The 56,851-nt window shown below is 70.5% G+C and carries 52 protein-coding genes and 1 pseudogene (1 of these 53 cut by a window edge); 17 read left to right on the plus strand and 36 right to left on the minus strand.

Going from position 1 to position 56,851, the window contains the following annotated elements; all coding sequences use genetic code 11:
• Positions 1–196: 196 nt before the first annotated feature.
• Together ABT130_RS07805 and ABT130_RS07810 are read right to left on the minus strand one after the other, a co-directional pair.
• Positions 197–1,759 (minus strand): DUF885 family protein, encoded by a 1,563-nt coding sequence (locus ABT130_RS07805; protein WP_350953767.1) that lies wholly within the window; start codon positions 1,757–1,759, stop codon positions 197–199.
• Positions 1,760–1,904: 145 nt separating this feature from the next.
• A complete protein-coding gene (locus ABT130_RS07810; protein WP_350953769.1) occupies positions 1,905–2,738 on the minus strand; it encodes an NAD(P)H-binding protein in 834 nt (277 codons plus the stop codon).
• Positions 2,739–2,820: 82 nt separating this feature from the next.
• On the opposite strand from ABT130_RS07810, the gene ABT130_RS07815 reads away from it, so the two are divergent.
• Complete coding sequence (locus ABT130_RS07815; protein WP_350953771.1) at positions 2,821–3,228, plus strand: winged helix-turn-helix transcriptional regulator; 408 nt, start codon at positions 2,821–2,823, stop codon at positions 3,226–3,228.
• Positions 3,229–3,256: 28 nt separating this feature from the next.
• On the opposite strand, the gene ABT130_RS07820 is transcribed toward ABT130_RS07815, so the two are convergent.
• The 3 genes from ABT130_RS07820 to ABT130_RS07830 form a co-directional block, all read right to left on the minus strand.
• On the minus strand, positions 3,257–4,648 hold the full coding sequence (locus ABT130_RS07820) for a pyridoxal phosphate-dependent decarboxylase family protein (RefSeq protein WP_350953773.1): 1,392 nt from the start codon (positions 4,646–4,648) through the stop codon (positions 3,257–3,259).
• A gap of 70 nt (positions 4,649–4,718) precedes the next feature.
• Complete coding sequence (locus ABT130_RS07825) at positions 4,719–6,410, minus strand: GMC oxidoreductase (protein WP_350953775.1); 1,692 nt, start codon at positions 6,408–6,410, stop codon at positions 4,719–4,721.
• 66 nt (positions 6,411–6,476) lie between these two features.
• Complete coding sequence (locus tag ABT130_RS07830) at positions 6,477–8,042, minus strand: succinic semialdehyde dehydrogenase (protein ID WP_350953778.1); 1,566 nt, start codon at positions 8,040–8,042, stop codon at positions 6,477–6,479.
• Positions 8,043–8,131: 89 nt separating this feature from the next.
• Here ABT130_RS07830 and ABT130_RS07835 point away from each other — a divergent pair, with 89 nt between their 5' ends.
• The gene (locus ABT130_RS07835; RefSeq protein ID WP_350953780.1) at positions 8,132–10,204 is read left to right on the plus strand and encodes a beta-propeller domain-containing protein; all 2,073 of its coding nucleotides are present in this window, start codon (positions 8,132–8,134) and stop codon (positions 10,202–10,204) included.
• Between the two features lie 187 nt (positions 10,205–10,391).
• Positions 10,392–13,298, plus strand: a complete 2,907-nt coding sequence (locus ABT130_RS07840) for a M36 family metallopeptidase (RefSeq protein WP_350953782.1) — start codon at positions 10,392–10,394, stop codon at positions 13,296–13,298.
• Between the two features lie 130 nt (positions 13,299–13,428).
• Here ABT130_RS07840 and ABT130_RS47745 read toward each other — a convergent pair.
• The 3 genes and pseudogenes from ABT130_RS47745 to ABT130_RS07850 form a co-directional block, all read right to left on the minus strand.
• Positions 13,429–13,577: pseudogene (locus ABT130_RS47745) on the minus strand (IS982 family transposase); the annotation flags it as partial.
• A gap of 104 nt (positions 13,578–13,681) precedes the next feature.
• Positions 13,682–14,161 (minus strand): hypothetical protein, encoded by a 480-nt coding sequence (locus ABT130_RS07845; RefSeq protein ID WP_350953784.1) that lies wholly within the window; start codon positions 14,159–14,161, stop codon positions 13,682–13,684.
• Positions 14,162–14,483: 322 nt separating this feature from the next.
• Positions 14,484–16,235 carry a glycerol-3-phosphate dehydrogenase/oxidase gene (locus ABT130_RS07850; RefSeq protein WP_350953786.1) on the minus strand — a complete coding sequence of 584 codons (1,752 nt, stop codon included), beginning with the start codon at positions 16,233–16,235 and terminating at the stop codon, positions 14,484–14,486.
• Positions 16,236–16,417: 182 nt separating this feature from the next.
• Between ABT130_RS07850 and ABT130_RS07855 the strand changes: the two genes are divergently transcribed.
• The 5 genes from ABT130_RS07855 to ABT130_RS07875 are packed head-to-tail and all read left to right on the plus strand — an operon-like array spanning position 16,418 to position 20,323.
• On the plus strand, positions 16,418–17,008 hold the full coding sequence (locus ABT130_RS07855) for an RNA polymerase sigma factor (protein ID WP_350953788.1): 591 nt from the start codon (positions 16,418–16,420) through the stop codon (positions 17,006–17,008).
• A complete protein-coding gene (locus tag ABT130_RS07860; protein WP_350953790.1) occupies positions 16,992–17,933 on the plus strand; it encodes a hypothetical protein in 942 nt (313 codons plus the stop codon). The genes ABT130_RS07855 and ABT130_RS07860 overlap by 17 nt, the downstream gene beginning before the upstream one ends.
• The gene (locus ABT130_RS07865) at positions 17,930–18,631 is read left to right on the plus strand and encodes a hypothetical protein (protein WP_350953792.1); all 702 of its coding nucleotides are present in this window, start codon (positions 17,930–17,932) and stop codon (positions 18,629–18,631) included. The genes ABT130_RS07860 and ABT130_RS07865 overlap by 4 nt, the downstream gene beginning before the upstream one ends.
• Positions 18,628–19,455, plus strand: coding sequence for an ABC transporter permease (locus ABT130_RS07870; protein ID WP_350953794.1), 828 nt, complete (start codon positions 18,628–18,630; stop codon positions 19,453–19,455). Before ABT130_RS07865 ends, ABT130_RS07870 begins: the two co-directional genes overlap by 4 nt.
• A gap of 1 nt (position 19,456) precedes the next feature.
• Positions 19,457–20,323: an ABC transporter ATP-binding protein gene (locus ABT130_RS07875; RefSeq protein WP_350953796.1), complete on the plus strand. Its 867-nt coding sequence runs from the start codon at positions 19,457–19,459 to the stop codon at positions 20,321–20,323.
• A 143-nt stretch (positions 20,324–20,466) separates the two neighbouring features.
• Here the strand turns inward: ABT130_RS07875 and ABT130_RS07880 are convergent, their stop codons facing one another.
• From ABT130_RS07880 to ABT130_RS07890, 3 genes are all read right to left on the minus strand, one after another.
• Positions 20,467–21,804 carry an SWIM zinc finger family protein gene (locus ABT130_RS07880; RefSeq protein ID WP_350953798.1) on the minus strand — a complete coding sequence of 446 codons (1,338 nt, stop codon included), beginning with the start codon at positions 21,802–21,804 and terminating at the stop codon, positions 20,467–20,469.
• A 154-nt stretch (positions 21,805–21,958) separates the two neighbouring features.
• Positions 21,959–22,222 carry a hypothetical protein gene (locus ABT130_RS07885; protein WP_350953800.1) on the minus strand — a complete coding sequence of 88 codons (264 nt, stop codon included), beginning with the start codon at positions 22,220–22,222 and terminating at the stop codon, positions 21,959–21,961.
• A 745-nt stretch (positions 22,223–22,967) separates the two neighbouring features.
• Positions 22,968–23,465 carry an ATP-binding protein gene (locus ABT130_RS07890; RefSeq protein WP_350953802.1) on the minus strand — a complete coding sequence of 166 codons (498 nt, stop codon included), beginning with the start codon at positions 23,463–23,465 and terminating at the stop codon, positions 22,968–22,970.
• Positions 23,466–23,671: 206 nt separating this feature from the next.
• On the opposite strand from ABT130_RS07890, the gene ABT130_RS07895 reads away from it, so the two are divergent.
• The 4 genes from ABT130_RS07895 to ABT130_RS07910 all read left to right on the plus strand — a co-directional run bounded on the left by ABT130_RS07895 (position 23,672) and on the right by ABT130_RS07910 (position 25,626).
• The gene (locus ABT130_RS07895) at positions 23,672–24,505 is read left to right on the plus strand and encodes a helix-turn-helix domain-containing protein (protein ID WP_350953804.1); all 834 of its coding nucleotides are present in this window, start codon (positions 23,672–23,674) and stop codon (positions 24,503–24,505) included.
• Positions 24,493–24,705: a DUF397 domain-containing protein gene (locus ABT130_RS07900; protein WP_350953805.1), complete on the plus strand. Its 213-nt coding sequence runs from the start codon at positions 24,493–24,495 to the stop codon at positions 24,703–24,705. The genes ABT130_RS07895 and ABT130_RS07900 overlap by 13 nt, the downstream gene beginning before the upstream one ends.
• A gap of 257 nt (positions 24,706–24,962) precedes the next feature.
• Positions 24,963–25,259 (plus strand): nucleotidyltransferase family protein, encoded by a 297-nt coding sequence (locus tag ABT130_RS07905; RefSeq protein WP_350953807.1) that lies wholly within the window; start codon positions 24,963–24,965, stop codon positions 25,257–25,259.
• Positions 25,249–25,626 carry a HepT-like ribonuclease domain-containing protein gene (locus ABT130_RS07910; protein WP_350953809.1) on the plus strand — a complete coding sequence of 126 codons (378 nt, stop codon included), beginning with the start codon at positions 25,249–25,251 and terminating at the stop codon, positions 25,624–25,626. The genes ABT130_RS07905 and ABT130_RS07910 overlap by 11 nt, the downstream gene beginning before the upstream one ends.
• Before the next feature lie 98 nt (positions 25,627–25,724).
• Here the strand turns inward: ABT130_RS07910 and ABT130_RS07915 are convergent, their stop codons facing one another.
• The 6 genes from ABT130_RS07915 to abc-f all read right to left on the minus strand — a co-directional run bounded on the left by ABT130_RS07915 (position 25,725) and on the right by abc-f (position 33,059).
• Positions 25,725–26,810 carry a DMT family transporter gene (locus ABT130_RS07915; protein ID WP_451935668.1) on the minus strand — a complete coding sequence of 362 codons (1,086 nt, stop codon included), beginning with the start codon at positions 26,808–26,810 and terminating at the stop codon, positions 25,725–25,727.
• Positions 26,811–26,879: 69 nt separating this feature from the next.
• On the minus strand, positions 26,880–28,397 hold the full coding sequence (locus ABT130_RS07920) for a DUF2079 domain-containing protein (RefSeq protein WP_350953813.1): 1,518 nt from the start codon (positions 28,395–28,397) through the stop codon (positions 26,880–26,882).
• A gap of 222 nt (positions 28,398–28,619) precedes the next feature.
• Positions 28,620–29,264 carry a response regulator gene (locus ABT130_RS07925; RefSeq protein ID WP_350953816.1) on the minus strand — a complete coding sequence of 215 codons (645 nt, stop codon included), beginning with the start codon at positions 29,262–29,264 and terminating at the stop codon, positions 28,620–28,622.
• Positions 29,261–30,418: a sensor histidine kinase gene (locus ABT130_RS07930; RefSeq protein ID WP_350953887.1), complete on the minus strand. Its 1,158-nt coding sequence runs from the start codon at positions 30,416–30,418 to the stop codon at positions 29,261–29,263. The genes ABT130_RS07925 and ABT130_RS07930 overlap by 4 nt, the downstream gene beginning before the upstream one ends.
• Positions 30,418–31,209, minus strand: coding sequence for a hypothetical protein (locus ABT130_RS07935; RefSeq protein WP_350953818.1), 792 nt, complete (start codon positions 31,207–31,209; stop codon positions 30,418–30,420). The genes ABT130_RS07930 and ABT130_RS07935 overlap by 1 nt, the downstream gene beginning before the upstream one ends.
• A gap of 215 nt (positions 31,210–31,424) precedes the next feature.
• Positions 31,425–33,059, minus strand: coding sequence for a ribosomal protection-like ABC-F family protein (gene abc-f / locus ABT130_RS07940; RefSeq protein WP_350953820.1), 1,635 nt, complete (start codon positions 33,057–33,059; stop codon positions 31,425–31,427).
• A 302-nt stretch (positions 33,060–33,361) separates the two neighbouring features.
• Between abc-f and nagA the strand changes: the two genes are divergently transcribed.
• On the plus strand, positions 33,362–34,498 hold the full coding sequence (gene nagA, locus ABT130_RS07945; protein ID WP_350911453.1) for an N-acetylglucosamine-6-phosphate deacetylase: 1,137 nt from the start codon (positions 33,362–33,364) through the stop codon (positions 34,496–34,498).
• Positions 34,499–34,661: 163 nt separating this feature from the next.
• Here nagA and ABT130_RS07950 read toward each other — a convergent pair whose 3' ends face one another.
• Together ABT130_RS07950 and guaB are read right to left on the minus strand one after the other, a co-directional pair.
• Positions 34,662–35,780, minus strand: a complete 1,119-nt coding sequence (locus tag ABT130_RS07950; protein ID WP_350911451.1) for a GuaB3 family IMP dehydrogenase-related protein — start codon at positions 35,778–35,780, stop codon at positions 34,662–34,664.
• A 72-nt stretch (positions 35,781–35,852) separates the two neighbouring features.
• Positions 35,853–37,334: an IMP dehydrogenase gene (gene guaB / locus ABT130_RS07955; protein WP_350911449.1), complete on the minus strand. Its 1,482-nt coding sequence runs from the start codon at positions 37,332–37,334 to the stop codon at positions 35,853–35,855.
• Positions 37,335–37,628: 294 nt separating this feature from the next.
• On the opposite strand from guaB, the gene ABT130_RS07960 reads away from it, so the two are divergent.
• Positions 37,629–38,006, plus strand: a complete 378-nt coding sequence (locus ABT130_RS07960; RefSeq protein ID WP_030912798.1) for a DUF5319 family protein — start codon at positions 37,629–37,631, stop codon at positions 38,004–38,006.
• A 55-nt stretch (positions 38,007–38,061) separates the two neighbouring features.
• Here ABT130_RS07960 and ABT130_RS07965 read toward each other — a convergent pair whose 3' ends face one another.
• From ABT130_RS07965 to groES, 4 genes are all read right to left on the minus strand, one after another.
• Complete coding sequence (locus tag ABT130_RS07965) at positions 38,062–38,205, minus strand: hypothetical protein (RefSeq protein ID WP_350953821.1); 144 nt, start codon at positions 38,203–38,205, stop codon at positions 38,062–38,064.
• A gap of 142 nt (positions 38,206–38,347) precedes the next feature.
• Positions 38,348–39,016 carry a sigma-70 family RNA polymerase sigma factor gene (locus tag ABT130_RS07970; protein ID WP_350953823.1) on the minus strand — a complete coding sequence of 223 codons (669 nt, stop codon included), beginning with the start codon at positions 39,014–39,016 and terminating at the stop codon, positions 38,348–38,350.
• A gap of 243 nt (positions 39,017–39,259) precedes the next feature.
• Entirely contained in the window at positions 39,260–40,882 is a 1,623-nt protein-coding gene (groL, locus tag ABT130_RS07975) for a chaperonin GroEL (RefSeq protein WP_350911445.1), read from the minus strand.
• Positions 40,883–40,972: 90 nt separating this feature from the next.
• Positions 40,973–41,284, minus strand: coding sequence for a co-chaperone GroES (gene groES / locus ABT130_RS07980; RefSeq protein WP_030912806.1), 312 nt, complete (start codon positions 41,282–41,284; stop codon positions 40,973–40,975).
• Between the two features lie 242 nt (positions 41,285–41,526).
• Between groES and ABT130_RS07985 the strand changes: the two genes are divergently transcribed.
• Positions 41,527–42,693 (plus strand): class I SAM-dependent methyltransferase, encoded by a 1,167-nt coding sequence (locus tag ABT130_RS07985; protein WP_350953826.1) that lies wholly within the window; start codon positions 41,527–41,529, stop codon positions 42,691–42,693.
• 192 nt (positions 42,694–42,885) lie between these two features.
• Positions 42,886–44,145, plus strand: a complete 1,260-nt coding sequence (locus tag ABT130_RS07990; RefSeq protein ID WP_350911441.1) for a hypothetical protein — start codon at positions 42,886–42,888, stop codon at positions 44,143–44,145.
• Between the two features lie 78 nt (positions 44,146–44,223).
• On the opposite strand, the gene ABT130_RS07995 is transcribed toward ABT130_RS07990, so the two are convergent.
• Entirely contained in the window at positions 44,224–44,751 is a 528-nt protein-coding gene (locus ABT130_RS07995) for a MarR family winged helix-turn-helix transcriptional regulator (protein ID WP_350953828.1), read from the minus strand.
• A 107-nt stretch (positions 44,752–44,858) separates the two neighbouring features.
• Here ABT130_RS07995 and ABT130_RS08000 point away from each other — a divergent pair, with 107 nt between their 5' ends.
• A complete protein-coding gene (locus tag ABT130_RS08000; RefSeq protein ID WP_350953830.1) occupies positions 44,859–45,917 on the plus strand; it encodes an alkene reductase in 1,059 nt (352 codons plus the stop codon).
• 93 nt (positions 45,918–46,010) lie between these two features.
• Here the strand turns inward: ABT130_RS08000 and tsaD are convergent, their stop codons facing one another.
• From tsaD to glmS, 12 genes are all read right to left on the minus strand, one after another.
• Positions 46,011–47,042 (minus strand): tRNA (adenosine(37)-N6)-threonylcarbamoyltransferase complex transferase subunit TsaD, encoded by a 1,032-nt coding sequence (tsaD, locus tag ABT130_RS08005; RefSeq protein WP_350953832.1) that lies wholly within the window; start codon positions 47,040–47,042, stop codon positions 46,011–46,013.
• The gene (gene rimI, locus ABT130_RS08010) at positions 47,035–47,487 is read right to left on the minus strand and encodes a ribosomal protein S18-alanine N-acetyltransferase (protein WP_350911433.1); all 453 of its coding nucleotides are present in this window, start codon (positions 47,485–47,487) and stop codon (positions 47,035–47,037) included. The genes tsaD and rimI overlap by 8 nt, the downstream gene beginning before the upstream one ends.
• Positions 47,484–48,167, minus strand: a complete 684-nt coding sequence (gene tsaB / locus ABT130_RS08015; protein WP_350911431.1) for a tRNA (adenosine(37)-N6)-threonylcarbamoyltransferase complex dimerization subunit type 1 TsaB — start codon at positions 48,165–48,167, stop codon at positions 47,484–47,486. The genes rimI and tsaB overlap by 4 nt, the downstream gene beginning before the upstream one ends.
• Positions 48,168–48,274: 107 nt before the next feature.
• The gene (locus ABT130_RS08020; protein ID WP_350911429.1) at positions 48,275–48,829 is read right to left on the minus strand and encodes a class F sortase; all 555 of its coding nucleotides are present in this window, start codon (positions 48,827–48,829) and stop codon (positions 48,275–48,277) included.
• Between the two features lie 6 nt (positions 48,830–48,835).
• Positions 48,836–49,513 carry a hypothetical protein gene (locus tag ABT130_RS08025; protein WP_350953834.1) on the minus strand — a complete coding sequence of 226 codons (678 nt, stop codon included), beginning with the start codon at positions 49,511–49,513 and terminating at the stop codon, positions 48,836–48,838.
• A 169-nt stretch (positions 49,514–49,682) separates the two neighbouring features.
• On the minus strand, positions 49,683–50,180 hold the full coding sequence (gene tsaE / locus ABT130_RS08030; protein WP_451934970.1) for a tRNA (adenosine(37)-N6)-threonylcarbamoyltransferase complex ATPase subunit type 1 TsaE: 498 nt from the start codon (positions 50,178–50,180) through the stop codon (positions 49,683–49,685).
• Positions 50,177–51,253 carry an alpha/beta fold hydrolase gene (locus ABT130_RS08035; protein ID WP_350953836.1) on the minus strand — a complete coding sequence of 359 codons (1,077 nt, stop codon included), beginning with the start codon at positions 51,251–51,253 and terminating at the stop codon, positions 50,177–50,179. The genes tsaE and ABT130_RS08035 overlap by 4 nt, the downstream gene beginning before the upstream one ends.
• A gap of 20 nt (positions 51,254–51,273) precedes the next feature.
• Positions 51,274–52,401, minus strand: coding sequence for an alanine racemase (gene alr, locus ABT130_RS08040; RefSeq protein WP_350953838.1), 1,128 nt, complete (start codon positions 52,399–52,401; stop codon positions 51,274–51,276).
• Complete coding sequence (locus ABT130_RS08045) at positions 52,398–54,011, minus strand: NAD(P)H-hydrate dehydratase (protein ID WP_350953840.1); 1,614 nt, start codon at positions 54,009–54,011, stop codon at positions 52,398–52,400. Before ABT130_RS08045 ends, alr begins: the two co-directional genes overlap by 4 nt.
• Positions 54,012–54,021: 10 nt before the next feature.
• Positions 54,022–54,372, minus strand: coding sequence for a holo-ACP synthase (locus ABT130_RS08050; protein WP_030912838.1), 351 nt, complete (start codon positions 54,370–54,372; stop codon positions 54,022–54,024).
• Positions 54,373–54,469: 97 nt separating this feature from the next.
• Entirely contained in the window at positions 54,470–55,885 is a 1,416-nt protein-coding gene (locus ABT130_RS08055; protein ID WP_350911419.1) for a PhoX family protein, read from the minus strand.
• A 178-nt stretch (positions 55,886–56,063) separates the two neighbouring features.
• On the minus strand, positions 56,064–56,851 hold the 3' portion of the coding sequence (glmS, locus tag ABT130_RS08060; RefSeq protein ID WP_350953842.1) for a glutamine--fructose-6-phosphate transaminase (isomerizing). It continues 1,054 nt past the right edge of the window; the window shows 788 of its 1,842 coding nt (coding positions 1,055–1,842); the start codon falls outside the window, past its right edge — the gene reads right to left on this strand; it ends in the stop codon at positions 56,064–56,066.

A 56,851-nucleotide genomic window follows, 5' to 3' on the forward strand; every position in this document is an offset into this window, starting at 1 on the left:
CGTGAGCCGTTTCGTGCCCACCCTCGGGCGTGTCTGCTCCCACGGATTCCAGAGCGGCAGGCTGAGGAAGCACCTGCCGGTGGGTCTGCTCACTTGCATGAAACGTAGCCATCTGGATCACACCTCCAGTTCGTGATGGCTAGGGCTGGTCAACGCGGGGCTTCGAAGCGCATCGCTGCGCCTCAAGCCCCCTCCTTCAGGAGGGGGTCGTTGACGGCTTCGAGTGACGATCGCCGGGGCGAGAGTGAAGGGCGTGGTCGAGGAGGCCCAGGGGTGGGGAGCCGAGGTCGAACATCGCGGTGTGGAAGCGTTTAAGGCCGAAGTCGGGGCCCCAGGCGCTTCTGGCGCGGTCGCGGAGGTCGAGGATCTCCAGCTTGCCCCAGGTGTAGCGGCCGTAGGTGGGGTCGAAGGTGGCCCGCGCCGCCTCGGAGCCGGCCGCCGAGCCGACGATGTGGGTGTCGGCGGCGAAACGGCGGGCGGCCTCCTCGACGGTCATCGCACAGGAGTGCACGCCGATCGCGCAGGCCAGCCGGGTCACCCTGATCAGCGCCTCCAGCCAGACGCCGATCTCGAAGCGCGGGTCCTCCGGCGCGAAGCCCTCCTCGACGCAGAGCTCCTCGGCGTAGTGCGCCCAGCCCTCGACGAAGGCCAGCGACATCAGCGTCCGCCGCACGTCGGAGCGGGCGCGGCGGAGCGCGCGGCCGTGCGAGAAGTGCCCGGGGGCGACCTCGTGCACGTTGATCGCGGGGAGCGTGGTCTCACTGAAGACCTCCAGCCACTCCTCGATGTCGCCCTGCGGCCACGAGGGGGCGGGCGGGGTGATGTGGTACCACGAGGGGCCGTCGGGCTCGCCGGGCGCCGACCAGCTGATCATGGCCATGGCCCACCGGCGCGACTCGGGCGCGATGCCGACCAGGCACTCCCCGTCGTGGTAGGGCACCAGGTCCTTCTCCCTGGTGAAGGCGATGGCGCTCTCGGTGCCGATCCTGGCCGCCTCGATCACGCCCTCCGGGCCGGGGTGCTGCTTGACGAGCTCGCGCGCCACGTCCAGCGGCGGCCGATCCCCGAATCCCAGCGCCGCGCAGGACTCCGCCAGCCTGGCCATCAGCCGGTCGCGCTCGGCGTCGGCGCGCTCGGCCAGCCGTCCCAGGTCGACCGGGAGACCGTCGCCCGCGCCCATCAGCCGGGCGAGACCTTCGGCGCCGAGCGAGGCGTCCGGGTCGCCGGAGTGCGCGGCCTTCTCGACGTGCTCCACCAGCCGGGCGTGCGCCCTGAACGCCGCCTCGCGCACGCTCTCCTTCGCGTCGCGGGGCACCCCGGCGGCCAGGCCGCGTACCGCCCCGAGCAACGCGGTCGCGACGGGGGCGCTGAGCAGGTCGAGCGAGGCGATCGCGTTGTCCACCGCCTCCGGCCAGCGGGCGAGGTGGGCCTGCTTGGCGGCGTTCCGCTCGGCCTCGGGGGCGTACTCGCGGTCGTAGGTGGCCAGGTCCAGGTTGCCCACGTGCTCCATGGGGCTGCGCCGGTGCAGCTCCAGCTCGGCGAACTGCACCCGCGCGGCCTCCTCGAAGATCTGCAGGTGCGCCGCGTCATAGGGATCCTCGGGCAGCGGCCCCTGACCGAGCGCGGCCAGCCCGGCGCGCACCCCCGCCGGTGACAGGTCCTGGATCAGGCCGTCGTACTCGTGCCGCCCGGCCATTTCCCGGACACCGGAGACATTGAGGTCGCACACCGCCCGGAGGCGGCCGTCGAGTTCGGTCATGGTCGCGACGCTATATCAGGGCGGGTTCCACGAGACAGGGGCGGCGTTGACGACCCGGCCCCCGTCTCCCCGCGGCCTGGCCGGGTCCCTTGGGCGGCGCGCCCACTCTCCCGGCTTGCCCCGGCCCCACCGCGCGGAAGCACCCCTATCCGAGCAGCCCGGTAGTGGCGATCTCCAGCGCGGACCGGGGAGCCCTGCCGAGAAGGCTCCGCAGGTCGCCGCCCGTCCGGTCCATGAACCCGTTGGCGATGCTGGAGTAGGTGCTCACCAGCATCGGGACCTGGAAGGGTGCCAGGCCCACGGCGGTGAAGCCCTCGCGGGCCCCGGCGAGAGTGCCGGGCTCGTACGAGACGGCGCTCCCGGCTGCCTCGGTGAGGGCGGCGGCCAGCTCCGCACCGCCGATCGCCTCCTCACCGACCAGCTCGTAGGTCCGGCCCGCGTGCGCGGAGGCGTCGGCCGTGACCAGGGCGGCCGCGTCGGCCAGGTCCTCGCGAGCCACCGCGGCCAGACGTCCGGAACCCAGCGGCGCGGTGATCCTGCCGTCCACGACGGGGGTGAGCGTCGCCAGCAGCTCGGCGTAGAGGCCGTTGCGCAGGATCGTCCAGCTCGCAACGCCCTCGCGGAGCCTGCGTTCGGTCCAGCGGTGGGCGAGCGCGTAAGCCAGATGGTCACCGGCGGCGCTGAGGCTGGTGTAGACGATGTGCGAGATCCCGGCCTTCTCCGCCGCCTCGATCGCCGCGCCGTGCCGGGCGATCACCACGTCGTCGTCGCCGTAGCCCGCCGAGATCAGCAGCAGCGTGTCCACCCCGGTGAAACCCCGCTCCAGCGAGGCGGGATCCGCAAAGTCGATCATTCGGACCAAAGGTCCGGCCGGGATCGTCTCCGGAGCGCGGCTGCCGATCACGACGTCGTCCCGTACGGCCAGCCGCGCGGCGACGAGCCGCCCCAGTGCGCCCGTCGCCCCCGTCATCAGAATCATGAAATCCTCCGCAAAGGTGGTTCTCTTCGGTAACTGGGACCATCATCGATAACCGGGAAGCGTGGCGTAAGGAGGCACTTTGATGTCGGTGAGGCACACGGCGGTAACCACGGAGCCGGTCGTCTCGTGCGGTGGTGAGGACTGCGGCATCCGCGAGGTTCTGGACCGGATCGGCGACAAGTGGTCGGTGCTGGTGGTCGTGGAGCTGGCCCAGGGGGTGCGCCGGTTCCGCGAGCTCCAGCGGGCCGTCCCCGGCATCTCGCAGCGGATGCTCACCCTGACCGTACGCCGCCTGGAGCGTGACGGCCTGATCTCCAGGACCGTCCACGCCGTCGTCCCGCCGCAGGTCGACTACGAGCTGACCCCCACCGGGCACAGCCTCACCCACCTGGTGAAAGCCCTGGCCGACTGGTCGGCCGAGCACCGCGACGGCATCGCCGCGTCGCGTCGCCGCTGGGACGCCGCCAACCCCGGCTCCGGGATCCGCTGAGAACCGGCCGGGCCGTACGCTCCCGGACTCACCGGGAACCGGCGGAACCCCCCAGTTCGGCGATCCGGTCGAGCAGTGCCTCCAGCGTCTTGTCGTCCGTGGCCGGGGCCATGACGGTCACCCGCAGGTGGCGGACCCCGCCGATCTCCGCCGAGGTCAGCTGGAAGGCGCCGTCCGCCATCAGGCGCTCGCGGACGTCCGCCGGGTCGGCGGTGCCGTACCTGAAGCAGACGATGTTGCTCTCCGGCTCGTACGGGCACTCGAAGCCCGGCCGCTCGCGGGCCAGCTCCCAGAAGCGGTGCGCGGTGGCGTACTGCCGCGCGACGTGCTCGCCCAGGCCGCGCTCGCCCCGCCAGGCCAGGTTGAGGAAGATCTTCAGGCCCAGCTCGGCCTTGCTGCACTCCACGGTCCTGCCGATGAGGTCGAAGCCCTGCTCCCCGTAGAACAGGTAGCTGGCCCGCTGCTGGAAGGCCGCGTCCAGGTCGCCCTCACGCCGGGTCAGCACCGCGGCGGCCAGGCTGGAGGTACGCAGCATCTTGTGCGCGTCCCAGATCAGCGAGTCGGCGAGTTCGATCCCGTCGAGCAGGTGGCGGTGCTCGGCGGCCAGCAGCGCCGAGGCGCCGTGGGCGCCGTCCACGTGGAACCAGACACCGCTCTCCGCGCAGAACTCGCCGATCCCGCGCAGGTCGTCGTAGAGCCCGGTCCCGGTCGCGCAGGCGTTCGCCACCAGGGCCATCGGCCGCCGCCCGGCCTCGCGTACCCGTTCCAGGGCATCCGGCAGGCGGGCGACGTCGACCCTGCCGAGCCCGTCCACGTCCAGCGGCATGACCGCGCGCTCCCCCAGCCCGAGGATCGCGGCCGCGCGGCTGAGCGAGTAGTGCGCCGCGGCGGGGGCGAGCAGGGCGAGGTCACCGGGGACGCCGTCGGTCCACGCGTCGGGGGCGACCGCCGCCCGCGCGGCCAGCAGCGCGGTGAGGTTGGCCAGCGAGCCACCGTGGGTGAGGACCCCGCCGCCCGCCTCGCCGAACCCGACCTTGCCCAGCATCCAGCGCAGCACCTCGAACTCGACGGTCGCCGCCGAGGCGCCCATCTCGTAGACCGCCATCGGGTTGTTGGTCGCGCCGTGCACGAAGTCGGCGAGCGCGGCGGGGAAGTCGGGCGCGGCGATCTGATGTCCCAGGTAGGCCGGGTGATGCATCCGGGTGCCCTCGGCGAGGTAGCCGCGCAGGAACTCCCCGTGGCTCTCCGCCGTCATCCCGCCCTCGCGGATCCACCGGGCGAGCCCGAGCCGCTCGGCCAGCTCGCCCGGGGGCCTGCGCCGGATGACCGGCACCGCCCCCGCCTGGCTCTCCGCCACGTAGGCGGCCAGCTCATCGACGGTCACCCCGGCCGCGCGCGCGAACTCCTCGACATTCCACATCACATCGGGATACTGCTCGAATTCACCACCCCCCGCCAACCGAGCCGAACGCGCACCTCACCAAGTGCCCTCAGGTGATGTCCACGATGGGGAGGCGGAGGGCGCCGGGGGCGGTGGTGGGGACGGTGGGGTGGGCGGGGGCGACAGGGGTCAGGCGGGCGTACGGGGAGCCCTGGGCGGGGCGGGGGTCGGCCTCTCCCCGGTTGGGCCAGAAGGCCATCGCGCGCTCGGCCTGGGCGGTGATGGTGAGGGAGGGATTGACGCCGGGGTTGGCGGAGACCGCGGAGCCGTCGACGACGTGCAGGCCCGGATGGCCGTGGACGCGGTGGTAGGGGTCGATCACCCCGGTCTCCGGCCCGGCGCCGATGGCGCAGCCGCCCAGGAAGTGGGCGGTGGCCGGGATGTCGAACAGGTCGAGCCAGGTGCCGCCCGGCATGCCGCCGATCTCCTCGGCCGCGTGCCGGACGAACTCGTGCCCGGCGGGCAGCCAGGTGGGGTTGGGCTCGCCGTGGCCCCGCCCTGAGCGGAGCCTGCGGCCGAAGAGCCCCCTGCGCATGGACAGGGTGATCGAGTTGTCCTTGGCCTGCATGACCAGCGCGATGATCGTGCGCTCGGACCAGCGGCGGTGGTCGAACAGCCTCGGCACCAGGTGGGGCCTGCGCAGGGCCTCGCCGAGGAACTTGAGCCAGCGCGGCGCTCCGCCGCCGTCGATGAGCAGGGTGCGGAGCAGGCCCATCGCGTTGGAACCGTCACCGTAGCGGACCGGCTCGATGTGCGTGTGGGCGTCGGGATGGATGGAGGAGGTGATCGCCACCCCGTGGTTGAGCTTCTCCCCCTTGACCGACGGGCGCTCGAAGCCGAGCAGGGCCTCGGAGTTGGTCCTGGTGAGGGTGCCCAGCCGGTCGGAGAGCCGGGGCAGGGTCCCGGTGGCCTTGAGCCGGTGCAGCAGGCGCTGGGTGCCGTACGTCCCCGCCGCGAAGATCACATGCTCGGCGGTGAACGCGCGGCGGCGCCAGGGCGCGCCCGTCCGGTGCGTCTCGACCCGGTAGCCGCCGCCGGCCGGGACGACCGAGGTGACCGTGGTCTCGGGCAGGACCGTGGCCCCGGCCCCCTCCGCCAGGTAGAGGTAGTTCTTGACCAGCATGTTCTTGGCCCCGTGGCGGCAGCCCGTCATGCACTCGCCGCACTCGGTGCAGCCCCTGCGGCGCGGCCCCGCGCCCCCGAAGTAGGGGTCGTCCACCTCGACGCCCGGAGGGCCGAAGAAGACGCCGACCGGGGCCAGGTGGAAGGTGTCGCCCACGCCCATCCGCTCGGCGACGGTGCGCATCACCTCGTCGGCCCTGGTGACCGTCGGGTTGAGCACCACGCCCAGCATCCGCCTGGCCTGGTCGTAGTAGGGGGCGAGTTCGGCCTTCCAGTCGGTGATGCCCGACCACTGGGCATCCTGGAAGAACATCTCCGGCGGCTCGTAGAGGGTGTTGGCGTAGACCAGGGAGCCCCCGCCGACCCCGGCACCCGCCAGGACCATGACGCCGGTGCCCTTCTGGCCGCGGAGCAGGTGGATGCGCTGGATGCCCTTCATGCCCAGCCCCGGCGCCCACAGGAAGTCGCGGGCCCGCCAGGAGGTCTTGGGGAACGTGCCCTCGTCGAAGCGGCGCCCCGCCTCCAGCACCGCGACCCGGTAGCCCTTCTCGGTCAGCCGCAGCGCGGAGACACTCCCGCCGAAGCCGGAGCCGATCACCAGCACGTCATGGTCGAACACGGCGACTCCCTCTCAGACGACGGCCTTCGATGACGACCTCCGGGGACGCCTCGCGTGATCCATGCCTCACTTCAGGTGGAGCGCCTTCATGACCCTGAGCGCGCCCGCGAGGGTGTCGGCGTACTTCTCGTACGCCATGCCGAGGATCGGCTCGAAGCCCAGCCAGGACGCCTGGCTGGAGACGGTCTGCGCCTCGGTGTACCTCAGCAGCCCCTCGGCGCCGTGCCGGCGGCCGAGCCCCGAGGCCTTCATCCCGCCCATGGGCGCGTCGTAGGAGGCGTAGGCCGAGGCGTACCCCTCGTTGATGTTGACGGTGCCCGCCTTGATCCGGGAGGCCAGCGCGCGCCCGCGTGCCAGGTCGCGGGTCCAGATGGAGGCGTTGAGTCCGTAGGAGGTGTCGTTCGCCTTCTCGACCGCCTCGTCGTCGTCGCCGAAGCGGTAGATCGCGACCACGGGGCCGAAGGTCTCGGCGCGGCAGAGCTCCATGCTCTCGTCGACGCCGGTCAGGACGGTGGGCTCGTAGAACAGCGGGCCGAGGTCGGGGCGGGCCTTCCCACCGGCCAGCACCCTGGCGCCCTTCGCGACGGCGTCGTCCACCTGGGCGCCGACCGCCTCCAGCTGCCGCAGCGAGGAGAGCGAGCCCATCTGCACGCTCCAGTCGAGTCCCGCGCCGAGCCGCATGTTCCTGACCTGCCGGACGAACTTCTCCACGAAGGCGTCGTGCACCGAGTCGTGGACGTAGAGCCGCTCGATGGACAGGCAGAGCTGCCCCGCGTTGGTGAAGCAGGCGCGCAGCGCGCCCTGGGTCGCGGTGTCGAGGTCGGCGTCGTCGAGTACCAGCATCGGGTTCTTGCCGCCGAGCTCCAGCGAGCAGCCGATCAGTCGCCTGGCGGCCTCCTCGGCGATCTTCCGGCCGGCCCGGGTGGAGCCGGTGAACGCCAGGTAGTCGGCGCCGTCGATCAGCGGGTCGCTCACCTCGGCGGGTTCGCCGAGGACGACCTGCCAGATCTCGCGGGGCATGCCGAGGGAGACCAGCAGGTCGATGGTCCACAGCGTGGACAGCGCGGTCTGGGTGTCGGGCTTGTGGACCACCGCGTTCCCCGCGAGCAGCGCGGGGACGGCGTCGGTGACACCGAGCGAGAGCGGGTAGTTCCACGGCGAGATCAGGGCCACCGTTCCCCGGGGCCGGCGCGCCTCGACGGTCCTGGTGGCCACGGGCAGTATCCCGGCCCGCGATCTGGTCTCCAGCAGGCCGGGGGTCCGCCGCGCGTAGTAGAGGGAGCAGCCCGCGACGTCGAGCACCTCCTCGAAGGCGTGCCTGCGCGCCTTGCCGGTCTCCCACTGGACCACGTCGAGGATCTCCTCGCGCCGGTCGAGGATGGCGTTGTGCAGGCGGAGGAAGGGCTCGGCCCGCTCCCTCACGGGCAGCGCCGCCCACGCCCGCTGCGCCTCCCGCGCCGCGGCGTGCGCGGCGCGGACGTCGTCGGCTGTGGAAATGGGCAACTCGGCGAGCACCTCGCCGGTGAACGGCGCCGTGATCTCCTGCGTCTTGCCGGTGGAGGTCACGTGCGGTACGACACGTTCGATCATGCGGGGGTCGAGGGCCCGTGTCATTTCAGGGGGAACGGCCATGTTCGCAGGGTAATCGCGGGAGGCGGGCCGTGGCTACTCACGGGTAGCGAAGCGTTGAACCACCCCCCCTTCCGATCCGTCGTAGTGGCATGAGGACATCGATTCGTACAGCCGGCGCGGTCACCCTCGCCGCGGCCCTGCTCGCCACGGCGTGCAGTTCTACGGAGACGAAGAGCGGTGCCGGACCCGCGGCACCGGTCACGTTGGGGAACATCAGGCTGGTCTCCTACAGCGGCTGCGACGACATGCTGGCCGGGCTGCGCGCGGCGACGGCGAAGAACGTCGGCCCGTGGGGCCTCGGCGGCCCCCCGATCCTGTACGCGGAGGCGGAGGCGCGGTCGGACGCCGCCGCCGCCAAGGTCGGCGGCGCGGCGCCGCCCGAGCACTCCACCACGAACACGCACGAGGCCGGGGTCGACGAGCCCGACCTGGTGAAGACCGACGGCGACCGGGTGATCACCGTGAACCGCGGCGTGCTCAGGGTGGTGGACACCGCGACCAGGAAGGTCACCGGCACGCTCAAGCTGGTGGACGCCGAGCAGGCGTGGGCCCCGGCCGACCTGCTGGTCAGCGGGGACAGGGCGCTGGTGCTCTTCTCCGGCGGCGGGATCATCCCGTACGGCGCGGTGGCCAAGCGCGCGCCGAGCCCGGGGCCGCGCTACGTCCTCGTCGACCTGTCCGGGGAGCCGAAGGTGATCGGCTCGCTCACCCCGGACGGCTCCCACGTGGATGCCAGGATGGTCGGCTCGACGGTGCGGATCGTGGTCCGCAGCCAGCCGCGGATCGACTTCCCCGACCCCGGGTCCGACATCGTGGACAACGAGCGCACCCGGCGGAACATGGAGGTCGTCGCCAGGGCACCGATCGAGGCGTGGCTGCCGAAGTACGAACTGACGTCGGCGACCGGCGTCACCTCGGACCACACCGTCGACTGCGAGCGGGTCAGCCACCCCGCGGAGTACACCGGGACGTCGATGCTGACGGTGCACACCCTCGACCTGTCGCAGGCGCTCGCCGAGACGGCCCCGATCAGCGTGGCCGCCGACGGCGACACCGTCTACGGGACGGGCTCCAGCCTGTACGTGACCAGCAACCCGCACTGGTGGTGGCCCAGGCCGATCGAACCGGCGACCATCGAGGAGGCCCCGGCCGCCACTCCCACGGTCGCCGCGACCCCGGCCGCCGCCTCGGGCCTGGACCCCGCTCCGACCCTGCTCCCGGAACCGGCCCCGACCCCCACGCCGAGTGACACCCCGCCGCCGAGTGACACCGTCTCGCCGACGCCGACGGCGACACCGGAGGAGCCTCCGGAGGAGACCGAGGTCCACCGGTTCGACATCACCGTGGCCGGAGCCCCCCGCTACGTCGCCTCGGGCAAGGTGCCGGGCAGGCTGCTCAACCAGTACTCCCTGTCCGAGCACGAGGGGCACCTGCGGGTCGCCACCACCTCGACCGTCGGGCAGGACAGCTCCAGCGCCGTCTACGTGCTCAACGCCGGCACCCTGGCCGAGACCGGCAGGGTCGGCGATCTGGGGCTGGGCGAGCGGATCTACTCGGTCCGCTTCATCGGCCCGGTCGGCTACGTGGTGACGTTCAAGCAGGTGGACCCGCTCTACACGCTCGACCTGCGCGACCCGGCGGCGCCGAGGAAGACCGGCGAGCTGAAGATCACCGGCTACTCGGCCTACCTGCACCCGGCGGGTGACGGGCGGCTGATCGGCGTGGGCCAGGAGGCCAGCGAGAAGGGCCGCACGCTCGGCACCCAGGTCTCCCTGTTCGACGTCAGCGATCCGGCCGACCCGCGCCGCCTGTCGCAGATGTTCCAGAAGGACTCGGGTTCCGAGGCCGAGTGGGACCCGCACGCCTTCCTGTACTGGGCCAAGACCGGGACGGCGGTCCTCCCGCTGAACTCCTGGACGGGCACCGAGCAGACCAACGGGGTCGCCCTGGTCCTCAACATCGGTGATTCCGCGATCACCAGGACCGGCACGATCGTCCACCCCAAGCCCAAGCCGGTCAACGACACCCGCTTCGCCCCCTACGACCCGGGCATCCGCCGCTCGGTCGTGATCGGCGACAGCCTGTGGACGGTCTCCGACCTCGGCCTCAAGGTCAGCGACCTGAAGGAGCTGGCCGACCAGGCCTGGATTCCCTTCTCCTGACCTTTCGAAAGCACTCGCCCCGCGCCCCCGCCCCACCGGCGGGGGCGCGCTGAACGTCCCTATTACACCGACATGTCAGCCTTTACAAGATCTTGTCATGACACTTGAATAAGTGTTACCTCTTGCGCAACACACGTGATCCGCGTGTGGCATGGCCAACGACGGCCATCTCTCCGCAGGAGGATCGGTGTCGACCAGACCCTGGTTACGCATCACCGTCATCGCCGCCGCGACCGCGGCGCTCGCCCTTCCGCTGCCGGGAATCGCCCAGGGCGAACCCGGCGCCCAGCCCCCCAAGGCCCACGACTTCCAGGCCGAACAGGGCGCCAAGCCCGACCTGGACAACCGGCGCGGCAGCGTCGCGCCCCCGGCCTCGCTCTCCAGGTCGGCGGCGAGCGCCGCGACGATCCGGTGGAACGCCCTCGGCACCCCCGCCGTCGTCACCGGCTCCGCTCCCCTCGCCGAGGGCCTCGGCACCGACCCCGAACAGGCCGCGCGGGCCTATCTCAAAGCGAACGAGAACCTCTTCGGCCTCTCCGGCGAGGCGGTGGACGCGCTGGAGAAGATCGCCGTCAACCCGATAGGGGACGGGTACGCCGTACTGCTCAGGCAGAGGTTCGGCGACCTGCCCGCGGGCGTGGACGGGCAGGTCGCGGTCGGCGTGAAGGACGGCAAGGTCCTGCACGTCACCTCGACGCTCTCCCGCTCCTCCGAGGCCCCTCCCGCCGCCAGGCTCACCGAGCAGCAGGCGCTGGAGATCGCGGCCAGGGACGGCGGGATCGACCTGGCCACGGCCACCGTCAAGAAGGCCACCGCCACGGCGGTGCCCGCCCCCGACGGGACGCACAACGCGTTCCAGGTCGTCCTGATCGGCGGCGGCGAGGGTGAACCGGCCGCGTACACCACACACGTCGACGCGGTCAGCGGCGAGATCCTGACCCGCGAGAACCTGGTGGACCACCACAGCGCGCCCGACGACCCCACCTGGAAGGCGTTCCCCGCCAACCCGCCGGGCGACTACTCCTCCACCGACACCCGCAAGACCTGGTGCCCCGCCGCGGGCCCCGGCTGCGACCTGGTCGGGGCCGACCCGGCCACCGGCAAGGCCTGGGACCTGACCCACGCCACGGACACCTCGACGAGCACCAGCGTCGGCAACGCCGCCAAGACCGTGGAGAACCGCGCCAGCGGCGACGCGTTCTCGGTGGGCACCCGGAGCAACGTGGCCACGCCGAACCGCCAGTACGCCTATCCGTGGACCAACAGGTGGTACACCGCCAAGTGTGACCCGGCGGCGCTGGACGAGCCCGGCGAGGCCGACCTCGAAGCCGCCATGACCAACCTGCACGTCATGCACAACCGCATGCACGACTGGTCCTACCGGCTCGGGTTCACCGAGACCGCCTGGAACATGCAGAACGACAACGGCGGACGCGGCGGTCTCGGCGGCGACCCCGAGCAGGGCAACGCGCAGGCGGGCGCCCGGGTGCTCAGCGTGCGCGACAACGCCAACCAGATCACTGGTCCCGACGGGATCGCCCCCATCACCAACATGTACCTGTGGCAGCCGATCGCGGGCTCGTTCTACTCCCCCTGCGTGGACGGCGACTACGACATGTCGGTGATCGGGCACGAGTACACCCACGCGATCTCCGGCCGCATGATCGCCGGCCCGAACGCCGGGTGGAGCGGCGCCCAGGCCGGGGCCATGAACGAGAGCACCTCCGACCTGTTCGCGATGGAGTATCTCGCCGAGTACGGCTTCCGCCCCGCGGGCGACACCCCTTCCGTCACCGGCGGCTACGTCACCGGCGACAAGAAGGCGGGCATCCGCAACTACGACATGGCCACCTCACCGCTGAACTACAGCGACATCGCCTACGACCTCGTCGGCCAGCAGGTGCACGCCGACGGCGAGATCTGGTCGGCGACCCAGTACGACGTGCGCAAGGCGTTCCTGAAGAAGTACGGCGAGGGCACCCCGGCCAGGCAGAAGGCGTGTGCCGACGGCCAGACCCCGCTCGACCAGTGCCCGGGCAACCGCCGCTGGGCGCAGGTCTCCTTCGACGCGCTGCTGCTGATGGCCTCCGGCGCGGTCAGCTACGTCGACCACCGCGACGCGCTGCTCGCGGCCGACGCCATCCGGTTCGGCGGCGCCAACCAGGCGATCATGTGGCGGGCGTTCGCCGAGCACGGCCTCGGCCAGGGTGCGGCGAGCACCGGGCCGAACGACCCCGATCCGACGCCGAGCTTCGTCGACCCGACAGGGAAGAACGGGAAGCTCCAGCTCAAGCCGTTGGCTGAGGCCAAGGACGCGGCGCTTCGGCTGTACGTCGGCGACTACGAGGGCCGCGTCGTGCCGGTGGCCGACACCGACCCGGCGACCGAGCTCGGCGACACCGTCGAGATGACCCCGGGAGTCTACGACTTCGTGGTCGCGGGCAACGGGTTCGGGCACACCCGGGTGAAGTACGCGGTGCTGCCCGGCGTGAAGCTGCCGCTGCCGCTGACGGTGCCGAAGAACGTCGCCTCGGCGGCGCTTGGCGCCACGGCGACGGGTGACGGCGTCAACCACGGCAGGCTGATCGACGAGACCGAGGCGACGAACTGGGCCTCGCTCACCGGACCGGTCAACGGCAAGGCCGTCACCGTGGACCTGGCCGGGACCACCCCGGTGAAGGTCCGCCGGGTGCAGGTCAGCGCCATGCTCCGGCCCAACGTCAACGACCCGGCCGACCCCGGTGGCCAGAACCGCTTCAGCGCCCTGCGCGCCTTCGAGGTCCTGGCCTGCAACGCCACCAAGAAGGACTGTTCCTCGCCCGCGTCCTTCTCGGTCGTCTACACCAGCCCCGCCGACGCCTTCCAGACCCGCCTGCCGCGCCCCCGGGGCGCCGACCTGCTCATCAAGTCCTTCAAGATCCCGACGACCACCGCGACCCACCTGACCCTGCGGGCCGTCTCCACCCAGTGCACCGGCAACCCGCTCTACGCCGGTGAGCAGGACGCCGACCCCAACTCCGCCACCGACTGCGGCACCGCCAGCCCCGCCAGGGACCAGCTACGCGCCGCCGAGTTCCAGGCCTTCACCCGCTAGGCCCGTTTTCCGCACGTGCCGCGTCGCCGCAGGTCAGCAGCTACATCTGAGCCAGTGTCGCGGGTAATCACCCCAGGTCGACCGGGGTCACGTGCGGAATGCGGGGTTAGGTGGTCGAGTCCAACCGGGGGATGTGAACGATCATTCCCTCAGGAGTACGACCACCGTGGCGTTCCAGATCGAGTCGGCCCTTCAAGGTCTGATTGACCGACTCGATCTGACGCGGTGGTGTGAACGACTGCGGCCCGCTCGCGAAGGTTCGTCCTCACGGGCGGGCCGCGACGGATCACCCCTCGAAGAAGCCGGAGCGCCGACGGACAGGCCCGGGTCCTTGGGCTACATAGGTCGCAACGAGCCCAACGAACTCATGGTCTGTCCCCTGCTCACGAACCCGTGCGGGAAACCTGGGTGAGCAGGAGGGTCACGCCGGCCTCGTGGCCGCCCTTGCCGCCGCACTCGACGAAGACGGGACCGACGCCGTTGCCGATCTCAGTGGTGAGGGTCGCCTTCGCCGTGAATCCCTTCGGGTTGTCGTCGATGATGCGGATGTTCTTCAGGAGCGGCTTGATCTCCTTCTTCAGGATCGGCTTGGCCTCGCCCAGCTTGGAGGTGTCGAAGACCTCCTTAAGCTTCTCGCCTCCGCCGCAGTGACCGGTGATCGTCAGCTCCTCGCCTGGCTTGGCGGGGTTGGGGCTGATCTGGACGACCGCCCTGACACCCTTCGGCGGCTGCGGCGCCGCCTCGGCTACGACCTTGCCGGTCGCGCCGACCTTGTCGCTGGCGAACGCGCCGCCGGCGCCCAGTCCGAAAACCCCGACCGTCAGGCTCGCCCCGACGATCACGGCGATCATTTTCTTGTTCACGGTGGCTCCTTCGCCAAGTCTTCCCGGCCCGTATGGCCCTGGTGATCCCTTGTCGTTTCGGGATCTACTCGGTGAGTAGCCGACGGGGCCGCCGCGGGTTCTCATCCGGTTGGACTGTGACGCGGATCACGTTAGGAGGTCGTCCGGCGGTGACCGCAACGGCCGCGCCGTGCGGCCGACCGCGCCCCGTACGCCCCCGTACGGCTCGTACGACCGCATGGTTCATGGAGCCGTGGCACGGGTTTGGGGCGCGCTCCGGACGGTCACACCGGCTTAGATCGGCTGGACCGGCTGGACGTCCGGTCCGGACGGTCACACCGGCTTAGATCGGCTGGACCGGCTGGACGTCCGGTCCGGCCACCGGGACGATCTCCGGAGCGCCGAGGCGGATGGCGTCGGCCTCCTGGTCGGTGTCCTGCTCCTGGGAGAGGCGCTCCGACTCGACGCGCTTGGTGTAGTAGCCCACCTCGCGCTTGATCTGCTCGTCGTCCCAGCCCAGCGGCCCGGCGAGCAGCTGGGCGGCCTCCTCGACCACGGCCACGCCACGGTGGAAGGTCTCGATCGAGATGTGCGTGCGCCGGGTCAGCACGTCGTTCACATGCCTGGCCCCCTCGTGGGTGGCCGCATAGACCACCTCCGCCCGGAGGTAGTCGTCCGCTCCGGTCAGCGGTTTGGCCAGCGACGGGTCCCGCTCGATCAACTCCAGCACCTCGTCGATCATCGAGCCGTACCGCTGGAGCAGGTGCTCGATCCTGGCCACGTGCAGCCCGGAGGAGTGGGCCAGCCGCTGCCTGGAGTTCCACAGCGCCTGGTAGCCCTCGGCCCCGGCCAGCGGGACGCGGTCGGTGCAGGAGGGCGGGACCCGCTGGTCCAGACCGTGCGCCACCGCGTCCACCGCATCCTTCGCCATAACGCGATATGTCGTGTATTTCCCTCCGGCCACCATGACCAGCCCCGGGACCGGGTGCGCCACCACGTGCTCGCGGGAGAGCTTGGAGGTCTCCTCGGACTCCCCCGACAGCAGCGGGCGCAGCCCCGCGTAGACGCCCTCGACGTCCTCGTGGGTGAGCGGGACCGAGAGCACCTCGTTCACATGGTCGAGGATGTAGTCGATGTCCGACCGCGACGCCGCCGGGTGTGCCCGGTCCAGCTCCCACGCGGTGTCGGTGGTGCCGATGATCCAGTGACGACCCCAGGGGATGACGAACAGCACCGACTTCTCGGTGCGCAGGATGATCCCGGTGAGCGAGTGGATCCGGTCGCGCGGTACCACCAGGTGGATGCCCTTGGAGGCGCGCACGTGGATCTGCCCGCGCCCGCCGACCAACTCCTGGATGTCGTCGGTCCACACGCCGGTGGCGTTGACCACCTGGCGGGCCCGCACGTCCAGCTCACGGCCGCTCTCCAGATCACGCACCCGGACGCCGGTGACCCGCTCCCCCTCGCGGAGAAAGCCCACCACCTGCGCCCGCGAGGCGACGTTGGCCCCGTACGTGGACGCGGTCCGCAGCATGGTCATGACGTAGCGGGCGTCGTCGACCTGGGCGTCCCAGTACTGCACCGCGCCGGAGAACACCGACTTCCGCAGCGCGGGCGCGAGCCGCAACGCCCTGGTACGCGACAGGTGCCGATGGCCGGGCACGCCCCGGGTGAGGCCGGCGGAGAAGCCCATCGTGTCGTACAGCACCAGGCCCGCGCCGACATAGGGCCGCTCCCAGCCGGTGTGCTTGAGCGGGAACAGGAAGGGCACCGGCCGCACCAGGTGCGGGGCGATCCGTTGCAGCAGCAGGGCCCGCTCCTGGAGCGCCTCCCTGACCAGCTCGAAGTTGAGCTGTTCCAGGTAGCGCAACCCCCCGTGGATGAGCTTGGAGGATCTGGACGAGGTGCCCGAGGCGAAGTCGCGCGCCTCCAGCAGCCCGACCGACAACCCCCGGGTCGCCGCGTCCAGCGCGACCCCCGCTCCGACGACTCCGCCTCCGATCACCACCACGTCGAGTTCCTCGGCGCTCAGCTGCGCCAGTGCGGCGGACCGCTCGGCAGGACCGAGCCGTGCGGTGCCCATTCGCGCCGTCATTTGCAACCCCCTGGGGTGCGACTTGTCGCCTTACGCGGTATATCTACCCATCTACCCTAGGCACCATTACTGACCAGTAGGAAGCGGCGGACGAGATTCACGCTATATCCCCATTTACATTGGGAAAACGATCCTCAAAGATCGATTGAACCCCGAGGCGAGGCCGACGCTACCCACCTGGCGTGGACGGGGGAACCGAGAGGATGGCACCGCGCTGGTTCGGCGCCGCGCGCCGACGTGCCGACACCCGGGAGGACGACACCCGCGTGCTGGCCAGGGTGGCCGACGGCGACGCGGGCGCGCTGACCGAGCTGTACGAGCGGTACGCCAGGCCGCTGTTCGCCTTCATCTACCGGCTCGCCGGGGATCGGGGCACGGCCGAGGAGATCCTCCAGGACACGCTGCTGGCCGTGTGGCGCTCGGCGGGCACCTACCAGAGCCGCTCCAGCGTCAGCACCTGGCTGTTCGGGGTGGCGCGCAGGCAGGCACACAACCGGCTCCGCGGCGTCCCGCCTCCCCTGGCGGCCGAACCGTCCGACGGGGCCGATCCGCTGCCGGGCCCCGAGGAGCTGGCCGTGGGCGACGACCGGGTGCGGGCGGCGCTGGCCCGGCTGCCACTGGCCCAACGCGAGGTGGTAGTGCTCGCCTTCCTCGACGACCTGAGCCACCGGGAGATCGCCGAAGTGCTGGAAATCCCGGTCGGCACGGTGAAAAGCCGCCTGCACCACGCCCGAGCGACCCTGAGGGGGTGCCTCGATGAACAACCGTCCTGAGCCGGCAGAACCCCACAAGCGGCCCGAACCGCCAAAGATCCACGACCAACCCGAGACTCCGGGAGTCCATGGCCGACCCGAGTTCGCGGAAATCCACGACTGGCCCGAACTGCGGGAGATCCGCGACGGTATCCCGCCTCCGCCCGGCCCCGAGATCGTGCGCGCCGCCCTGATGAGGGCCGCCCTCGACGGCCTGGAGACTCCGGCCGCGCCGGAGCCCTCACGGCGGCCACCGCCATCGCGGAGGACCTCGTCACCACACGTGGCAGCGGCCGTACGGGGGCTGCACAGGGCGTGGGCCCTGCTGGCGATGGAGGCCCGGCTGCTGAATCCGGCGATCTGGCTGGCCTCCGCACTGATCATGGTGGTCAGCGTGATCTTCATCCTGGCCGAGAGCACTGGAACTGGAAATCGCGCGGAGTTCATGCTCGCCCTCGCCGCCCCGCTGATCGCCATGGCCGGTGTCGCCGGATCGTGCGGCCCCGAGCATGACGACGCCTTCGAACTGGTCGCCGTCACACCGACGTCATCGCGCGTCCTCATACTGGCCCGGATGACGCTGGTATTCGGCTACGACCTGCTCCTGGCGCTGCTCGCCTCGGCGGTGCTGGCACCGCTGAACGCCGCCCCCGTCGGGCTGGCGTCACTGATCATGGCGTGGCTGGGGCCCATGGCGGCGCTCGCGGGGCTCAGCCTGCTGTTGTCGGTGTGCTGGAACCCCGGCGGCGCGATGGGGAGCGGGCTGGCGGTGTGGGCCCTCTACGCGCTGACCGCCACCGACGTGCCCGTACCGGACGGCTTCCGGAACTTCTGGACGACCAGCCCTGCCACGGTCGGCCTGGCCCTGGCCCTGATGCTCGCCGCCGTGATCGCCGCGGGCATGGGTGAACCGATCCGGCGCGCCCGCGCAACTCACCGGTCATGAGATCACTCGACCTCTGGTCGCACGAGATAAAAAGGGCCGGTCCCGCGGCCCTGCTGGCCCCACCGGTCCTCGTCCTGCTCATCGTGCTTCTCGTCGCCTTCGGCACGCGGCTCGGGTCCCGGGAGGGGAACACCGTGCTGTTCCTGATGACAATCCTGGAAACGGGGGTCCCGCTCCTGGCCGGCATCGCCGCCGCCTCGCTGATCGGCCGGGACCGCGCGGTGGAGCTGCAGCTCACCCTGCCCAGGGGATACCGCTCGACCCTGCTGCGCCGCCTGGCCGTGATGGTCGGGTGGACGGCCCTCTGCGCCCTGATCGCCTCGGCGCTGCTGATCGTCACCGGCTGGTGGGACCTGCTGCCCGCCGCGTCCCACGGCCTGGCCGGGCAGCTCGCCTGGCTGTCCCCCATGCTCTGGCTGACGGCCCTGGGCCTGCTCGCCTCGGCCACGCTCCGCAGCGCCTCCGCCGCCACCGCGATCATCTCGTTCGTCTGGTTGTTCGAACACATGCTCGCATATCTCTTCCAGGAGAACCTGATGCTCCGGCTGCTCCACATGTTCGCCACCACGTACGGGACAGTGCCCGGCGACTGGCTGCTCAACCGGCTGACTCTGCTGGCGACCGCTTCGCTGCTCGCCGCCGCGGCCTGGCCGCTGCTCGGCGACGCCGAACGGATCCTCGGAGGTGAGGCCGCATGATCGCGACCTTCCGCTACGAGTTCCGCATGCAGATCCGCCGCCGCGTCCTGTGGATCGTCTACGGGCTGACCTACGCGGTGATCGTCATCACCCTCAACCCGGCGTATGTGGATCTGCAGCGGGGCGCCGACAGGGACGACCCGACGACGGCCATGATCGTGTCGGCCGACCTGCTCATGACCCTGCTGCCCATCGTCTACGGATGCCTGCTCGCCGATCGGCTCGTCCGTGACCGGCGGCTCGGCGTCGTCGGGGTCCTGGACGCGACCCCGACCGGTCACACCACCCGGTTGATCGGCAAGTATCTCGGCACATGCGCGGCCACCGCCGTACCGTTCGCGCTCGCCTATTTCGGCCGGGCCGTGGTCTACGCGATCGTCAAGGGCGAGCCCTCCGCATTGGGCTGGGCGGTGGTGGTCTTCGTGACGACCATCGTCCCCGCGCTGCTCTTCGTGGGGGCGCTCGGCCTGGCCGGTCCGCTACTGATGCCGCCGATGCTGTTCCAGGTGCTGTTCGTCGTCTACTGGTACTGGGGGAACCTCATCCCCCCCAGTATGATGCCCACCCTGGCCGACACCCTCCTCTCGCCCAACAGCCAGTACGTGGCCTACGGTCTCCTCGGCTACCGGCCGGCACCGCTACCACCGGGCGACCTCGCGGCCCCCGACTACTACACCTACGGCCCCGCTTTCGAAGCCTCGCTGAACTTCCTGCGGCCCGAGGCCGGCGCGGCCGTCGCCCTCCTGTGGATCAGCGTGATGCTCGTGCTCGCGGTCTTCGTCCTCTCCCTCGCCCGTCTCCACGCCACCCGGACGGAGTCCTGACATGCGCATCGAGATCTCCCGCCTGACCAAGACCTACCGAGGCGGCGTGCACGCCCTCGACGGGCTCGACCTCGACGTGCCGACCGGTATGTACGGTCTGCTCGGCTCCAACGGGGCGGGCAAGACCACGCTCATGCGCATCCTGGCCGGGCTGCTCAAGCCCACCTCGGGGACGGTCCGCATCGGCGGCCACGACATCGCCACCCCCGACGGACGCCTCGCCGTCCAGCGGACGCTCGGCTATCTCCCCCAGGACCTGGGCGTCTACCCCGACCTGACCGCGCGGCAGTTCCTGGACTACATCGCCCTGCTCAAGGGGATCGACTCCCGCCCCGCCCGGCGACGCCGGATCGGCGAACTGCTCGAAGTGGTCGCGCTCACCCAGGACGCCGACCGCAGGCTCAAGGGCTACTCCGGCGGCATGCTGCGCCGGGCCGGCATCGCCCAGGCACTGCTCGCCGACCCCCGCCTGCTCATCGTGGACGAACCGACCACCGGCCTGGACCCCGAGGAGCGAATCCGCTTCCGCACCCTGCTCTCCCAGCTCGCCGGCGACCGCACGGTCCTGCTCAGCACGCACATCGTCGAGGACGTGGCCCAGACCTGCCGCTACCTCGCGGTGCTCACCAAGGGACGCCTCGCCTTCACCGGGAACGTCGGCGAACTGGTCTCCCAGGCCAACCACCGGGTGTGGACCCTGACCACCCCCGGCCCCGCCCCCTCGCACGGCAGGGTCGTGGCCGCCGTCCCCGAGGGCACCGGAATGCGCTACCGCCTCATCGCCCCCACCGCACCCGACCCCTACGCCCGCCCGGCCGAACCGACCCTGGAGGACGGCTACCTCGCCCTCATGGAAATCAGCCGCTGACGCTCTGTTCCCCAGGTAGGTGGACAAGCGCGGCCGGTCCGGCCGTTCACGGGGGCGAACGGCCGGACCGCGGTCAACGGAGCTGGTCGCGCAGGCGCTGGTCTAGCGCTCGGTGACGAGGTCACGCACCTCCTGCCAGGCGGTCACGGGGCCACCTCAACGGCGGTACGGGCGACGATCCTGGCGGCCAGCACGTGTTTGCACGGCCCGCGCGAGCCGCGATGGTCCCACCACCACGGGCAGGTGCACGACCCCTCGGCCAGACCGACCTCGCGCACTCCGCCCTCGGTCCGCACCCGCGCCGAGTCACCGGCGATCTGTACGGCACCGGCCTCGACCAGCGCCCTCGCGGCGGTCAGCCGGGGGTTGAGGTGCTGCACGTGCTCCCTGTCATAGGGCAGCTCGCGGTGGAAGTGCGCGGCCTCGGCCAGGTCGTAGCCGACCCGGCCGGCCGTACCGAGCTGGGTGAGCGCGGCGCGGACCCGCGTGGTGGACAGACCGGCACGGTCGGCCAGCAGGCCGATCTCCACCTCGGGCTCGAAATTGAGCAGCATGCCCACCAGATCGGCGTCGGCCTCGGCCTCGTCGGTCGCGAGATCGGCCAGCACCGCGCCCTCTCCGGAGAAGCCGCGCCAGCGCTGCGGCGACAGGGCGAGCGTGTAGCGCATCCCCGGCAGTTCGAGCTCCCATGCGCTCGACGCGGCGTCGCCGGTCTCGGCCGGACCGTACACCCTGAGGCTCTTGGCGAAGCGGAGCAGGGGCAGCAGCGTCGCCAGGCGTCCCACGCCGGACAGGCACACCGCTCCCGCGCCGGGCCGGTCACCGACCCGCAGATCACGGCCCGCGGGAACGACCCAGAGATCGGCCGTCGCCCGCTTGGGCAGGGAGCGCAGGAACCGCACCGCGCTCATACCCGCCAGCTCGGCCCTCAGGTCCATACCCGCCGCGATCACCTGCACCTCGGCGAAGCCCCGCAGCCACCGCTCGGGCAGCGGCACCTTCTTCTCCACCACCGCGCCGTCGAGCGTCGTCACCGTCAGCTCGTCGGCGCCGACGCCGAGGTGGAGCGGGTCGCGCGCGCCCACCCTGGCCAGCGCCTCGCGGAGCGGCCCGTTGACGTCGACGTTGGTCGTCCCCCTGTCGAACACCTCGCCGTCCAGGGCACCGTCGAGCACGTCGAGCCGGGCGTAGACCCCGCCGCAGGCGGAGAACGACTCGAACCGGAGCCGGTCACCGCCGCACGTCACGACCGGGTCGCGGGTCCACCCCGGACGCGGCTGGTGGTAGCGGGTGAGGGCCACGTCGGCTATGCCCAGCAGGGCCGCGGCCGCGGGCGCCGCCTGCGTCACCATCCCGCTGAAGAACCTGGGCGCGAGAGCGGGGCCGCTGAGTGCTCTGCCACCGGACGTCGACAACCCCAGACGCCCGTCTACCAAACTGGAAGGCGCGGCGTAACTGTACGCCTGCGTCGCACTTGTCATGGGCCGGACACTAGACATCGTCTCCGACAAAAGCACTGTGGTGACGGATCAACCAAACAGCCGGACGTCCTTGCTCACCGAGAGCAGCAGGACCTGCCCCTTGAGTGAGCCCGCAGAGGATGGCTTTCCATCGAACTCCCAGCGGATTCGCAGGTCAACCTGACAACTGCTCCAGCTCGGACTCCCGCATTCGCCGGTGCAGTTCGTCGACGTTGGCGGCCTCCACCCTGATGGCATGAGGGGCGTTCCACTCCGCCATCGCGATGAATCGGCGGCTGCCCACCCCGTACATGACGGTCCAGGCGGGTTCCAGCTGGTCGAGCTGAGCGGCTGCCGCCCGCTGCGCGTCGTCCCACCGGCCGGGACGCCCCCTGACGATGGGCGCGCCGGCCCTGTGCCGTCCTGAAGTCGCCCTCATGTCGCGCCCCCTCGTCGTCCGCGTGGAGCGGTGAGATCGGGCGAGCGCCCCCGACCTGGGGCTGCGGCCGTTGTCGGTCGCGCGTGCCGTCCGAGCCTGGCCTGCGGAGCAGCGGGCGGGGAGACCTTCAACGGTCGCGTCGACACCGCGGCCGGCAACGAACCGCACAGGCCAAGACGCCGCCGCGCGGTCATCCGGGCGTGAACCTGCGCGGGTGTGGGCTGCTCCCACAGGTGGTCACGGCGGTGCGGCAGGCTGCGCGCCTCGTGAGCGTAGGGGGCGTGACCGCACCACCGGCAGCCGAGCGGCAACGGTGGGCGATCCTTGCTCCAACGCATCCGGATCACCCGGGGAGCTCTACTCTCTGTCATGGGTCAGGGTCTCTTCCTGATCAAGGGTCCGTCTGTACGTCTCCAGCGCCGGGCGGACCCGCTTCATTGGGCTGATCGTCAGCCATCTTCAGGTCGGCTCGAATTTCGACTGCCGACCGAAAAGGGCCGATGCTTCCGCCGTGTTGGCGAACACCCCTTCTCCCTTCATCGTGGAGATGGGATGCATTCCGAGTGGTTCAAGAAATATGTGATCGGAATCGTATAAAACCGTTATCACGTTCAAACAGCAGCCGGTCGGCCCCCGGCAGGACTCTCGTCGGGGAGTGAGAGCGGCGGAACACACCGATAGGGGGAAGGTCGCATTCAGCTTTCCTGCCGGGGGCGGCTCTATGTGGTTAACCAGTGGTTTTCGATTAACCGATGGTCGTGACCGGTGCAGCGGAGCCGGAGGAAAACTGATCGGCGGTGTCGGGATGCTCGGAGAGGGGGTCGGCGGGCAACTCACACCAGACGGTTCGCCCTCGGCCCCGGCCGTGGTCGCAGCTCCCCCAATTGCCCTGCGACAGCTCGTCAACGATCATCAGGCCGCGCCCGAACTCGGCCCTGGCGTTCTGGATCGCCGTACGGGGAGCCTCACGGCGTGGCGCGTCGAACATGGCCCCCTGGTCGGTGACCTCTATCCGGATGATCGAGCCGCACCGGAACAGGGCGAGCCGGATCGACTCATCGACCTGACCCCGATCGGCGTGCTTGAAGGCGTTGGTGGTCAGCTCGGAGACGACCAGTCGCACGGATTCATAAGCGTGATGGTCGACACCGAGCAGTTCACCCACCACGCCCCGAGCGCGGGAAACCGGTTCGGCCGTACGCGGCAGGAAGACTTCTCCGAGTTTCTTTGACTCCGATTGCATGATTGTGGCCTTTCGCCCCGGTGTCCGCACCGGCGTGGCGGCTCCCACTGAATATGTTGACCGGAAATCCGCCACCTGTTGACTTGTCCATCGACCATCCCAAACAATGACTACTGCCGGTAGTCGATTCACCACACAATCAACGCACGAACACCGCACGGCGCTGCACGCTCGCTGTGCATTCCCTGTGCGATGACGGGAGGAGCATGACCGAGAGAACCGCGGACCAAGAGCCTTTGATTGCACCTAGCCTGCAATTTGGGGCACTACTTCGTGAATACCGCACAGCCGCTGGAATGCGACAAAAAGACCTGGCCGCCATACTGGGATGGTCGGTTTCCCAGATCAGCATGATCGAGCGGGGCGAACGTGCCGCCAAGGAGGAGTTCGCGAGCAAGGTCGACGAGGTTCTCAACGCCGGTGGTGCGCTGCTGTCGGCCTGGCGGAAGGCGAACGAGCAGGCCACCCGCCTGCCGACCTGGTTCCGGCGCTGGGTGGAGATCGAACAGAGCGCCGACGCGCTGCGAACCTGGCAACCGCTGATCGTTCCCGGCCTGCTCCAGACAGCGGACTACGCGCGGGCGCTCCTCAGCGGCAAGCCGGGTGTCACCCACGACCGGGTGGAGACAAGCCTGGCCGCACGGATAGACAGGCAACACATCCTCGACCGGGAAGACCCGCCCATGCTATGGGTAGTTCTGGACGAAGGCGTCCTCACCCGCCCGGTCGGTAACAAGGCGGTGATGGCCGGACAGATGGATCATCTTCTCGCGATGGCGGAACGCCCGCGCGTGACCGTTCAGGTGCTCCCCCGCGACTCATGGAACACCACGGGGCTCATGGGAGCGTTCGCGATCGCGCGCGGCCGGAACATGCCCGAGATGGCCTACGCCGAGTCCTCCGTGTATGCCCAGGTGACCGGTGATCCCGACGAGGTGGCGGAGATCACCGCAAGATACGAGACGATCCACGGTGAGGCCCAGACGCAGCGAGCCTCATCCGACCTGATCAGGGAGACGAGGAAGCAATGGACGACGTAACCAGGGAACTCGGCACGGCCGCGTGGCGCAAGTCCTCGCTGTCCGGCGACAACGGCGGCGACTGCGTGGAAGTCGCGAAACTGCCCGACGGCCACCGAGGCATCCGCGACAGCAAGAACCCCTCCGGTCCGGCCCTGGCCCTCACCCCGACCCAGTGGACCACCTTCCTGCGCAGCGTGCGGAGCGGCGAGTTCGACTGACCCCCGTTTTTCAGAAGCCTCTGGAATCGACATCCAGGAGATTGAGCGGGCCGACCTGGAGAGGCATCGACTGAAGATGACTGGCCGGTCCCGAGAACGGTCCGGGACCGGCCAGGGCCTTGAAGATCAGCTCTCGGCGCACAGCTTGGTGATCTTATGGAGAGGCAGGGCTCGCTGGACCCGAATCAGATCGGCCCAAGAGGGCCAGAGCATGCGGCGACGCGACCGAGATGGCAGCATGGGACGTGGGAGGTGTCATGAGTGTTGACTTCACGGCCGTTTATACGCATTTGGTCAGACTGTGCGAGAAATACGGTATTGCCGAGTTGGCTGTTTTCGGATCGGTTGCTCGTGGCGAGGATCACGAGGGGAGCGACGTCGACCTCCTCTACGTCCTGAGGCCGGACAGTGACATCGGGATCGAGTTCTTCGGTTTCCAGGAGGAGCTGGAAGATCTACTCGGCCGCAAGGTCGACGTGGTCTCCAAGGAAGGCCTCCACTGGGTCATCCGGGACCAGGTCCTCGATGACGCCCAGGTGCTGTATGCAGCGTGAGGGCCTTTACCTGGTGGACATCGTGGAAGCCGCCAGGAAGATCGCCTCCTACCTCGAAGGTGTCTCACCCGAGGTGTGGGCCACTGACTCGATGCGCCGCGATGCGGTCATCTGGCAGCTCTCCATCATCGGTGAGGCCGTCGGAGGAATCTCGGACGAGACCCGAGCCTCCACCCCTGAGATCCCATGGAAGCTGATCAGAGGGCTGCGTAACAACGTGGTCCACCGATACTTCAGCGTCGACTGGAAGATCGTGCACAGCGCCGCCACGGTGAATGTTCCCGAACTGGAGCGGCAGGTACGAGATCTACTTCAGCGTGCCTACCCAGACCTCTTCAAGCGCCTGCAGCAAGAAGAGGCGCGCTGAGCCCTCAGCTGATTGAGATCTTTAGCCGGCTTCTCAGCGTATGGCGTTGGCGGTACCACCCTCACAAGGGTTCTCGGCCGATTCGCGGGGGGTGGGGATCACTGCCGCTCCCCGTCCGGGCGCCGAGGAGCATTCCGCGTCGGCTTGGCCAGAAACGAGGACCGGCCGAGGATGACGATGCCGGTCACCAACGCGATCAAGCCGGCCACCACCGCCGCGAGCGCCTCCGGAGTGACCCGCAGGCGCTCGGAGAAGATCGCCACGCCCAGCACGATCCCGGTGATCGGCTCGGCGGCCGTGGTGGCCGGCAACGAGATCCGGAGCGGGGCGGCGTCGAACGCGCTCTGGTTGAGCAGCAGCCCCACCACGGCGACGCAGGGCAGAAGGTACAGCTGCCAGGTACCGGCCGGGTTCAGCCCGTTGCTCAGCGTGAGCAGGGAGCTGCGCGTCAGCACGTCCTGCAGCCCGTACAGCACCCCGGCGGCCGCCGCCAGCAACATCGCCTTGACATGCAGGGAACGCCGCAGACCGAACAGGACCAGCCCACCCGCCACCACGATCACCGAAAGCACCGCCAGCCACCGCATGGAACCCGGTCCAGGCAGAGTCCCGCCATGGGGCCGACCGCCGTACAGGAACAGCGCCACTCCTCCGCCCACCAGCACCGCGCCCAGCTGTAGCATGCGTCCGAACGGCTCCTGGTAGATGACATGGGCCGCGGTCAGCGCGAACAGCAGGTTCATCGCCAGTAGCGGCACCACCTTCGCCACGTCCGCCTCCCGCAGCGCGAGGGCGCCGAGGATCTGGCCGCAGAGCATCAGCCCGATCCCGGCCAGCCACAACGGCGTGCGGATGAGGTGCAGCAACAGGCGCAGGCGCAGCATGTCCTCCAGGGGCTGGCGGTACGCCGCATGCTGCTGTGCGACGAAGCCGAGGCCGAGAAGGCACGCCGCACCCAGCGAGATCGCGATGACCACAAGCGGTGACCTGTTTCGATGTCCGGTCCGACAGAAGGGGCACCAAGCGGTGAGGGCGTTCCCCACACCCTGACCACCACTGCCCACTACGTGAGTGCTCCGGCCCGGCAGGCTGGTGCTGAGCGGGCCCTCGAACAAGCCTTTCCCCGAACTCCGGCCCCCTATCCGGCCTGCCGGACTTTCACTCAGGCCTGAAGCTCCGGTCACCGGAGCCCACCCGGTCTTCCGATTGTGTCTGATCTTCAGCGGAGACCCTCGGGGGCGACATCCAGAAGATCAGGCGCGGTGCAGGACCACGTAGCCTTCGCGGTCGTAGACGACCCGGTAGCCCTGGCTCCTCAGTTCGTCGATGTGCTGGCGTTGGCGGTCGAGTGAGGCCCAGGGGTAGGCGGCGCGGGCGGTGTCGGCGACGATCCAGGGGGCGGTAGGGGGTCTGTCCTCCCACAGCAGGACGGTGGTGCGGGCGGACAGGCGGGGGCCCACATGGTTGACGGCCGCGACGACCACGCCGGAGGGTACGGCCGCGACCGCCTGCTCGGCCGCGACCACGTCGGGCTGTTTCTCGTAGAAGGAGGGCCTGATGAGCTGGTCGAAGGGGAATCGCGGGACGAGGGTGAGCGCGACGGCGCAGACGGCGGCCGCCCAGAGCAGCGACGCGCCGCGCTCGCTCAGGCCGGGTTCGCGCTCTCGTGCCCAGCGGATCACCCGGGCGGCTCCGTCGACTCCCGCGCAGAACAGGACGGCCACCGTGATGGCGCTGTGGTGGAAGTCGGTCACCCACCACTGCGCTCGGTCCGAGAGCATGCGCTCCAGCAACTGGGGGAGGGCGAACAGCGTCAGCGGGGAGAACAGGCAGGCCAGCAGGGTCGGCCACAGCAGGAAGGCCAGCGTGTCGAGCTTGACCTGCGGGCTGAAGAGGCTGCCGAGGACGCCCAGCGGGTCGCTGAGGACGTGCACGACCACCGCGGACATGTTGCCACCGAGGTGGCCGTACGCCCAGTACATGGTGGAGTCGCCGCCCACGGACGGGATGAGGATGGCGAGGACGAGACCGGTGTACGCCAGACCGACCCCCATGTACATGACCCCGTACACGACCCCGTGCCGGCGTCGCATCTGGAGCAGTACGTACCCGCCGAACCCGACGAGCATCAGCCCCATGTCCTCCTTGACCAGTAGCAGTGCCGCCGCCGCCAGCGCGGTGTGGCCGTGCCTGCCGGCGCTGAAGCGTTCGATCATGAGGGCGGTGAGCAGCGGGGCGAACGCGGCCTCGTGGAAGTCGAAGTTCACCGCCCTCGCGATCGGCCAGGACAGCGCGTAGGCGATGGCGACCAGGTAGGCGGGGCCGATGCCGAGCGTCCGCCGGGTGAACAGCCACAGCGGCGGTATGGCCAGCGCGAACAGCACCGCCTGGGCCACGATCAGCGTCTCGGGGCCGTCGTGCAGCCAGTACAGCGGGGCCAGCACCGCCAGGATCGGTGAGAAGTGCTCGCCCAGCTGCACGAAGTCCATGCCCAGACCGAGGTTGACGCCGCGTACCGGGCTGGTCGGGGCACCGAAGGAGGCGAAACCCCGCACCGCCTGGTCGAACAGCGTCAGGTCCATGCTGGTCGCCCGGAACAGGTCGTACCTGACCAGCCCCAGCAGGCAGTAGACCCCGGTGGCCGAGACGACCATGGCGGTCAGGGCGATCACGTGCCGCCTCCGTGCCGCCAGCCGGAGCGCCGTGGGGATCGCCCTGGGGATCGCCGACCGGAGGCTCGCCCGCTCGGCCGTGTCTGGCTGCAAGCCCACCTGTCTCGTCTCCAGCGCGCCGGGTACCAAAGTGATCAAAAACTAGCATCCCGGACATTAGCTGGACACTGCCACATCTTGCTTTCGCAAAATGCCCTATCTACCCCCATTGCTCTCCCGGCTCACCGGCGATGGACGCCAGGGGGTAACCCCGGGGCCCGAGGCATCGACCCCAGCCGCCGCTACTGACTCTCCCGGACCTGGCCGCGATCCGTGCAGAGCTCATATGCGGGGGATCTGGCCATGTTCGTAGGCCCAGATGACCGCCTGGACGCGGTCGCGGAGCTGGAGCTTGGCCAGGATGCGACCGACGTGGGTCTTGACCGTGCCCTCCGAGAGGAAGAGGCGCCCGGCGATCTCGGCGTTCGTCTCGCCCTGCGCGATGTGCTGGAGGACCTCCCGCTCGCGGTCCGTGAGGGGGATGGGCAGATCGGCCGGCAGCGGCAGGGTGGGGGCGACGTGGTCGAGCAGCCGCCGGGTGGTGGAGGGGGCGATGACCGCGTCACCCTCGTGCACGGTCCGGACGGCGGCCACGATCTCCTCGGCGGGCGCGTCCTTGAGCAGGAACCCCGAGGCGCCCGCACGGAGCGCGGCGAAGGCGTATTCGTCCAGGTCGAACGTAGTGAGCACGATGACCTTGGGCCCGGCCCCGGCCAGGAGCCTGCGGGTGGCCTCCACACCGTCGAGGAGCGGCATCCGCACGTCCATGAGCACCACGTCGGCGATGACCTTCCCGAGCCTGGCCAGGGCCTCGAGGCCGTCGCGCGCCTCCCCCACGACAGTCATGTCGTCCTGAGCCTGGATGACCATGATCGTGCCGGTACGCACGAGGTCCTGATCGTCCACCACGAACACCCGGATCGTCACACTGCGCCCTTCTGGTATGGCAAGCGGGCAGTCACCACGAAGCCCCGCTCCCCTGCGGCTCCGGCGGAGAGCGTGCCACCGACTGCCGACAGTCTCTCGCGCATCCCAGCCAGCCCGTTGCCCGGCGCCGTGCCCGCGGTCGGCGTGGGAGCCCGGCCGTCGTCCGCCACGGTCACTTCCAGGTTCACCGGCGTCCACGACAATCTGACCGACGAGCTCGCTCCGCCGCCCGCGTGCTTGAGCGTGTTGGTCAACGCCTCCTGGACCACCCGGTAGAGCGCCAGCTCCGCCCCCGGCCCGATCGGCCGCGCCGTACCGGAGGTGGTCATGGTCACCGCGAGCCCGGCCGCGCGAGTCCGATCCAGCAGCTCCGGGAGTTCGGCCAGCCCCGGTTGCGGCCGCAGATCGCCGGTCTCGGAGCCGACGGCGGTGTCCGAGCGGAGCACGCCGACCAAGCCGCGCATCTCGGTGAGCGCTTGGCGTCCGGTCTCCTCCACCGTGGCCAGCACCTCGGTGGCGCGGTCGGGGACCAGTCGCCCACCTCTGGCCTGGGCGACGATGACGGCCAGGGCGTGGGCCACCACGTCGTGCATCTCGCGGGCGATCCTGGCCCGTTCCGCCAGGGTGGCCTGAGCGGCTGACACGCTGGCCTGTTCCTTTAGGAGGTTGACGTAGGCGAGCTGAGTCCTGCGGTACAGGCCAAGCCCCCAGGCCGCCACCACAATGGCCACCAGAAGACCCAGCAGCATCCACGGATTCGGTCCCAGATGGGCGGCCGCGACGCTGGAGTCCGTGGCGAACCTGGCCGCCGCCAGTCCCGCCCCCGCCAGTCCCGCGACCACGGGTAGGTACGACCTGCCGTACGCGGTGCAGGAGTAGAGGGCGAGCGGGAAGAGCACGACGGTCGGCAAGACGATGAAGAGCCCGGTCACGACTGCTTGTACGGCCAGCGCCACGGCGATCACGAGGAATGCGCGCAGGTCCCGGCGGAAGGCGAACGCCACGTGCGCCAGCAGGCAGGCCGCCACCAGGATCGCCGCCCGCTCCCCCGGCACCGACAGCACCGCCACCACGACCGAGAGCAGGAACAGTGGTACCCCGACCACGAACGCGGCCACGGCGTCGAACGCCCGCGGCCCCGCCACCCACCGCATCACCGCGCGAGCACCCTGGCGGTCTGCCGCTGGTAGGCCAGGGTGGCCCCGGCCACCGCGAGCCCGAACAGCAGCCAGCTCCCGTACACGCAGGAGACCATGACGACCGCTGAGGCGTCACCGAGCGGCACCGGCCCGTCGGTCACGCCCATGAGCTGCGAGAGGGTGCCGAACACGGACATGCTCCCCATGGTGCTCAACATAGCGGCCCCCGTCCAACCGCCGAACAGCACCAGCCCGCGCGACAGCCGCCTCCCCCACGCCTGAACGAGGGCCAACGATCCGACCGCCCCGATGGCCAGCATGATCAACTCGCCGTACGGAAATCCCTCGGAGTAGTCGGCGGGGCGCAGGAACGACCCGCCCAGCGACCAGTACAGCTTGACCGTCGGATAGATGAACCCGAGCGCGAAGGCCGTGTAACCGAGCCACGGCCCGCTCGGCAGCCGGGTGCGCCGCAGCACCAGCGCCCCGACGAGCCCGGTGGCAGCGAGACTGAGTGCCCGTCCCGCCATCCCAGGCCCGTCCACCCGAGCGAACTCCCCCGCCGGTATCCCGGTCACCACGAAGAACGCGCGGAAGCAGTCGAGCACCAGCCCACCCGCCGACCAGAGCAATAGCACCGACGAGAGCCAGCCCACGGCGACCGGCCGTTCGAAGACGGCGAAGCCCGCACCGGCCAGGGCGGCGGCGGCCGTCACCCAATGCGGCGCGAACCCGGTGGTGTAGGACAGCGAGGGCAGCGCCCCGGTGGCCAATGCGGCGATGAACGTGAGCACGGACGCGGTCAACGCCGCAATTTGGACTCTGGATAGTCGCATGCCTCCAACGATTCCGCCCGGGAACGGCCTGCCGCGTCTGCACGGAGTCCACCAAGGAGGTGACCTGCGAGGTATTGACAGACCTGGGTTACAGCTCCAGAACCCCCTGGGTTCCGTCGACCGTGACGACCTGGCCGTCGCGCAGCCGTACGGTCGCCGTCCACCCCCCAGCCCGAGACGTCACCTCACACGTCAGGGGCGCTCGTTTCGAGCAGACGGCCCTCGGACAGGCGTAGCCAGCGGTTCACGCCGATCTCGGCGAGGAACCGCTCGTCATGGCTGACCACCACGAAGGCGCCCTCGTACGAGCGCAGGGCGCCTTCCAGCTGGGCGACGCTGACCAGGTCGAGGTTGTTGGTCGGCTCGTCCAGCAGCAGCAGCCGGGGCGCCGGTTCGGCGCACAGGACGCAGGCCAGGGTGGCGCGCAGCCGCTCGCCACCGGAGAGCACCCCGACCGGAAGGTGAACGCGGGAGCCCCGGAACAGGAAGCGGGCGAGCAGGTTCATCCGCTCCGCCTCCGGCAGTCCCGGCGCGAACGCGGCCAGGTTCTCCGCCACGGTGCGGTCCAGATCCAGCAGGTCCAGCCGCTGGGACAGGTAGGCGACCCGGCCGTCGGCCCGCTTGGTCCCGCCGCCCTCCGACTCCAGCTCGCCGCTGATCACCCGCAGCAGGGTGGACTTGCCGGCGCCGTTGGGGCCGGTCAACGCGATCCGCTCGGGTCCCCGGATCGTCAGGTCGGCCCCCTGCCCGGCGAAAAGGGCCCGCTCACCGTGACGGACCTGCATCCGCTCGCCGAGGAAGACCATACGGCCGGCCGGGACGTTGGTCCCGGGCAGCTCCAGCGAGATCCTCTGCTCGTCGCGCAGGGCGCGGCCCGCCTCGTCGAGCCGGGCCCTGGCCCCGCTGACCCGCGCGGCGTGCGTCTCGTCCGCCTTCCCCGCCGACTCCTGGGCGTTCCGCTTCATCCTGCCGGAGACGATCTTCGGCAGACCGGCGTCCTTGAGGGTGCGGGCGGCGTTGCCGGCCCGGCGCGCGGCCCGCTCGCGGGCCTGCTGCATCTCCCGCTTCTCCCGTTTGACCTCCTGCTCGGCATTGCGGACGTTCTTCTCGGCGACCTCCCGTGCGGCGCGCACGGCCTCCTCGTAGAAGGTGAAGTTCCCGCCGTAGGAGCGGATCTCACCCCGGTCGAGCTCGGCGATGCGGTCCATCCGGTCGAGCAGTGCCCGGTCGTGGCTGACCAGCAGCAGGCAGCCGTTCCAGTCGGCGAGCACGTCGTAGAGCCTTCTGCGCGCGTCGAGGTCGAGGTTGTTGGTCGGCTCGTCCAGCAGCAGCACGTCGGGCCGCTTCAGCAGCTGTGCCGCCAGGCCGAGGGAGACGACCTGGCCACCGCTGAGGGTGTGCAGGCGCCGGGTGAGGGAGACGTCCCCGAGGCCGAGCCGGTCCAGCTGGGCGCGGGTGCGCTCCTCGATGTCCCAGTCGTCGCCGACGGTGGTGAAGTGCTCCTCGCTCGCGTCCCCGGACTCGATGGCGTCCAGCGCGCTGATCACCGGGGCGATCCCCAGGACCTCGGCCACGGTCAGGTCGCCGACCAGGGGCAGCGTCTGGGGCAGGTAGCCCGGCATCCCCCGTACCGTGACCGAGCCCGCGGCCGGGCGAAGTTCACCGGCGATCAGCCTGAGCAGCGTGCTCTTGCCGGCGCCGTTGGGCGCCACCAGGCCGGTGTGCCCGGCGGGGACGGTGAACGAGAGGTCCTCGAACACCGGGGTGTCGTCGGGCCAGGAAAAGGACAGGTTGGAAACCACGATCAGGGCGTCGGACATCGAATCGCTTCCGCGTTCGGCCGGCACGGTGAGGACCGCCCGGCGAAATGGTCAGGACACGAAGACATCACCGATCGGCGGCCCCGCGATGGGCGCGTCACCGATGGCGATGGGATCCGGTATCACCCGGAGATGTCTTCTTCGCCTGCCATGTCATGCTCCGTTCCGCCGTTACTGACCGACTACCTTATCAGCGGAGAGCCTTTCTCTCATCGTCGATAAATCAGGGGCCCGGCGAACCGACGGCACCCCACGGTCGCGTCGGGGGCGGCTTCTGCCGGGGACCCGAGAGGATGGGGACCATGAGCATCACACTCGCTGACGCACGCATCGTGACCCCCGAAGGTGTCCACGGGGGCTGGCTCACCATTGAGGACGGCCGCATCACGCATGTGGGCCAGGGCTCCGCGCCGGGGCCAGGACTCGGGCTGGGCGGCCGGTATGTCGTGCCGGGTTTCGTGGACATCCACAACCACGGCGGGGCGGGCGGTTCCTTTCCCACCGGCGACCCGGAGCAGGCGAGCCGGGCCATCGAGCTGCACGCCCGGCACGGCACCACCACGCTGATGGCCAGCCTGGTCACCGCCTCCCTTGACGACCTGGCCGGGGCCGCCGCCGCCCTCGCCGACCTGTGCGAGGACGGCCTGCTGGCCGGGATCCATTTCGAGGGCCCCTACATCTCCGCGGCCCGGTGCGGCGCGCACAACCCGGCGCTGCTCCGCGACCCCTCGCCCCAGGAGCTCGCCGGACTGATCAAGGCCGGGCGCGGCCACGTGCGAATGGTCACCATCGCCGCCGAACTGCCCGGCGCGCTGGACACCGTGCGGGAGGCGACGGCGAGCGGCGTGATCGCCGCCCTCGGCCACAGCGACGCCACCTACACCCAGACGATCGCCGGGATAGCGGCGGGCGGCAGCGTCGCGACCCATCTCTACAACGCGATGCCGCCGCTGCACCACCGCGACCCGGGGCCGATCGCCGCACTGCTCCAGGACGAGCGCGTCACGGTCGAGCTGATCAACGACGGCGTGCACCTGCACCCGGCCATGACCCGCCTGGCCTTCGAGGTCGCCGGTCCCGGCAGGACCGCGCTGATCACCGACGCGATGGCGGCGGCCGGGATGGGCGACGGCGTCTACGGGCTCGGCCCGATGAAGGTGGACGTGGTGGACGGGGTGGCCCGGCTGGCCGAGGGCGGCGCCATCGCCGGCAGCACCCTGACCATGGACGTCGCGTTCCGGCGGGCCGTGCGCGAGGTGGGCCTGTCGCTGGCCGAGGCGTCCGAGATCGCCTCCCTGACCCCCGCCAGGGTGCTCGGCCTCGCCGACCGCCTGGGGTCCGTCTCGGTCGGCAAGCAGGCCGACCTGGTGGTGCTCACCGAGGAGCTGGAGGTCTCCGGCGTGATGCGCAGGGGCACCTGGATCGTCGAGCCCCGCTGAATCCCCCCACCGCCCGGATCCATCCGGCCGGAAGGCCGGACCCGCCGCGTGGGCCGGATCTGCCCGGCAGGCCGGGTGCGGTCCCGCAGCCGAGGCTCGGCGACCGGTGACAGCTGAGAAACGACGAACGCCCGGCCACCGGGCCGGGCGTTCGCGCGAGATCTCAGCCGGCCTGCGGGGCGACGACCACCTCGACCCGCTGGAACTCCTTGAGGTCGGAGTATCCGGCGGTGGCCATCGTGCGCTTGAGCGCGCCCATCAGGTTCATCGAACCGTCGGCCACCGAGGAGGGGCCGTGCAGGATCTGCTCCAGCGTGCCGATCGTGCCGAACTCGACCCGCTTGCCCCTGGGCAGCTCGGGGTGCTGCGCCTCCGACCCCCAGTGGAAGCCCTGGCCGGGGGCCTCGACGGCCCTCGCCAGCGGCGAGCCGACCATGACCGCGTCCGCGCCCACCGCGATCGCCTTGGCGATGTCGCCGGAGGTGCCCATGCCGCCGTCGGCGATGACGTGGACGTAACGGCCGCCGGACTCGTCCATGTAGTCGCGGCGGGCGGCGGCCACGTCGGAGATCGCGGTGGCCATCGGCACCGCCACGCCCAGCACCGTGCGGGTGGTGTGCGAGGCGCCGCCGCCGAAGCCGACGAGCACCCCGGCCGCGCCGGTCCGCATCAGGTGCAGCGCCGCGGTGTAGGTGGCGCACCCCCCGACGACCACGGGGACGTCGAGCTCGTAGATGAACTGCTTGAGGTTGAGCGGCTCGGCCCTGCCGGAGACGTGCTCGGCGGAGACCGTGGTGCCGCGGATCACGAAGATGTCCACGCCCGCGTCGATGACCGCCTTGTGGTACTGGACCGTGCGCTGCGGGGAGAGCCGGACCGCCGTGGCCACCCCGGCCGCGCGGATCTCCTCGATGCGGCGGCCGATCAGCTCTTCCTTGATCGGCGCGTTGTAGATCTCCTGCAGCCGCCTGGTGGCGGGCTCTCCCTTGAGCTCGGCCACCTCCTGCAGCAGCGGCATCGGGTCCTCGTACCGGGTCCACAGCCCTTCGAGGTCGAGCACGGCGAGACCGCCGAGCCTGCCGACCTCGATGGCGGTCTTCGGCGAGACCACGCTGTCCATCGGGCTCACCACGACGGGCAGCTCGAAGCGGTAGGCGTCGATCTGCCAGGCGATCGAGACCTCCTCCGGGTCGCGGGTACGACGGGACGGAACGATGCCGATATCGTCGAGCGCGTAGGCACGACGGCCGTTCTTGCCGCGGCCGATCTCCACCTGAGTCATATGTCTGTCTTTTCCGTTCCGTGGCGTGCATGGCGCACGCCACGTTTTCACGCGTGCGCGGTACGCGCCGCTCTAGCGACCGTGGTAGTTGGGAGCCTCGACCGTCATCTGGATGTCGTGCGGGTGGCTCTCCTTGAGGCCCGCCGACGTGATCGGCATCAGCTCGCACCGTACGTGCATCTCGGGGATCGTGCGGCATCCGGAGTACCACATGCCCTGACGCAGGCCACCGACGAGCTGGTGGGCCACCGCGGCGACCGGGCCGCGGTAGGGGACCTGCCCCTCGATGCCCTCGGGGATGAACTTGTCCTCGGTGCCGACATCGGCCTGGGCGTAGCGGTCCTTGCTGAACGAGGCGCCGCCGCGCTCCCGGTTGCGAACCGCGCCGAGCGAGCCCATCCCCCGGTACGACTTGAACTGCTTGCCGTTGATGAAGATCAATTCACCCGGGGACTCCTCGCAGCCCGCCAGGAGCGATCCGAGCATGACCGAGTCGGCCCCGGCCGCGATGGCCTTGACGATGTCACCCGAATATTGCAGGCCGCCGTCGCCGATCACCGGAACCCCGGCCGGGCCCGCGGCGAGGGACGCCTCGTGGATGGCCGTCACCTGCGGGGCACCGACGCCGGCGACCACCCGGGTGGTGCAGATGGAGCCGGGCCCGACACCGACCTTGACCGCGTCGACCCCCGCGTCGACCAGCATCTGGGCGCCCGCGCGAGTGGCGATGTTGCCGCCGATCACGTCGACCTTGCTGTTGGCCTTGATCTTGGCGATCATGTCGGCGAGGCCCTTGGAGTGGCCGTGCGCGACGTCCACCACGATCACGTCGACCCCGGCCTCGATCAGCGCGCTCGCCCGCTTATCCGCGTCACCGCCGACGCCGACGGCCGCCCCCACGACGAGCCGGCCGTTGGCGTCCTTGGTCGAGAGCGGGTACTTCTCGCTCTTGGTGAAGTCCTTGACGGTGATGAGCCCGCGCAGCCGCCCCCCGGCGTCGACCAGCGGGAGCTTCTCGATCTTGTTCTTCCTGAGCAGGTCGAACGCGTCGTCGGTGGAGACCCCGACCGGTGCGGTGACCAGCGGCATCGGGGTCATGACCTCGCGCACCGGACGGCTGTGGTCGCTCTCGAAGCGCATGTCACGGTTGGTGACGATGCCGACGAGCACGCCGCTCGCGTCGGTCACCGGCACCCCGGAGATCCGGTAGGTGGCGCAGAGGCGCTCGACGTCGGCGAGCGTCTCGTCGGGAGAGCAGGTGACCGGGTTGGTGACCATCCCGGCCTCGGAGCGCTTGACGAGGTCGGCCTGCTGGGCCTGGTCCTCGATCGACAGGTTGCGGTGCAGGATGCCGATGCCCCCCTGGCGCGCCATCGCCACCGCCATGCGGGCCTCGGTCACCGTGTCCATCGCCGCGGAGATCAGCGGGATCCGCAGGGTGATGCCCCGCGACAGCCGCGTGGTGGTCTCGGCCTCCCCGGGTTGCAGGTCCGAATACGCGGGCACCAGCAGCACGTCGTCGAACGTGAGCCCCCGATCGGTGAACTTGGCCATCTGCAACCCTCCTGCCGCGGCGCTCTCATGAAGGGGAAAGGCGCCGACCCCCGGGTCACAGTTTAGAGTCTGACGCCAAACCTGGTGGACCCGGGGGAAAAGCCGGAGGCCCGGATCTCCCACCGGAGTCGCATACTGGTAAGTAGCCGGGTTTCCGGTACGGGCCGGAGATCTTCAGGTTCCCGCTTCCAGGACCTCCCGGCCACCGCGGTCGCCTGCCCCGTACCGCCCCGGACCGTCATACTCGTGCCGGTTCGGGGTCTGTTTATCACATCCAGGCCATAAGGTGGGATCGTGCTCGACGATGTCCCTCGCGACCCGTTCGCGGATGACCCCGACGACCCGGCGGCGGCGCTGGGCGATCCCGACGATCCCGAGCCGTTGACCACGGACGAGCGCGACGAGGCCATGACCGACCTCGCCGACGTGGAGGTTTTCCGCTCACTGCTGGAGCCCCAGGGCGTGCTCGGCCTGGTGCTCGACTGCCCCGAATGCGGGGAGCAGCACTACTTCGACTGGGAGTTGCTGCGCGGCAACCTGCGCCAGATGATCGAAAACGGCCAGCCCCAGGTGCACGAGCCCGCCTACCAGCCCAACCCCACCGACTATGTGAGCTGGGAGTACGCCCGAGGCTACGTGGACGGTGTGATCGACACCGAGGAACACCACTGATCCACGTCGCCGGTTACCCCGGTCCGCCCACCGTGAGCCGTGAACACGCCCGGGATCAGCCGGACTGCGTGATCGACGCCGAGGAACACCGCTGATCCACGTCGTCGATCAAGGCGGCCAGCAGGGCGACCGCGGCGTCCGACGTGGAGACGGGCGTCCTGCGCGAGAGCGCCTCCACCAGGGCGTCGGTCTCGGCCACGGCCGGATCCTCGTCCGGCCCGTATCTTCGAGCCGGACGTCGCGGGTGAACCGTTGTCATGATCGTTCTCGCTCCGGGTCGTCGCGAGCCCCGTCCCGCGGTTCGGGCTTTCGCTCGCGGCCCCTGCTCGACAGCTCGGCGGTCAAGCTATCGACTCCAGCTCCGCCATCGCTCGTAGCCGGGCCAGCGCCCTGTGCTGGGCGACCCGGACCGCACCTGGTGACATGCCGAGTACATTACCGGTCTCCTCGGCGGAAAGGCCCGACACCACTCGGAGCATGAGAAGCTCGCGCTGGTTGTCCGGCAGCCTCGACAGCAGCCGGCGTGCGTGTTCGGCCTCGATGTAGCGCACCACGGTCTCCTCGGGCCCCGGCCCCTCGTCGGGCCCGTCAGGAAGGTCCTGGGTGGGCACGGCGGACCGTACGGAGCTGCGCAGCGCGTCGGCCACCTTGTGCGACGCGATGCCGAAGACGAAGGACGCGAACGGGCGCCCCATGTCACGGTAACGGGGCAGCGCGGACAGCACCGCGATACATACTTCCTGGGCCACGTCGTCCGCGATGTGATACTGACCGGAAACCCGGCCCAGACGACCACGGCAATAACGGACGACCATCGGCCGCAGTTGCGCGATCAGAGATTCGATCGCGGTGCGATCCCCCTGAACGGCGAGGCTTGTCAGATCCTTGAGATCGTCCCTATGGACGCCCCCTTCGGACCTCGTCGCAAGCCTCACCCCATTTTTGGCGTCGGCGACGCATCCCTCGGTCACGTTAGGCATGATGCCCGCCCTGATAGTGCCTGTCGTCATGGCAAACGGCTACGGATTGGTCACATTGAGGCGGCGATAACGGTGCGTAATCACGCACTGACCACGGCGACTACGCTATGTGCAAATATTTCATTCGATTGCCAAATACATCGACTATTCGGAGGAACCGCGTTTGCCCTTACGAGTGACGCGCCATGACGCGGTGCGGGCGCATTTGGTTTACCGCAAAACGCGAACGGCCCGCGCCTCCGGGGAGACGCGAGCCGTTCGGAACCGGTGAGATCAGTGACCGTGGCCGTGGCCGTGGCCCTGACCGGCGGCGGCCGGAGCCTCCTCCTCGGGCTTGTCCACCACGAGCGCCTCGGTCGTCAGCAGCATGCCGGCGATGGAGGCCGCGTTCTGGACGGCCGAGCGGGTGACCTTGACCGGGTCGATGACACCCTGGGCGATCAGGTCGCCGTACTCGCCGCTGGCGGCGTTGAGGCCGTGGCCGACGGGCAGGTCGGAGACCTTGGAGGTCACCACGTAGCCTTCGAGGCCGGCGTTCTCCGCGATCCAGCGGGCCGGCTCGACGAGCGCCTTGCGGACGATGGCGACACCGGTCGCCTCGTCGCCGGTCAGGCCCAGGTCGTCGAGGACCTTGGAGACGTGCACGAGCGCGGAGCCACCGCCGGAGACGATGCCCTCCTCGATCGCCGCGCGGGTCGCCGAGATGGCGTCCTCCAGGCGGTGCTTCTTCTCCTTCAGCTCCACCTCGGTGGCCGCGCCGACCTTCAGCACGCAGACGCCGCCGGAGAGCTTGGCGAGACGCTCCTGGAGCTTCTCACGGTCCCAGTCGGAGTCGGACTGCTCGATGGCGAGCTTGATCTCCTTGACCCGGTCGGCGATCGCCGAGGCCTCGCCGGCACCGTCGACGACGGTGGTGGAGTCCTTGGTGATGACGACGCGCCGGGCGGTGCCCAGCACCTCCAGGCCGACGTGCTCCAGCTTGAGGCCGATCTCCTCGCTGACCACCTGGCCACCGGTGAGGATGGCGATGTCCTGCAGCATGGCCTTGCGGCGGTCACCGAAGCCCGGCGCCTTGACGGCGACGGAGGTGAAGGTGCCACGGATCTTGTTCGTGACGAGAACCGCGAGGGCCTCGCCCTCGACGTCCTCGGCGATGACCAGCAGGGCCTTCTTCGTCTGCGCGATCTTCTCGAGCAGCGGCAGGAAGTCGGCGACAGAGGAGATCTTGTTCTGGGTGATCAGGATGTAGGGGTCCTCCAGGACCGCCTCCATGCGCTCCTGGTCGGTCACCATGTAGGGCGACAGGTAGCCCTTGTCGAACTGGAGACCCTCGGTGAACTCGAGCTCCAGGCCCATGCTGTTGGACTCTTCGACGGTGATGACACCGTCCTTGCCCACCTTGTCGAACGCCTCGGCGATCAGCTCGCCGATCTTGGCGTCCTGCGCGGAGATCGTCGCCACATTCGCGATCTCCTTCTTGTCCTCGACCGGGCGGGCCGACTCGATCAGCCTGTCGCTGACGGTCTTGGCCGCGATGTCGATGCCGCGCTTGAGGGAGAGCGGCTGGGCACCGGCGGCCACGTTGCGCAGACCCTCGCGGACCATGGCCTGGGCCAGGACGGTCGCGGTGGTGGTGCCGTCACCGGCGACGTCGTTGGTCTTGGTCGCCACTTCCTTGGCCAGCTGCGCGCCAAGGTTCTCGTACGGCGCCTCAAGCTCGACCTCGCGGGCGATGGTGACACCGTCGTTGGTGATGGTCGGCGCACCGAACTTCTTGTCGATGACGACATTGCGGCCACGCGGGCCCAGCGTCACCTTGACCGCGTCCGCGAGAGCGTTCACGCCGCGCTCGAGAGCTCGGCGCGCGTCCTCCTCGAACGACAGGATCTTCGGCATGACAGTCCTCTCTATAAGTACGTCGGCGCATCAAAGCCCCGGGCGCTCTCGCGACCCGGGGCTCGATACGTCATCTTTGTGAAGCGAGAACTACTTCTCGATGATGGCGAGCACGTCACGGGCGGAGAGCACGAGGTACTCCTCGCCGTTGTACTTCACCTCGGTGCCGCCGTACTTGCTGTAGAGGACCACGTCGCCCTCCTTGACGTCGAGCGGAATCCGCTTCTCGCCCTCGTCGTCCCAGTTGCCCGGACCCACCGCGAGGACCTTGCCCTCCTGCGGCTTCTCCTTGGCGGTGTCCGGGATGACCAGACCGGAAGCGGTGGTCTGCTCGGCCTCAAGCGGCTGGACCACAATGCGGTCGCCAAGCGGCTTAACGGGAACCTTGGTGGCGGTCGTCACGTCGGACCTCCCCTTCAGATTTGAATGATCTAGAAGAGGCGACCAGCGGTCTGCCGTCGCGGGTGTCAGACCTGCCTCGTCGCATGTATTTGGCACTCTCACCGGGAGAGTGCCAATACGGAACAGTATGCAAGGAGGGCTTGACAGTCAACACGGAGCGCCCGTCTGCGCTTCGGGCGAACGTCAAACCAGGTGGAAGCCCCTCGCGAAGCCCCACGGTGAAGGCGGTAGCGTCGGGTGGTGTGAATCTCGACGCATTCCGCGAACTCCTGACCCCGCGCGGCCAGGAGGCGCTGGGCGCGGCGGCCGAGGCCATCGGCGACGACCCGGTGGCGGCGGTGACAAGGTTAAGAAAGATCTACGACGCGGACCTGACCTCGGCGGCGCTCACCCAGGCCGAACTCAGGCTGCGCGCGAGGGAGAAGTTCGGCGCCGACGCCGATCTCATGTACTTCACCCGGCCCGGCCTGGAGCAGGCCACCCGCCGCGAGGTGGCCGACCACCGGGCGCGGCGCGTCCCCGCGGGTTCCCGGGTCGCCGACGTCTGCTGCGGTATCGGCGGAGACCTCCTCGCCCTGGCCAGGGCCGGATGCGTCGTCGAGGCGGTCGACGCCGATCCGCTCACCGCCGCGATCGCGGCGGCCAACGCCGCCGCCCTGGGCTTCGGCGACCGGGTCTCGGTCCGCGCCGCCGACGCCTCCACCCTGGACCCGGCCGCCTTCGACGTCCTGTTCGCCGACCCCGCGCGCCGTACCGCGCGGGGCAGGACCTTCGACCCGATGGCCTACTCGCCCGCCTGGCCCGCCGTACTGGAGATGGTGGCCAGGGCCGGGGCCGCCTGCCTGAAGGTCGCCCCCGGGATCCCGTACGAGTTCGTCCCCGCCGGGGCGGAGGCCGAATGGGTCTCCTACCGGGGCGACGTCAAGGAGGCCGTGATCTGGTGCGGCACACTGGCGGGTGAGACGGCGCGCAGGGCCACGATCCTGCCGTCGGGCGTCACGATGACGCCCGACCCCACCCTTGGCGATCCCGGCACCGGCCCGGCAGGCCGCTACATCTACGAGCCTGACGGCGCGGCGATCCGCGCCCACCTGGTCGCCGAGATCGCCGCGTCGGTCGGCGGGCGCCTGCTCGACCCGCAGATCGCCTACATCACCGGCGACGTCGCGGCGCTGACGCCGTGGGCGTCGCGGTACGAGGTCCACCAGACGCTGCCGTTCTCGCTCAAGCGGCTGCGGGCGGCGCTCCGCGAGCGCGGGGCCGGCAATGTGACGATCAAGAAACGTGGCTCCGCGGTGGATGTCGACCGTCTCAGGAAAGACCTCCGGCTGCCCGGAGGTGAGTCCGCGACGGTCATTCTCACCCGAATAGGTGACAGGCCATTTGCTTTCATATGCAGCCCCAGCTGACCAGCCAAAATGGTCGATTATTCCAGCAAGCCGACAATTCCTGTCTTTTAACCTCGCCCCTGGAAAACCTTGATCCAGAGGCTAAGGTTGCCGGGCGGGAGTTCTCTCTCGCCTCCGATTTCATCCCGTTCATCGGCAGAACCGACCCAATCCAACCGCGCGGCTGAGCGTCGGCGAGCGAAGGAGCTCTCGGTGGATCACTCTGACCACGCCCTGCTCCAGACGGGCAGCCAGACCGCCATCTCCGACCGGATGCGCGAACTCCTCGCCCGGGCGGCCCAGGACCACGTCTACGAGCAGCGGACCCAGGGCGCCGTGCTCGACGAGATCCGGCAGCGCCTGGAGGGCATGGAGTGGCTGCTGCGCGAGGTCAGGGAGCGCGAGATCGGCGGGCTGAACGGCACGCTCGAGTCCGTCAACGGGCGCCTGGACGACATCGCCGCCCGCCCGCCCTCCTGGGCCGAGGGCCTGGCCCAGCACGTCGAGGCGGTCCGCGACCACGTCGACGCCGTCGGCGAGCGGGTCGAGTCCTTCGGCAGGCGGGTCGACGCCGTCCGCGACCGGGTCACCCCCCTCGGCGAGCTGCCGAGCCTGTGGACCGATCTCGGCACCGTGGGCGAGAGCGTGGACGAGGCGCTCACCCGCCTCCGGGCGATCTCCGACGGCACCCAGGGCATCGACGAGCAGGTGCGGCAGCTGGCCGAGCACCTCGGCCGGCTCCAGGCCGACATGGGCATCGCGGCGCACCGGTTCGGCCGCCTGGACAGGGCGCTGGCCGACCTCTCCCAGCGCGCCGGGCGCATCGAGGCGGGGATGCTCGGCCTGTCCGCGAGCGTCCAGCAGGCGGTCGGCACGGCCGCCGACCGGGTGCTCGCCGCCGTCGAGCAGGTCAACGGCAGGGTCGAACGGGTGGGGGCCGGGGTCGATCTGGTGGTGCCCAGGATCGACGAGCGCGCCGCCGCCGTGGAGAGCCGCGTCGACCGGCTGAACGGCCATCGCATGGCGGCGGGTGGCCGTTTCGACACCCTCGACGAGCGCCTCGACGACATCGAGGGCCGCCTCACCGGCCGGATGGACGTCATCGACTCCCGCCTGTCCACCCTGGACGGCCGGGCGGAGAAGTCCGGTGAGCGCCTGGAGAGCCTGGACGAGCGCCTTGAGGCGCTGCCCTCCGTCCTCGGCGTCGGTATCGGCGTCAGCGCGCTCATCGGCGCCCAGACCGACGAGCAGCGCGAGCGCTTCGACTCCCTGGACGAGCGCGTCATCCGGGCCGAGGCCGCGCTGGCACCGCTGACCGAGATGCTCCGCGCCCAGCCCGACCGCGACCAGCTCTCCGACGCCCTGAGCGAGACCGTGGAGCCCGCGCACGCGGACCTCACCCGCCGGCTGGGCGCCCTGGAGGAGACCATGCTGGCCCTGGCCGAGGCACTGCTCCGCCCCACCAGGGACTGACCGGAGCCCTCCCGGGCAGGGGCCCGTGCGCGGGACTCCCCCACGCCCTGACCGATCGCCGATCCCGTACCGGTGCCGTCAGCCGGTCCGAGCGGCGTCGAGGGCCTGGTCCTCGGCCGGGCCCCGCGCCCCCGCCTCGCGGCACAGGTTGCCCCTGACCACGCCGAGCAGGGACGTCAGCTCCTCCGTCTGCTCCTCCGTCAGCCCCCGGGTCATCCGGCGGTGCATCTCGGTGAGGACCCGGTCCACCTCGGGGCGGAGCGCGTGCCCCCTGGGCGTGATCTCGACGATGCTGATCCGCCGATTGGCCAGGTCGGGCCTGCGGCTGACGAAGCCGCTGCGCTCCAGGCGCTGCAGGGTCTTGGTCATGGTGGACACGTCGATGCCGACGATCCTCGCCAGCGCGTTCTGCGACTGGGGGCCGTTGTCCCACAGGGCGCCCAGCACGCGCTCCTGGCCCGGGTAGAGGTCGATCTCCCCGAGAAGGCTGGCGAGCAGGACCCGGTGACCTCGGGCGGCGTAGGCCATCAGGCAGTTGAGGTCGGCGTCGTACTCGCCGCACCCCTTGGTCGCCTCGCACCCCTCGTCGAACAGCGGCTCCGCCATGTTCAGGTCCTTCCGTCCCCTCCGAGACTACCGCTTGCATGTTGGCCGACCAAGTTGTAGAACTGCTTATTGGCTAGCCAAGTTGGCCAGCCAAGAAGGGAATCGTCATGCCGTTCTCACCGTTCACACTGGCCGGCCTCCAGCTGCCCAACCGCCTGGTCATGGCACCCATGACCCGCTCGCGGTCCTACGTCGACGGAATCCCCTCGTCGCTGACCGCCCTCTACTACGCCCAGCGAGCCTCCGCGGGCCTGATCATCACCGAGGGGGTGCAACCCAGCCAGGCCGGAAAGGGGTACATGAACACCCCGGGCCTGCACACCGACGAGCAGGTGGCGGGATGGCGGGAGGTCACCGACGCCGTCCACGCGGCGGGCGGCAGGATCTTCGCCCAGATCATGCACTCCGGCCGGATCGGCCACCCCGACAACACCGGCGCGCTGCCCATCGGGCCGTCCGTCGTACGACCGGCGGGTCAGATCTTCACCCCCAACGGCCTGCAGGACTACCCCGTACCCCGGGAGCTGACGACCGCCGAGGCGGAGACCACCATCCAGGACTTCGCGGACGCCGCCGCCCGCGCCGTGGACGCGGGCTTCGACGGGGTCGAGGTGCACGGCGCCAACGGCTACCTCATCCACCAGTTCCTGTCGCAGAACGCCAACCTGCGCGAGGACCGCTTCGGCGGCTCGGTGGACAACAGGATCCGCTTCGGCGTGGAGACCGCGCGGGCGGTCGCCGACCGGATCGGCTCGTCCAAGGTCGGCATTCGGATCTCACCCGGCAACGGCGCCGGGGACCTGGTCGAGGAGGACCGGCACGAGGTCTACCCGGCGCTGGTCTCCGAGCTCGCCGATCTCAACCTGGCCTACCTGCACCTGGGGATGAACGGTTCGGACGACCTCAGCCTGGAGATCCGCAAGTCCTGGCCGAACACCCTCATCGTCAACGACGCGTCGATAGGCGACCCGGCCGCCAGGGTCTCGCACTCGCTGGAGCGCGGCGCCGACCTGGTCTCGCTGGGCGCGTCGTTCCTGGCCAATCCCGACCTGCCGGTCCGCCTCCGCCTCGGCGCCGAGCTCAACCAGGCCGACTTCAGCTCGGCCTTCGGCGGCGACCACCGCGGCTACACCGACTACCCGGTGCTGGCCCTGCACTCCGTGTAGGAGCGGCCCGACAGCGCCTCGAAGAGCCCGTAGAGCCGCCGCCCACGGGGGCGCGGCGGCCCGGGACGGAGCCCCGCGACGGCCGTGAGCCCGCTACACGTGGACCGTGGTGACGGGCAGCGAGGAGTCGGCGGGAATGTCCAGCGGCGACGGCTCGACACCTGCCGCCACCAGATCGGAGCCCAGCGCCGCCACCATGGCACCGTTGTCCGTGCACAGCCCGGGACTGGGCACCCGGAGCCGGACCCCGGCCGCCTCGCAGCGCTCCTGCGCCATCGCCCTAAGCCGGGAGTTGGCCGCCACCCCGCCGCCGATCAGCAGGTCACCGACACCGTACTTGGCACACGCACTCAGGGCCTTGCGGGTCAGCACGTCGACGACGGCCTCCTGGAAGGACGCCGCCACGTCGGGCACGTGGATCGACTCGCCCGCCTTCTCCCTGGCCTCCACCCACCGGGCCACAGCGGTCTTCAGGCCGGAGAAGGAGAAGTCGAGCGTCCCGTCGTCGTACTTGCCGCGCGGGAACGCGATGGCCGCGCCGGAGCCGTCGCGGGCCACCCTGTCGATGTGCGGCCCGCCGGGGAAGGGCAGGCCGAGCACCCTGGCCACCTTGTCGAACGCCTCGCCCGCGGCGTCGTCCACGGTGGACCCCAGTGAGATGACGTCCCTCGCGACATCGGGCACCAGCAGCAGGGACGAGTGCCCACCGGAGACCAGCATGGCGATACACGGCTTGGGCAGGGCTCCGTGCTCCAGCTGGTCCACCGCGACGTGGGCCGCCAGGTGGTTGACGCCGTACAGCGGCACGCCCAGACCCAGCGAGTACGCCTTGGCGGCGGCGACGCCGACGAGCAGCGCGCCGGACAGACCCGGCCCGGCGGTGACCGCGATCGCGTCGATGTCCGCGAGGCGCAGGCCCGCCCGTTCCAGTGCCCGCTCGACGGTCGGGGTCATCGCCTCCAGGTGCGCCCTGGAGGCGACCTCGGGCACCACCCCGCCGAAACGGGCGTGCTGCTCGACGCTGGAGGCGATGGCGTTGGCCAGCATGGTGTGCCCCCGGACGATTCCCACCCCCGTCTCGTCGCAGGAGGTCTCGATGCCCAGGACCACCGGTTCGTCACGCATGGAGATCCTTTCTCATCATGATCGCGTCGGTGCCGTCGTCGTAGTAGCGGAGGCGCATGCCGATCCGCTCGAACCCGAACCTGTCATAGACCGCCTGCGCGCCCGGGTTGTCGGCGCGCACCTCAAGGAAGACCGAGACCGCGCCCCTGCGCTCGGCCTCGGTCAGCAGCTCGGTCAGCAGGGCGCCGCCGATGCCGTTCCGGCGCCACTCGGCCAGGACCGCGATGGTCTGCACGTCGGCCTGGTCCCCCGCCGCGGCGAGGCCCGCGTAGCCGACGATCGCGTCCTCGGCCAGGGCCACCACGTAGTGCCTGGTCCTCGGCTGGTCGTCGAGTTCGCCGCGGAGCATGCCCTCACTCCAGGCGTCGGCGGGAAAGGTCCTGCGCTCGATCTCCATGACCGCGGGCAGGTCGTCGAAGGTCATCTGACGGAGCACCGTCGTCATGCGGAGACCTTCTTGGGCGCCGAGGGCACCCGGGCGTCGGGACGGCGCAGATAGATCGGGTGGGGCAGGCCGAGCACGGGGTGGGTGCCGCTCTCGACGACCGTGTGGACGCCCGGCTCGCCGAGCTGCTCGGCGGCCAGCGCCGCCAGCGCGCCCGCGTGGGGATACTCCGGCGTGTCCAGCAGCCGGGAGGCCCCGACGACCTCGGCGTACATCCGCGCGCCCGCGCCGACCAGCGGGAGCTCCCCCGGCAGGTCCTGGGGCCGGTCCACCGCGGGGCCGGACAGCCGGGTGCGCATCTCCTGGTAGTGCCCCCAGAACACCTCCTTGCGCCGGGCGTCGGTGGCCACCAGGAACGGCTCGGTCAGTCCGCTGCCGTAGGCGAGCGCGTCGAGCGTGCACACGCCGTACGCCGGGACGCCCAGTGACGTCGCGAGGGCCTGGGCGGTCACCAGGCCGACCCGGAGCCCGGTGTAGGGGCCGGGGCCGGAGCCCGCGACGACCGCCGTGACGTCGCGGAGCGAGGCTCCGGCCTCACTCAGGACCGTCTCGATCGTGGGTACGAGCAGCTCACCGTGGCGGCGCGCGTCGACCGTCGTCGACTCGGCGAGGACCCTCGCACCGTCGTGCAGCGCTGCTGTGACGGCGGGGGTTGCGGTGTCAAAGGCCAGGACCAGCACGAACAGTTAGCCTAGTCCTTCCGGGGAGGGCTCAGTAGCGCCGCCCTGGCGGGGCGGCCCCCGTCCAAGCCCTGTACGGGGCCCGCGCGAGCCCCGGGCAGCCGGGCTCAGGTCTTGACCAGGGTGGCGTAGACGATGAGGTTGTCGCGATATTCGTGGTTGTCCCAGTCGAAGGTCCCGCCGCAGGTGATGAGCCGCAGGCCGTCCTCAAGGTAGACCTTGTCGGCGGGGAACCGGCTCTTGCTGATCTGCTCGATCGTGTCCACCCGGTACTGGGCGACCTTGCCGTCGCTGCGCACCACCTTGATGACCTGTCCCTCCCGCATCTCCTTGAGCTTGTAGAAGACGGCGGGCGCGGTCTTGGTGTCCACGTGCCCGAGGATCACCGCGGAGCCCTCGTCCCCGGGGACCGCGCTGTCCTTGACCCAGCCCGCGGTGTTCGGCTTCTCGTACGGCGGCAGTTCGATCCGGCCGTCCTTCACGCCGAGCTTCATCAGGGGCGCCTTGATACCCAGGGACGGGATGTCGATGCGGCTGGGCACGATCGAGGCCCGGACCGGCGGCTGCTCCTCACCACCGTCCCTGCTGTTGAGCGCGACCATGACGGCACCGGTGACGACTCCGGCCAGGATGATCCTGGACCAGCGGGTGGAATCGGCCATCGGGGACTACGAGCGGCGGCGACGCACGACCGCGATGCCGATGCCGCCGGCCAGGGCGAGGGCGAGCAGGACGCCCGTCGTGCCGATCGGCCCGCCCGAGTCGGCGGGGCCTCCCGCCGCGGTGCCGCCGCCGCCCGTGCCCGGCGCCTCGGTGCTGATGATCGTTCTGGTCGGCTTGGAAGTGGGCTTGGACGTCGGACTGGAGCTCGGCTCGGTGTCGGCCACGATCCTGAGGTTGGTCTTGCCCGTGTCGTTGGTCCCCTCGCACCTGGCGTTGACCTCGTAGACACCGGCGGCCACGCCGTCGGCGACGGTGGCCTGGCCGCGGACCCACGGGCGCGGCGTCGGGCTGGCGGTGTTCGCGGGGGCCGGCGTGGGCGTCGCGAGGATCGGATCGAGGGTCACCGGGGTGCGGAAGATCCGGGATGACGCGGTGCCGCGGTGCTCGGGACCCCCCTGCGGGATCGGGCAGTTCGCCAGGACCCACACCTTCTGCCCGGCCTTGGCGCGGGCCGGCTGGAGCTGGACCTCGATGTCCTGCCGGCTGATGCCGGAATCAGGCGGGGTGGTGGTGGGGGTGGCCGTCGGGCTGCCTGAGTTGGCCTCCGCCGAACACCCGACCAGCCCGACCATCCCGAAAAGAACGATGGCTCCCGTAACCGCGACACGCTTGACGCTTGGCACCGTCGAACTCCACTTCGCCCTCCGGCCGACGACCCTCGCCCGGCACGATGTCCCACCTGTTCCCCATTAAACATGGGCAAACCCGCCAGAGTCGATCAACGCGCCCGACGATCTAGACCAATGGGGCGGGGTACCAGCCTGTCAGGATTTCCCAGCCCCCGTGGGCAAATCAGATGACACCTTCCCAGCGGGGTCCGACCCCGCGGAGGGTCACGGTCCGTTCCTCACCCGGCTCGCCGGACGCGCCCCTGCCGATGAGGATCTCCAGCCGGTCGTCGGCGAGCCCCTCCACCAGGCCCTCGCCCCACTCCACGACGGTCACCGACTCCTCCAGCGAGGCGTCCAGGTCCAGGTCGTCGACCTCCAGGTCCCCGCCGAGGCGGTAGGCGTCGACGTGGACCAGTGCCGGACCGCCGGAGAGCGAGGGGTGCACCCGGGCGATGACGAAGGTCGGCGAAGTGATCGGTCCGCGTACCTTGAGCCCTTCTGCGATGCCCTGCACCAGGGTCGTCTTGCCCGCGCCGAGCGGGCCCGACAGCACGGCCAGGTCTCCCGGCCGCAACAGCTCGGCCAGCCTCTGGCCCAGCTCCCGCATCTCCTCGGCGGTCGCCACGACTATCACCGGTGCGTCACTCCTGTCACCACTCCCGCCCGTGTCCGGGCTCATCGGTTCTCGTCGCCCGCGTCGGTGTCGGCGATCGCCCGCTTGAGCAGGTCGTGCAGCGCGTTGTTGACGAGCGCCGGCCGCTCCAGGTGGACCAGGTGCGAGCTCTCCGGGATCTCGGTGAACCGGGCGCTCGGCAGCGCCGCCGCCATCGCCTTGCTGTGCTCGACGGGGGTGAGCCAGTCCTTGTCACCGACCATGATGGAGGTGGGCACCTCGTCCAGCACACCCAGCGCGCTCAGCTTGTCGTGCGACATCAGCGCCGGGTAGAACTCGGCGATCACCTCGAAGGGGGTGGAACGGATCATCGACTCGACGAAGTCGACGACCGTGGGACTGACGTTCTTGGAATCGCCGAACCCCAGGTGGCGCAGGGCCAGGAAGGCCACGTCGTTGCCGACCTGGCGGCTCTTGTCGACCAGCGCGCCACCGCGCCTCAGGATCGACACCGTGCCCGGTGTGACCTTGTGCACCGCCTTCGACAGCAGCGCGGGCAGGCCGAGGGAGATCTCGCCGAGCCTGCCGGGGGAGGTGGAGATCAGCGCGACACCCTTGACCTTGTCGCCGAACAACTCGGGGTGCCGGTCGGCGAGCGCCATGATCGTCATACCGCCCATGGAGTGGCCGACGAGCACGCACGGGCCCGGCACCAGCGCCTCGACGATCTCGGCCAGGTCGTCGCCGAGCCGGTCGATCGAGCAGTCCTCCGTCGGGATGCGCGGCGATCGCCCGTGGGAGCGCTGGTCCCACAGGACCAGGCGGTAGGCGTCACCCAGATCGCGCCGCTGGTAGTGCCAGGAGTCGAGGTTGAGCGTGTAGCCGTGGCAGAGCACCACGGTCAGCGGAGCGTCTTCCCGGCCGTCCACCTCGGCGTACAGCGAAACGCCGTCGGAGGTGGTGACCGTGGTGGGACGGCCCCGGAGCTCTCCAAGCGGCTCGCTCGCCTCCAGGTCGGGGCGGAGTCTGATGCGGCCGACGGCGTACCGCTTGGCGAGGGCCCCGGCGGCCACTCCCGCGGACGCGACACCGACGATCGCGCTCGCGATGCCGACCTTGCGCCGTGTGGTAGTACTCATGCGACCCCCTGAGCTCCCTTTTACCGGTAAACGCGTGGGACCCGCGAACCGATCCCGGTCACGATCTCATGCGTGATCGTGCCGAGGGAATCCGCCCATTCCTGGGCGGTCGGCTCGCCCCGCGATCCGTCACCGAACAGGATCACCTCGTCGCCCTCCGCCAGTGGGTCGTCCGCTACGTCGATCATGAACTGGTCCATGCAGACCCGACCGGCGATCCGCCGCCTGCGGCCACCCGCCAGCACCTCCGCCAGGTTGGTGGCGCGCCGCGAGATCCCGTCCGCGTACCCGAGCGGGACGAGACCAAGCGTGGTCTCCCGATCCGTGACATACAGGTGGCCGTACGACACACCCGATCCGGCGGACACCCGCTTGGCCAGCGCGACCCGCGCCACGAGCGTCATCACCGGGCGCAGCCCGAAGTCGCCGAGCTCGGGCACGGGGCTCAGCCCGAAGGTCGCGATCCCGGGGCGGACCATGTCGTAGTGCGCCTGCGGCAGCGTCAGGGTGGCCGCCGAGTTGGCGATGTGCCTGATGACGTGGGAGCCCCCGGCACCCGCCTTCTCCGCGACGGCCAGCGCCTCGTCGAACGCCATCAGCTGGGCCACGATGGATGGATCTCCCGGAATGTCCGCGCAGGCGAAGTGGGACCAGAGCCCGGCGATCTCGACGGTCCCCTCGGCCTGCCGCCGCAGCGCCCGGTCGAGCAGGTCGGGCCACTCACGCGGCGTCGCACCGCCACGTGACATGCCGGTGTCGGCCTTCAGATGCACCCTGGCCGTCCGGCCGGTCAGGGCCGCGGCGTCGGCGATCGCGTCGACCACCGCGACCGAGCCCGCCGACAGCTCGATGTCGTGCTCGACCGCCTGCGCCAGGGGCTCGCCCGGCGGGAGGATCCACGCCAGGATCGGCGCGGTGATCCCGGCGGCCCGCAGTTGGAGGGCCTCGCGGACGTAGGCGGTGCCCAGCCGCCCGGCACCGCCCTCCAGGCAACCTCGCGCGGCGGGGACCAGCCCGTGCCCGTAGGCGTCGGCCTTGACCACCGCCATCATCTCGGCGCCGGGGGCGTGGCTCCCGAGCAGCGCCAGATTCTCGCGGATCGCCGAGAGGTCCACCCGTGCCTCGGCGGGCGTCATCGGAAAGCTCATCGCTCCAGTTTGGCAGGTGAGCGGCTCTGCCTGAGCCCGTTGACCAATGACCGCACCGTCTCCGGCAGGGCCTCGGCGACGTCGGAGGCGGCGAGAGGGCCGCGCCGACCGGCGATTCCGTGCAGGTAGGCGGCGCAGGAGGCCGCGTCGTAACCACTCAGTCCCGCGGCCAGCAGCGCGCCCGCCAGGCCGGCCAGCACGTCGCCGGTGCCGCCGGTCGCGAGCCAGGGACTTCCGGTGGGGTTGATCCTGACCGGCCGCCCTTCCTGCGCGACCAGCGTGGTCGAGCCCTTGAGCAGTACGGTCACGGCCAGCTCGGCCGCCGCCCGCCGTACGTTCTCCAGGCTCCGTGCCTCGATCAGCTCCCTCGGCACCTCCGTCAGGCGGGAGAGCTCGCCGGCGTGCGGGGTGATCAGGACGGGCGCGTCGCGGCGGAGCAGTGACCGCTCCTGGGCCACCAGGGTCAGCGCGTCGGCGTCGACGAGCACGGGGACGTCGTCGGCCAGCACCGAGCGGGCGATGGCGCGCGCCTCGTCGCCGGTGCCGAGCCCGGGACCGAGCACCCACGCCTGCACCCGGCCCACCTCCTCGACGCCCTCGCCGGGGGCGAGCGTGGTGATCACCGCCTCGGGCCAGCGGGCCCGCACCTGGGCCACCGGCTCGGCGACCCCCGCGTAGCGGACCATGCCCACCCCGGCCCGCAGGGCCCCGCCCACCGCCAGCACCGCCGCACCGGTGTAGCGCTCGCTGCCCGCCGCGATCCCGACGACGCCCCGGCGGTACTTGTCGGAGGAGGCACCGGGCCTGGGCAGCAGGGCGGCCACGTCGGCGTCCGTCAGCGCGACCGCGTCGGGTTCCGGCAGATGGGGGCCGAGACCGATGTCGACGAGTTCCGTCCGGCCCGCGTGCCCGGCGCCGGGATCCACCAGCAGCCCGGTCTTCCACGCTCCGAACGTGACCGTGGCGTCCGCGCGGACCGCCGCGCCCTCCACCTGGCCGCTGCTCGCGTCCACCCCGCTCGGCAGATCCACCGCGACGACCTCGCCGGGCGCGTCACCCGCGAGCCGGGCCAGGGTCGCGTACGGCTCCCTGAGCGCCCCGGTCCCGCCGATCCCGAGCATCCCGTCCACGATCAGGTCCGCCGCGCCGATCAGGTCGCGGACCGCCCCGCCCACCACCGCGTCACCACCCGTCACACCGTCCCCGGGCGCTTCCGCGAGGTCTCCCGTCGCCGGCCCCTCCGAAGCGACCGGCCGACCGGCCGGGGTGGTCGCGGGGGCAGCGGCTTCGCCGCCGGGCAGGTCGGTCACCCGGCCGCCCGCGCGGCGCAGGGCCTCCAGTCCCGCCTCGTGGACGCGCTTCCCGGCGATGATCGCGTCAACCCCGGCCCCCCTGGCCGCCAGGCGTGCCCCGGCGTAGAGGGTGTCGCCGCCGTTGTCACCGCCGCCGACGAGCAGCACGACGCGGGAGCCGTACACGCCGCCGAGCATCCTGGCGCAGACCACCGCGAGCCCGGTGGCCGCCCGCTCCATCAGGGTGCCCTCGGGCAGGGTCGCCATCAGCGCCGCTTCGGCCGCCCTGATCTGGTCGGATGTGTACGCGGTCCGCATTCCACCGAATTTATCCCTCGGCGATCACATAGGCGATGGCGACACCCCCGTCGTGCGTCAGGGAGACGTGCCATCTGACCACGCCCAGGGCCAGGGCGACGTCCGCCACCTTGCCGGTCACCCGCAGCTCGGGCCGCCCGTGCTCGCCGGTGAGCACCTCGGCGTCCAGATGCCGCAGCCCGGGGGGCGCGCCCAGCGCCTTGGCGACGGCCTCCTTGGCCGCGAACCTGGCGGCCAGCGACTCCGTCGCCAGCGCGCTCTCGGCGGCGGTGAACAGGCGCCCCCGCAGCGCGGGCGTCCGCACCAGGGTCGCCTCGAACCTGGCCACGTCCACGACGTCGACGCCGATCCCAACGATCATTTCCCCAGGTTACCGATGATCTTCACCGGCCGCCCGCCTGCCGGCACGGGCGTCGTACGATCGGCCCCGGAGCGGGTCGCGGGGGTCGGCGGGGAGGTCAGAAGCCGCCGCGCTGCCAGGGCCCCCAGATGGCGAAGCTCATCCCCGCCGACGACTGGACGTTGACGTAGAGGGTGTGCCCGCCGGGACCGAAGGTCGAGCCGGCGAACTCGGCGCCCGAGTCCCCGGCGACGGGGGCCAGCCGGGAGAAGTCGAAGATCTCGCCACGGCTGGTGAGGCCGCGCAGGTAGTTGTCGCCCGAGCCGTCCTCGCACAGGACCAGCGTGCCCCGGGGGCTGGCGGTGACGTTGTCCGGCAGGTCGAGGGTGACCGAGCCCGGCGACTCGTAGACGAGCCTGAGCCTCCCGCTCCACGTCTCGTACGCCCACACCTGGCCGCGCCCCTTGCCGAAGCCGCTGGGCGGGGTGTCGCCGGGCGCGGTCGCGCCGCCCTGCGTGGAGGTGAAGTAGATCGTGCCGTGATGGTTGATCGCCCCCTCCAGCCGGGAGAAGAGCGCCGCCCCCTTGGCCCTGCCCTGGTTGCCGACCGCCTGGACCGCGAGGTCGTTGGCGGGGGTACCGATGAAGGTGGGGTCGGGGTCGTCGATGTCCACCCAGGTGGTCGCGTAGGTGGCCCCCTTGGACTGGCCGACTGAGAGGTCCTTGCCCGGCGCGCCCCGCACGGCCAGCATCTGCAGCCTGCCGCCGTCGAGGATGCGACCGGCCCGGAGCGGGTTCTTCGGCGGCAGGTAGCGGTAGAACCCGGAGGCGAACGCGAAGTTGTCCTCGGTGAGGTAGACGGCGCCGGTGAACGAGTCGAACGCGGCCGACTCGTGGGCGAACCGCCCGGCGCTCCTGATCGGTCCCGAGGCTCTGCCGTCGATCGGGACCTCGAAGATATAGCCGTGCCTCTGGGTGAGCTTGCCGTTGTCCTGGCCGGTGAAGTCGTTGCCCACGTCCGGCCCGTTGACCGTCTCCTCGCAGGTCACCCAGGCACCCCAGGGCATCGGGCCACCCGAGCAGTTCATCTGGGTGCCGGTCAGGCTGGGGGCTGCGGAGATCACCTTGCCGTAACGGGTGACCCTGAGCGTGGAGGTGCCGCCGCCCGCCGCCGGGTCGTAGGCCCTGGCCGGGTCGCCGAACGCGCCGACCGGGCCGTTGACCTCGTGGTTGCGGACGAGGATCGCGGTGTTCGCGGGCCCGCGGAACGCGGCCATGCCGTCGTGCCTGGAGGGGACGGCGGACCCGTCGCCGAACCTGTCCCCGGCGACGCTGAAGGAGGCGTAGCGGAAGCCGTCGGGCAGGTGAAGCCGGACCGCGCCGTCCCGCTCGTCGGCGACCGGCCTCAGCGGCCCGTACCCGCCTCCGGGGCGGGTCTCCCCGTTCAGCCCCGCCCGCGCGACGCCGGCGAACGGCCCGGCCACCCCTACCGTGGCCAGCGCACCACTACCGGCAAGGAAACGACGACGATCCATCTTGCGACTCCCTGAGGTCCGGTGGATTCACGCCACGTTAATCCGCCGTCAGCAGTCCGCTATATGGCATATATCGACAATTAACCATGCAAGAAAGCGGGCAGCTCCTATTCCCGCTTCTGCCCCTCGGTAATCCATAGGGGTTGTCCACAGGCTGTGGACAACCCCCGTCCTGGGCTTACTCCACCGTGACCGACTTGGCGAGGTTGCGGGGCTGGTCGACGTCGTGCCCCTTGGCGGTGGCCAGCTCGCAGGCGAAGACCTGGAGCGGCACCGTGGCGACCAGCGGCTGGAGCAGGGTCGGCACGGCCGGGATGCGGATCAGCGTGTCGGCGTACCGCTCGACCACGTCGTCGCCCTCCTCGGCGATGACGAGGGTCCTGGCGCCCCTGGCTCTGATCTCCTGGATGTTGGACACGATCTTGTCGTGGATCACCCGCTGGCCGGACAGCGAGGGGACGACCACCACGACCGGGAGCCCCTTGTCGATCAGCGCGATCGGGCCGTGCTTGAGCTCCCCCGCGGCGAAGCCCTCGGCGTGCATGTACGCCAGTTCCTTGAGCTTCAGCGCTCCCTCCAGCGCGACGGGGAAGCCCACGTGCCGCCCGAGGAAGAGCACGCACCGCTCGGCGACCAGCGATCTGGCCAGCGCGCGGACCGGTTCGACCGTCGAGAGGACCTCGCTCACCTTCGACGGCATCTCCGCCAGCCGGTCGACGATCTGGGTGATCTCGTCGCCGAACTTGGTGCCCCGGACCTGCGCGAGGTAGAGCGCCACCAGGTAGCAGGCCACCAGCTGGGTGAGGAAGGCCTTGGTGGAGGCCACCGCGACCTCCGGGCCCGCGTGCGTGTAGAGGACGGCGTCGGACTCGCGGGAGATCGTGGAGCCGTTCACGTTGCACACCGCCAGCACCCGGGAGCGCTGCCCGCGCGCGTGCCGTACCGCCATGAGCGTGTCCATCGTCT

It is taken from the genome of Streptosporangium sp. NPDC001681 (assembly GCF_040298085.1).
Classification (GTDB): domain Bacteria; phylum Actinomycetota; class Actinomycetes; order Streptosporangiales; family Streptosporangiaceae; genus Streptosporangium.

Bases quoted from the DNA above. Each gene is read 5' to 3' on its own strand.
- ABT130_RS07900 (WP_350953805.1), top strand. From the start codon at position 24,493: ATGGACGACGTAACCAGGGAACTCGGCACGGCCGCGTGGCGCAAGTCC.
- ABT130_RS07950 (WP_350911451.1), bottom strand. From the start codon at position 35,780: ATGACTCAGGTGGAGATCGGCCGCGGCAAGAACGGCCGTCGTGCCTAC.
- abc-f (WP_350953820.1), bottom strand. From the start codon at position 33,059: ATGTCCGACGCCCTGATCGTGGTTTCCAACCTGTCCTTTTCCTGGCCC.
- rimI (WP_350911433.1), bottom strand. From the start codon at position 47,487: ATGACGACGGTGCTCCGTCAGATGACCTTCGACGACCTGCCCGCGGTC.
- ABT130_RS07875 (WP_350953796.1), top strand. From the start codon at position 19,457: ATGCGCATCGAGATCTCCCGCCTGACCAAGACCTACCGAGGCGGCGTG.
- ABT130_RS07905 (WP_350953807.1), top strand. From the start codon at position 24,963: ATGAGTGTTGACTTCACGGCCGTTTATACGCATTTGGTCAGACTGTGC.
- ABT130_RS07820 (WP_350953773.1), bottom strand. From the start codon at position 4,648: ATGTGGAATGTCGAGGAGTTCGCGCGCGCGGCCGGGGTGACCGTCGAT.
- ABT130_RS07885 (WP_350953800.1), bottom strand. From the start codon at position 22,222: ATGAGGGCGACTTCAGGACGGCACAGGGCCGGCGCGCCCATCGTCAGG.
- ABT130_RS08050 (WP_030912838.1), bottom strand. From the start codon at position 54,372: ATGATCGTTGGGATCGGCGTCGACGTCGTGGACGTGGCCAGGTTCGAG.
- ABT130_RS07910 (WP_350953809.1), top strand. From the start codon at position 25,249: ATGCAGCGTGAGGGCCTTTACCTGGTGGACATCGTGGAAGCCGCCAGG.
- ABT130_RS07860 (WP_350953790.1), top strand. From the start codon at position 16,992: ATGAACAACCGTCCTGAGCCGGCAGAACCCCACAAGCGGCCCGAACCG.
- ABT130_RS08055 (WP_350911419.1), bottom strand. From the start codon at position 55,885: ATGGATCGTCGTCGTTTCCTTGCCGGTAGTGGTGCGCTGGCCACGGTA.
- guaB (WP_350911449.1), bottom strand. From the start codon at position 37,334: ATGGCCAAGTTCACCGATCGGGGGCTCACGTTCGACGACGTGCTGCTG.
- ABT130_RS08000 (WP_350953830.1), top strand. From the start codon at position 44,859: ATGCCGTTCTCACCGTTCACACTGGCCGGCCTCCAGCTGCCCAACCGC.
- ABT130_RS07895 (WP_350953804.1), top strand. From the start codon at position 23,672: ATGACCGAGAGAACCGCGGACCAAGAGCCTTTGATTGCACCTAGCCTG.
- alr (WP_350953838.1), bottom strand. From the start codon at position 52,401: ATGAGCTTTCCGATGACGCCCGCCGAGGCACGGGTGGACCTCTCGGCG.
- ABT130_RS07815 (WP_350953771.1), top strand. From the start codon at position 2,821: ATGTCGGTGAGGCACACGGCGGTAACCACGGAGCCGGTCGTCTCGTGC.
- ABT130_RS07830 (WP_350953778.1), bottom strand. From the start codon at position 8,042: ATGGCCGTTCCCCCTGAAATGACACGGGCCCTCGACCCCCGCATGATC.
- ABT130_RS07930 (WP_350953887.1), bottom strand. From the start codon at position 30,418: ATGCGGTGGGTGGCGGGGCCGCGGGCGTTCGACGCCGTGGCCGCGTTC.
- tsaD (WP_350953832.1), bottom strand. From the start codon at position 47,042: ATGCGTGACGAACCGGTGGTCCTGGGCATCGAGACCTCCTGCGACGAG.
- ABT130_RS08045 (WP_350953840.1), bottom strand. From the start codon at position 54,011: ATGCGGACCGCGTACACATCCGACCAGATCAGGGCGGCCGAAGCGGCG.
- ABT130_RS07865 (WP_350953792.1), top strand. From the start codon at position 17,930: ATGAGATCACTCGACCTCTGGTCGCACGAGATAAAAAGGGCCGGTCCC.
- ABT130_RS07890 (WP_350953802.1), bottom strand. From the start codon at position 23,465: ATGCAATCGGAGTCAAAGAAACTCGGAGAAGTCTTCCTGCCGCGTACG.
- ABT130_RS08035 (WP_350953836.1), bottom strand. From the start codon at position 51,253: ATGAGTACTACCACACGGCGCAAGGTCGGCATCGCGAGCGCGATCGTC.
- ABT130_RS07870 (WP_350953794.1), top strand. From the start codon at position 18,628: ATGATCGCGACCTTCCGCTACGAGTTCCGCATGCAGATCCGCCGCCGC.
- ABT130_RS07995 (WP_350953828.1), bottom strand. From the start codon at position 44,751: ATGGCGGAGCCGCTGTTCGACGAGGGGTGCGAGGCGACCAAGGGGTGC.
- ABT130_RS07805 (WP_350953767.1), bottom strand. From the start codon at position 1,759: ATGACCGAACTCGACGGCCGCCTCCGGGCGGTGTGCGACCTCAATGTC.
- ABT130_RS07810 (WP_350953769.1), bottom strand. From the start codon at position 2,738: ATGATTCTGATGACGGGGGCGACGGGCGCACTGGGGCGGCTCGTCGCC.
- ABT130_RS07850 (WP_350953786.1), bottom strand. From the start codon at position 16,235: ATGACGGCGCGAATGGGCACCGCACGGCTCGGTCCTGCCGAGCGGTCC.
- nagA (WP_350911453.1), top strand. From the start codon at position 33,362: ATGAGCATCACACTCGCTGACGCACGCATCGTGACCCCCGAAGGTGTC.
- ABT130_RS07970 (WP_350953823.1), bottom strand. From the start codon at position 39,016: ATGACGACAGGCACTATCAGGGCGGGCATCATGCCTAACGTGACCGAG.
- ABT130_RS07835 (WP_350953780.1), top strand. From the start codon at position 8,132: ATGAGGACATCGATTCGTACAGCCGGCGCGGTCACCCTCGCCGCGGCC.
- ABT130_RS08020 (WP_350911429.1), bottom strand. From the start codon at position 48,829: ATGGCCGATTCCACCCGCTGGTCCAGGATCATCCTGGCCGGAGTCGTC.
- groL (WP_350911445.1), bottom strand. From the start codon at position 40,882: ATGCCGAAGATCCTGTCGTTCGAGGAGGACGCGCGCCGAGCTCTCGAG.
- tsaE (WP_451934970.1), bottom strand. From the start codon at position 50,180: ATGAGCCCGGACACGGGCGGGAGTGGTGACAGGAGTGACGCACCGGTG.
- ABT130_RS07880 (WP_350953798.1), bottom strand. From the start codon at position 21,804: ATGACAAGTGCGACGCAGGCGTACAGTTACGCCGCGCCTTCCAGTTTG.